Origin of the sequence: Apilactobacillus xinyiensis (assembly GCF_019656235.1) — a bacterium.
GTDB classification, from domain to species: domain Bacteria; phylum Bacillota; class Bacilli; order Lactobacillales; family Lactobacillaceae; genus Apilactobacillus; species Apilactobacillus xinyiensis.
The window spans coordinates 57,672-105,865 of sequence record NZ_BPLL01000002.1 but is presented as its reverse complement, the minus strand read 5'-3'; the positions used below and the strand labels follow the sequence as shown (position 1 = coordinate 105,865).

Sequence of the window (48,194 nt, the reverse complement as noted above, 5' to 3'; positions counted from 1 at the left end):
GCGGAATTGGCAGACGCACAGGACTTAAAATCCTGCGGTCAGTGATGACCGTACCGGTTCGATCCCGGTCCTCGGCACTTTTGCACCCATAGCGCAACTGGATAGAGTGTCTGACTACGAATCAGAAGGTTGTAGGTTCGACTCCTACTGGGTGCATTTTAACGGGAAGTAGCTCAGCTTGGTAGAGCACCTGGTTTGGGACCAGGGGGTCGCAGGTTCGAATCCTGTCTTCCCGATAAAAAGATAAAATCTTTTTAATTATTTTTTCGCGGTGTAGCTCAGCTGGCTAGAGCGTCCGGTTCATACCCGGGAGGTCGAGGGTTCGATCCCCCCTGCCGCGATTATGGCCTTGGACCTTTAGCTCAGTTGGTTAGAGCAGACGGCTCATAACCGTCCGGTCGTAGGTTCGAGTCCTACAAGGTCCATATTAGATGGACTTAATTGAACATCTTATTTTGGAGGATTACCCAAGTGGCTGAAGGGGGCGGTCTTGAAAACCGCTAGGTGGGTCAAACCACGCGAGAGTTCGAATCTCTCATCCTCCTTATTATCGCGGGATAGAGCAGTCTGGTAGCTCGTCGGGCTCATAACCCGGAGGTCGTTGGTTCAAATCCAGCTCCCGCAATTGTAACATGTTTGGTCCGTTGGTCTAGCTGGTTAGGACGCCTGCCTGTCACGCAGGAGATCACGAGTTCGAGTCTCGTACGGACCGCTTTGATATGGCTCGGTAGCTCAGTTGGTAGAGCAACGGATTGAAGCTCCGTGTGTCGGCAGTTCGATTCTGTCCCGCGCCACTTACAATTTAATATTTTATGCGGGTATAGTTTAGTGGTAAAACCATAGCCTTCCAAGCTATTGTCGCGAGTTCGATTCTCGTTACCCGCTTTGTCATAATTTATGGGCCTATAGCTCAGCTGGTTTAGAGCGCACGCCTGATAAGCGTGAGGTCGATGGTTCGAGTCCATTTAGGCCCATTGGGGAAGTACTCAAGTGGCTGAAGAGGCGCCCCTGCTAAGGGTGTAGGTCGCGTAAGCGGCGCGAGAGTTCGAATCTCTCCTTCTCCGTATTTTATGACCCGTTGGTCAAGTGGTTTAAGACACTGCCCTTTCACGGCAGTAACATGGGTTCGAATCCCGTACGGGTCATTTTTTATTAATATTATCGCGGGATAGAGCAGTCCGGTAGCTCGTCGGGCTCATAACCCGGAGGTCGTTGGTTCAAATCCAGCTCCCGCAATTGTAACATGTTTGGTCCGTTGGTCTAGCTGGTTAGGACGCCTGCCTGTCACGCAGGAGATCACGAGTTCGAGTCTCGTACGGACCGTAATTTTTAAGAGAAATATCTTTTGATATTTCTCTTTTTTGTTTTATAATGATTTTTGTAAATCATTTATTTAATAAAGGGGAATTTTATGCATTTAAAAGTGTTAGGGTATTATGGTGGATATCCTTATAATAATATTGGAACTAGTGCTTATTTATTATCTAGTGGTGAGTACAATTTAATGATTGATTGTGGAAGTGGCGATTTATTAAGTTTGGAAAATAACTTGAATCCATTAATGTTAGATGATGTTATAATTTCTCATTATCACAATGATCATATGGCTGATGTTGGTGTTCTTCAATACTACTGGCAATTACATAAGGAAAGACCTAACAAAGATATTTTACCTATATATGGAAATAATAGTAATTTAGATATAGTAAGTTCATTTAATTGGCCTAATTCTACTGTTGGCAAGTCCTTTGATGCTAGTACAAAGTTGGAATTAGGTCCTTTTATAATTACTTTTAAAAAAGTTCATCATCCTGTGCCTTCATTCGCTATGCGCATTGTTGAAAAAAGTACTAATAAGATTTTGGTTTATACTTCAGATACTTATTATTTTAAAGAACTGGATAAATTTTCTGAAAACGCAGATTTGCTAATTACCGATACGAATTTTTACAGTGATAAAGATGGTAAAAAATGGCATATGACTTCTACAGAATCTGGTAAATTAGCTAAGAATGCGAATGTAAAAAAATTATTGCTTAGTCATTTACCTCAAAATGGAGACTTAAATCAATTACTTGAAGAAGCCAGAATAGCCTCTTCAAATCAAATAGATATTTCATTAGCCCAACAAAATTTAGATATTAAAATATAATCTTTATAGTTTACCAAATAGCGGTAATGTTATATCATGGTTTTAAAATGATTAATGTTAAGTGAGGTGTTTTTTATGGAAATGGAAAGAATCAATGAAGACACCATTCGAGTTTTAATTAATAACGATGATTTAGACGAACGTGGAATAACTGTTTTAGACTTACTAGGAAATCGTAAGCAAATAGAAGGTTTCTTCTACAGTATATTAGAAGAAGTTGATTCTGAGCATCAGTTTCAAAAAGATGGTGCGGTGACATTTCAGGTATTGCCGAATAAAAATGGTTTAGAGTTGTTTATAAGTAAAGGTGAAATAGATCAAGACGATTCTATGAGTTCTACCACAATTGAGCATAATTCTTTAAATAATTATGATATTGATAACGATGATGCTTATACTAAAAATTTTGTTATAGAATTTTCATCCTTTGAGAACTTTATAAGTTTATCTAAGGTTTTGAGAATAGAAAATGGAGCATCTAATTTATACACCTACAATGGTAAATACTTTTTAGAGCTGACATTTTTTGTTAATGTTGGTGGAACAGATATTGAAAGTATAAAAGATAAAGTTGCAATTGCTAATGAATATGGTAGCGAGAGTAGTAGAAATTCTCAATTTTTGGAAAAAAATGGCAAACGTGTTATGGATACAGGAGCCCTAGAATTAGCTAGGTACTATTTTAAATAAAAAGATAGCATATTTATTATGCTATCTTTTTTCGTATATATTTATATAAAAAAATTGAAGGAATATATATGATAACTGCTATAGATAATAATGGTAAATTTGTTGTTGCATCTAAAAATTTAATGTCTAAAAACTATCACTGTATATCTTGTAAAGCATGTGTTTTTTTAAAGTCAGGTAATATTAATAGTGCTCATTTTGCTCATTATTCAAAATCTAAGTGTAATATTATAGAAATGGAAAATGAAAGCAGTGAACACATAATGGGAAAGCTTGGTATATTAAAATTTATAAGTGAAAAAAATGGTATCTTAGAATATTATTTACCTACTATTAAGCAACGACCTGATATTATGTTTGATTGTAATGTAATTGAATTTCAATGTAGTCCAATTAGTAATCAGCGACTGATTGAAAGAAATAATGGCTATAAAAAACTAAAATTAAATCCCTGTTGGATATTAGGAAGTAATTATTACAAAAACAGATTTCAAAACTCGACTAAAAAATTTTACTCATATTGTAGAAACTTAGGGTTTTATGTACTTTTTTGGAATGTAGGAAATAGTCAATTGATACTTAATTATCAAATTAATGCTGTTGATGGGAAAATTATCTCTAAGGAAAAACGTTTTATTAAATTTAATCATTATATTATGTTTAAAAACAAAAATAAGCTAAATAGTATAAACTTAAATAATAGTCTAGTTGGTAGTCTTAAAAGAATGGAAAAACAATTATTATATAAAAACTTATCTTATCAATATATGCAAGATGTGTGTTATAAAAATGGATTCAATCTTTTAACTTGCTCTTTAGATTTTTATATTCCTCGAGTAACCATTCCCGTATATAAAGTTAATCCCGTTTTTGTTAGAATACATATTCTCAATGTTTTAGACAATAATAGTAAGCTTTTTATTATAGAATATGTAATAAGTCAATTTGTTTGGCAATCTTTAGTTCCGTCAAATATTATCAAGCAGTTTATATCTAAGTTAGTTGATAACTATCTAGAATTTCTTATTAATCGAGGATATATTAGTAAGTTAAACGAACATTATATATTAAATACAATCCCTAAAGAATTTCCAAATTTTTATGAAAAAATAAATAAAGCCTACAAACTGTAGGCTTTATTTGATTACGTGTAATTTACAAAAATTATTATACTTTTTCGTATCAAATATTTTTTCTCTGCAACAAGTTTTGAATAGAATAGAGTAATTAATGTCTTTTAATAAAATGCCGTCACTATTTATTTTTTTACAATCAAATAAAACGGCAGAATCTGGGCTTTTTATATTCATTTGATTTACTAGTATTTGATCTTTTCTTATTTCTTTTTTTGCCAATTCGGATATACGATCTTCTTTAAACATTTCTAAATCTATTTTTGCCTTTTCAGCAATTGAAAAAACTAAATTATTGGAATAAGTTCTGTTATTAAATAAAAGTTCTTCTTGTAAATACATTAAAAAAGTACGACCACGTTTCATACCTTGAAACAGAGCTGCTTTATAATCCAATAATATCTGATAATAAAGATTGTGGACATCGTTTATAGTAATATTGTTATCATATTTTTCCATTTTTTTAAGAGTTTTGCTTATGATTTTTAAGTTAAGTATAGGTATAAATTGAAATTTAAATTTGTATTCTAAGTCGTTTGAAATATTTGTAACAACATTTTCAGCTTTCATACATTTTTTGCATAATGGATCAATAAACAGAAACAATTCAAACATTTAAAACCCTCCTAACTAAATCTTTATTAATAACTGCGAAACTCATATAAAAGCATACCAAATTTTAGAACAAATACAATAAATTTGCTTAAAGAAATATTATAAATATTGACATTTAAGGATATATGTATTTTATTAACGTTGTACAAAGTATGGTAAAATTAGATAGTAAATACGGTCTACGGTGGTGAAGAATATGAAAAATTGGGATACTTTTTTATTCCCATATCAACAGGCTGTTAGTGAATTAAAGATTAAATTACGTGGAATAAAAAAAGAATTTGAAAGAAATAATCAAGTTGCTCCAATTGAATTTGTGACAGGTAGAGTGAAACCAGTTCCTAGCATTAAGGAAAAAATGGTTAGACGTTACATATCTGAAGATAGACTAGCTCAAGATATGGAAGATATAGCTGGTTTGAGAATCATTTGTCCCTTTGTTGACGATATATACAAAGTTGTAGATATCCTAAGAAAGAGGGGAGACTTAAATATTTTGGAAGAACGAGATTATGTTCATAATGCTAAAAATAGTGGATATCGTTCTTATCACATTGTCTTTGAATATGGTATTGATTTATACAATGGTGAAAAAAGTATTTTGGCGGAAATTCAAATCAGAACCCTTGCAATGAATTTTTGGGCAACAGTTGAACATTCTTTAGGTTATAAACATAAAGGTGAATTTCCTGATGATTTAAAGAAAAGATTACAAATAGCAGCTACTGCAACTTTTAAGCTAGATGAAGATATGTTAAAAATAAAAGATGAGTTAGAATACATTAACAAAAATGATTCAGACATTGAGGATGATGAATAATGAAAGTGGCAATTTATAGTAATGACGGTAAAACATCTAATAAAGTTGCTAATCAATTGAAGCATAAAATCTTAGCCTCTAATTTGCTTGAATATGATGGGTTAAATCCTGAAATAGTTATATCTGTTGGTGGAGATGGAACTTTACTTTCAGCATTTCATCACTATAACGATTCGGTAAATAACATTCGATTCGTAGGAATCCATACGGGACATTTAGGGTTTTATACTGATTGGCGTGATTATGAAGTTTCAAAATTAATTGATAGTTTAGAACATGATAATGGACAAAGTGTTAGTTATCCGCTTTTATCTATTAAAATAAAATATACTGATGATGGTCCTGACGATAATTTAGTAGCTTTGAATGAATCAACTTTAAAGCAAATTAATGGAACAATGGTTACTGATGTCTATATTAAAGGTGAATTTTTTGAGAAGTTTAGAGGTGATGGATTATGTATTTCCACACCAACAGGCTCTACTGCTTACAATAAATCCGTTGGCGGAGCCATTATTAATCCACAACTAAATGCTATTCAAGTTTCCGAAATGGCATCAATTAATAATAGAGTGTTTAGAACTTTGGGTTCACCAATTATTATTCCACCTGATGAATGGATTACAATAGTTCCAGATAATCCAATGTATAATATACTAACTTGTGATCAATTATTTATTAAAAACCGTTTGATAAAATCAATATCCTATAGTATATCTGATAGTAGAATTTATTTTGCTCAATACCGTCACACTCATTTTTGGAAGCGAGTAAGCAACTCATTTATTGGAGTTTACGATAATGACTGAGTTTAATTGGACTATGCAAGATCATGAACCAATGAAATTACGAACTTTATTAATGCGACATGGAGTAACAAGAACTTTACTAAAAGCTATTAAATTTCATGGTGGAAAAATAATTGTTAATAATAAAGAAAGGTACGCTAATTTTATTTTAAAAAAAGATGATAAAGTAAAATTGGTTTTACCTCCTGAACCTTCTAATGACTATGTTAGGGCTTCCTATAATAAAATTGAAATAGTCTATGAAGATGAGCATTTTTTAGTTATAAATAAACCGGCTGGGTTAGCGTCAGTCCCATCTAGAATATATAGTGAAGATAGTTTGGTTAACCGTGTAAAGGGTTACTACTTACAACAAAACTATAGTAATCAAAAAGTTCATATAGTTACTAGATTAGATAAAGATACCAGTGGTTTGGTATTGTTTGCTAAACATCATCTAGCACATTCAGTATTGGATAAACAACTAAAAGACCATCGATTAAGTAAAATGTACATGGCTTTGGCTAGTGGTAGGATAGGTTATAATCATTGCCAAATTAATTTACCGATTGGTAGATTAAAGGATTCCTTTGTCAAAAGGACGGTTAGAGATGATGGTAAAATGTCTAAGACTGAATTTTGGACTATTAAAAGACATAAAGATGTTACTCTAGTTAGAGTTAAGCTATTAACTGGTCGAACTCATCAAATAAGGGTTCATTTTGATTATATTGGTCATCCGTTATTAGGGGATTGGCTGTATAATCCTAAAGATAAAAGGTTAAATCGACAAGCTTTACATTGTTATGAACTAAAATTTCATAATCCTTTTGATAACAAAATAGTTGTTTGTCATGCTGATTTACCTTCAGATATAAGTAATTTGATTTAAGGAGATATCATGAAAAAGAATGATATAGCGAAATCTTTTCTAGAGAATAACTTAACCCATTTTAGATGTCCCACTTGTCATGATAAATTTGTTAATTTAACAGATAATGGGATAGTTTGTCCTAATAATCATAATTTGGATTTGTCTAAAAAGGGTAGTTTACATTTTATTAACCATAAAGTAAGTTCTGAATATGATAAAGATATGTTAATAGCAAGGAGAAATATAATAAACTTTGGTTTGTTTGACGGTATTCTAAATGAAATAGCTAACAAATTAGATGCTAATCCTAAAAATATTTTAGATGTGGGATGTGGTGAAGGAACACCTTTAAAAATCTTACTTGAAAAGCGAGAAAATATTGATATAGGAATAGGTTTTGATATATCTAAACCAGGAATTAATTTAGCTACTGATTATAATGCTGCTAACAAATTTTACTGTGTAGCTGACTTGACTCAATTACCATTTACCGACCAATCTTTTGATGTAGTAGTGGATCTATTTTCACCTTCTTCATATTTAGAATTTAATCGAGTTATTAAAAAGGGTGGTCATTTAATTAAAATAATTCCTAATTCTAATTATTTAATTGAATTAAGACATTTACTTTATGGAGAAAATAGTAATCATAGTAGTTATGATAATCATAAAGTTCTAGATTTATATCTTAAAAACTATCCAAATTCTCGAGTTAGTAACGTCACCTATACTTTAAATCTTCCAGAAAATTTAAGTGATGATTTAATCTTAATGACCCCAATGCATTGGGGAAAAGAAGCTAATACTAAGTTAAGCGCTGATCAATTGAGTAAGATTACGGTTGACGTTATGGTGTTAGATACAAAATTTGTTTAATTATAAATCAAAGGAGTTTTATTAATATGACTAATCATATTGTTTTATTTGAACCTTTAATGCCTGCTAATACAGGAAATATAGCTAGAACTTGTGCCGGAACTGACACGGTTTTAGATTTAATTAAGCCATTGGGATTTTCAGTAGATGATAAGCATTTAAAACGTGCGGGTCTTGATTATTGGGATAAAGTTGACATTAATTATCATGAAAGTTTACCCGATTTTATGAATACTTTAACGAGCAATTCTCGATTACTATTAGTTTCAAAATTTGCTGAAAAAGATTATACCAGTGTTGACTACACTGACTCTAACGCTGAATATTATTTTATGTTTGGTAAAGAGACGACTGGTTTACCAGAACAATTTATGCGTGATAATGCTGAAAAAGCTATTAGAATTCCACAAGATGACACACATATACGTGCTTTAAATTTATCAAATACTTGTGCAATTGTTATATATGAAGCATTAAGACAACAAAACTTCCCTAATTTAGAAACATCACATAAGTACGAATATGACAAACTAAAATAAAGAGGGATTATTTTTTGGCAAGAAGACAGTCTCATAAAAGTAAAAAAAATAAGCAAAAAATATTTAATAGTGATTATAAATTGAATATAGTAGGTGCTTTTATATTTCTTGCATCTATTTTTGGTGTTTTTCATTTAGGATTAATTGGAAATTTGTCAGTTCTGGTTTTTAGGATTGTTTTTGGAAATCTGTTTATTTTTGGATTACTTGTATCTACTTTCATAGGATGTAAATTATTGTTACAAGGTAATAATTTTAAAATTAATTATAAGAAATCGTTAGGATATTTGTTAATATCATGCGGATTGTTGTTGTTATGTTCGGTATTGACGTTTATAAAGATGCCCAATATTAATTTTGTTTTTTATGTATTTAATGCATTGAAAAATGATTTTTTGAATTCTACGATTAGTGCTAGTGTTGGCGGTGGTATTACTGGAGCTATTCTACTTAGTATTTTCAACATTCTGGGTTCAATGATTGGTTCAGTTATTTTTGCTTTGATTATTATTGCATGTGGATCCGTGATGGTTTTTAATTTAAAAACTTCTGATTTAATCGACTTTTTAGAAAAGCATTATAAGAAAATTCGAAGTAAGCATTTAAACATTAAAGCATTTAAAGACAAACCTGTACCTCGTCACCAAAAGAGCAATAAAGAGAAAAAGCAAGTAGAGCTTAATGATAAGGAGGTTTCCACTCCTTCAATCCATCGTTCAAGTGAACAAGTTTCTGATCCTGTTAATAAATTTAAAGACTCAAATTATAAATTTGATGACAACGTGGATGATGAAAATTCAAAAAATGAAAATGAATCTAATGAAGTTGACTCTTATAATATTGAGAATGATGGAAATGATTATATTTTACCTGATGCTAGCTTACTAACACAGATTCCAACTGGTAATCAAGACAATGAGTATAAGGCTATAGGTAAGAATACTAAAATACTTCAAAAAACTTTAGAAAGTTTCGGTGTTAAAGCTGATATAAAAAATGTTAATCTAGGTCCTTCAGTTACAGAGTATGAATTGCATCCAGCAATCGGAGTAAAAGTTAGCAAAATTGTTAACTTAGCTGATGACTTGGCTTTAGCTTTAGCAGCAAAAGATATTAGAATTGAAGCGCCAATCCCTGGTAAATCACTTATTGGAATTGAAGTACCGAATAAAGAAGTTTCTACCGTATCATTTAGGGATGTTATAGAATCACAAAGTAATCCAAAACATAACTTGTTGCAAGTGCCATTAGGACGTGATGTTAATGGAAATGTTATATCTAGTAATTTAACTAAGCTACCGCACCTTTTAATAGCTGGTTCAACGGGTAGTGGTAAGTCTGTTGCAATAAATAGTATAATCACTAGTATATTAATGAATGCATCACCACAACAAGTTAAATTTATGTTAATTGATCCTAAAAAAGTTGAGCTAGGTGTTTATAATGGAATACCACATCTATTATCTCCGGTAGTTTCAGAACCTAAAAAAGCGGCTCGTTCACTACATAAGGTAGTAACTGAAATGGAAAATAGATATGAAATATTTGCAAAACATAATCAAAGGAAAATTAGCAACTACAATGATTATATAGATACATTAAATAGTAAAGATAATGGCAATCGACCTAAATTACCATATATTGTGGTAGTAATTGATGAATTAGCTGATTTAATGATGACAGTTTCAAATGATGTAGAAAGTGCAATCATTAGATTAGCTCAAATGGGTAGAGCTGCCGGTATTCATATGATTATAGCAACACAACGTCCATCGGTTGACGTTATTACAGGACTTATTAAATCTAATGTGCCATCTAGAATAGCTTTTGCTGTCTCCAGTGGAATCGATTCTAGAACTATTTTAGATACTAATGGGGCTGAAAAATTACTCGGTCGTGGTGATATGTTATATTTACCGATTGATAAAAATAAACCCGTGCGAGTTCAAGGAGCATTTATCCCAGATTCGGATGTTGAAAATGTTGTTGATTTTGTTAAGCAACAACAATCTCCTGAATATGATGATTCAATGGTTGTTTCTGATGAAGAAATAAAAAAAGAACAACAAGATGAAGATCAAGATGAAATATTTAATGATGCCTTAAAATTTGTTGTTGAACAGCAAAAAGCTAGTACTTCATTATTACAGCGCCAGTTTAGAATTGGATACAATCGCGCTGCAAGAATTATAGATGACATGGAGCAAAGAGGATATATAGGACCACAAGAAGGAAGCAAACCTCGGGAAGTTTATAAACAAATAGATAACTAAAAAAGCTGGGGATTAATCCCCAGCTTTTTTAGTTATTCATTAGTGAAATTAGTGATCCTAATATAAGTCCACCGACCATCAAAATTATCATAATCCATACAAAAATCATGGTAACTTTTTGAAAACCAGTTTTTTTCTTTTTAGCCATTCATTTACACCACTTTCTTAAAAGTATATTATTATTAAGTTTACATTTGATGTAATTAGTTTGCAAATTAATTAAGGAGATTATCTAATGTTATTAGAAATATTAAAACTATTATTGTTTCAAATTTTATTTTTATTTATATTTTCAGTTGTGTTTAATATTGTAAGAAAAATTTTTAAGAAATCTTTGCTCAACAGTATCAAAGTTAATCAATTATTTATGCCTATTATGTTTATATACATTCGCCAAATAAGTTTTAATAATCATGGATATTCTTTGTTACCATACATTACCTTTTTTTTGTCAATTTGTCTAATTTTGTTTTCTATATTTGTTTTAACTAAGAAGGGGAACATCGGTTATGGTGAATTATGCTTATTTTTACTTAAATTTAGTTCATTTTATAGCTTTATAGCATGGATTGCTGTTGTTTTATTTGTGATCTTAAAATCAATTTAGTTTTTTTATTATACGAACATTATTTTTAATTTTATTTATATATTTTTTTTACTTAAAAAAAAATATTATACTGTAGTATAAACATTTATATAGTGGTAAAATCATACCTATGAGCCTAATTAATGTACTAAAGTTTACATGAATTATCAATTATAATTAGAAGGGTGAAATTAAGTGGTAAATTTTGATCATACGACAGTTTTACTGAAAGAAGCAATCAATGAATTGGATTTAAATAAAAATGGAAAATATGTTGACTGTACTTTAGGTGGAGGCGGACATAGTCAAGAAATATTAAAACAATTGACTAATGGACATCTATACTCATTTGATCAAGATGATACTGCTATAAATTACAATAAAAAACATCTAAGTTCATTCATACAAGAAAACAAAGTTACTTTTGTACACAATAACTTTAGAAACCTTACTAGTTCACTTAATTCTTTAGGTGTAGATAAAGTTGATGGAATCGTTTATGACTTAGGAGTGTCATCACCTCAATTTGATGATGGTGAAAGAGGCTTTAGTTACCGTTATGACGCGCGATTAGATATGCGTATGGATAGAAGACAAACTTTAGATGCTTGGACAATTGTTAATCAATGGCCATATGAGAAATTAATAAAAATATTTTTTAGATATGGTGAAGAAAAATTTGCTAAACCCATCGCTAGAAGAATTGAAAAATTAAGAACTAATCAAACTATTGACACTACTGAAGAATTAGTTGATGTTATAAAAGCAAGTATCCCCGCAGCTGCTAGAAGACATGGTGGACATCCTGCTAAGAAAGTTTTCCAAGCTTTGCGAATTGCAGTTAATGATGAATTAGGTGCCTTAGAAGATTCTTTAGAACAAGCTTTAGATTTATTAGATTTAAATGGTCGAATTAGTGTTATAACTTTTCAATCTTTAGAAGATCGTTTAGTTAAAAATATGTTTAAAGAAAAAACAATTATTAAAGATTTACCTAGAAATTTACCTATTATTCCACCTGAAATGCAACCTAATTTTAAATTAGTAAATAAAAAACCTATTTTACCTAGTCAAGATGAATTAAAAAATAATCACAGAGCTCATAGCGCTAAACTACGTGTGATTGAAAAAATTAAATAGAAAGAAGTATTTATATGGCTCAAAATAATTTAGCAAGTAGACAGCAAGAAGTTTACTTTCCTGAAAATCAAAAACGTAATAAACAGCCAAAAAAATATAATGAAAACGTTAAATTATTTAGCCTTAAGTTGTCCAAATTTGAAAAACTTACTTTGATAATAGGATTTTTTGTGGTTTTTATTTTAACAATTACTTTGCTATCTGCTAAAGTTAATTTAGGCAATGTATCTAATGGATTAAATGAAACTATTATTGAACTAGATAAATATCATAATGATAATAGTAATCTGAAGCAGCAAGTTGGAGAATTACAAAATAGTAATCGATTACAAAAAATTGCTAATAAGAATGGATTATCATTATCTAACGACAACGTAAGGAATGTAGTTAAATGAATAACAATGAAAAAATGAATAGTTTTAATAAACGCCAAACAAATCGTAGCATCGTTGGTAGATGCTTATTTTTACTTTGTACAGGCGTTTTTTTAGTGATAGCGCTAAGATTTACTTATATAGCTGTTTTTAAAAAAGTAAATAATGTTAATTTGAGTGAACAAGCTAAAGAACTTTACACTAAAACAAATGTTATTAGAGCTAAAAGAGGTACCATTTATGATTCAAGTGGGCAACCATTGGCTGAAGACTCAAATACTTATAACATTTACGTTATGTTATATAAAAGTGATGCTCAAAAAGATGCTAATGGTAGACCTTTGTATGTAACTAACAAAGATAAAGTTGCAAAAGCTTTATCTAAAAATTTACCAATTTCCTATAAAAAAGTTATGAAAATTATTTCCAACAAAAAAGCTTTTCAAGTTGAAATTGGTGCAGCAGGTAAGAATATTTCTATAACCACTAAAAATAAAATTGATAAATATAATGTCACAGGGATACATTTTGAACAACAGCAATCAAGACTTTATCCTAATGGTATTTTTGCTTCTCATATAATTGGATATGCTAGTGGCAATAGCGATGATAACTTAGTTGGTCAAATGGGAATTGAAAAAAGATTTAACAACTTATTAACAGGTAAGAATGGGTTAATCCATATTCAAAAGGATTATAATGGAGTGCAACTTCCAAATACTAAAGCTAAGGGTGTTAAAGCCAAAAATGGTAATAATGTTTATACAACTTTAGATTACCGTCTTCAATCTTTATTAGAAACTGAAATGTCAAATGTTAATGCAGAGGTTCATCCATCAACAATGAATGCCATACTAATGAATGCTAAAACTGGTAACATATTGGCTGCATCTCAAAGACCAACCTTTAACGCTACTAATATGGAAGGTATTGGTAATATTTGGCGAAATACATTGTGGCAAGATTCTTATGAACCTGGTTCTACAATGAAAATATTCACAATGGCGTCTTCAATTAATAGTGGCCATTACAATGGTGATGATACGTACTTATCTGGTAGATATGCTATCGATGGCAAGATAGTTCCCGATTGGAATACTAATGGTTGGGGAAGAATTACTTATGATAAAGGATTTGCTTTATCTAGTAACGTTGCAATGGCTCATTTAGAGCAACAAATGGGTTCTAAAACTTGGTCTGATTACATTAATAGATTTAAATTTTTAAAAAGCACTAACTCTGGTTTCGATGGTGAACAAACTGGTAGTATGCAGTTTCAATATCCAATTGAGCAGGCTAACACAGCTTTTGGTCAAGGAATTCAAGTTACTGCTTTACAAATGATTCAAGCCCTGTCATCCATTGCTAACAATGGATACATGCTAAAGCCGCAGTTTATATCTAAAATTGATAATCCTAACAATGATAAAGTTATTAAAAAATATAATAAACAAGTTGTTGGTCGTCCAATTTCATCCAGTACGGCTAAAAAAGTTATTAAGCATATGGAAGATGTTGTATACAAGCCATATGGAATTGGATCTGATTATAAAATTCCAGGATATAAAATTGCAGCCAAAACTGGTACCGCTCAAGTTAGTGATGGGCGTAGTGGTTATGCATCTGGTGATGATAGTTATCTATACTCAGTTGCAGGGATTGCACCCGCTAATAATCCTAAATATATTCTGTATATTACAATGAAACAACCAAGATTAACTGGAACTAAAACACCGACCCAGTTAATGGCACAAATATTTAATCCAGTTATGAAATTAGCATTAGAAGAAGATGTTAATGCTAACAATTCATCTAATGGTAAGATTCCTGATGTTTCAAGCATGAACTTAGATAAAGCTAAGTCTATCTTGACTTCTAACAACTATAAATATGCAGTATTAGGTAATGGAAATCAGGTTATTGATCAATCTATTTCAGCTGGACAAATTATTTCTAAGGCTAGAAAAGTTATATTAATGACTGATGGTGTTAAGACTATGAATAATCTAAAAAATTGGTCTAAATATGATGTGTATACTTATTGTCATATGGCTGGAATTAAATTAAATGCCGTTGGGGATGGTTATGCTTATAAACAAAGTTTGAGCCCTGGAGAATTAATAACTAATGGTAAAAAAGTTACAGTTAAATTTAAATAACTTGGAATAGGATGGTTTTTTTATGTATAGTGCGTTAGGTTCATTAATATTAAGTTTTATAATTACTTTTTGTTTTATGCCTTCTTTAATACAATACTTTATAAGTAAACACGAAGGTCAAATGATTAGAGAAGAAGGCCCCAAGTGGCATGAAAAAAAATCCGGAACACCTACTATGGGGGGTCTATTGTTTATAATTGCTATAACCTTTTCTGGTTTAGCTTTTTCCTTTATTGGTGGTTCACTAAATGCCACTATAATGGTTTTAGTATTTATACTGATTCTCTACGGATTGCTAGGTATGTGGGATGATAGTATTAAGTTATTTAGAAGACAAAATGAAGGTTTAAAGGCTTGGCAAAAGTTTTCTGGTCAAGTTTTAGGTGCTTTAATTTTTACAGCGGTATATGCTCAGCATTTTCCTATGTCTATAGGAATTCCGTTTGTAGGTGATCTGCATTTAGGCGTTTTTTATGTAATCTTTATTGTATTTTGGTTAACTGGCTTTTCTAATGCTGTGAACTTGGCAGATGGCTTAGACGGACTTGTTAGCGGATTAAGTATAATTGCTTTTCTAGCATATGCCATTATTGCACATGCTCAAGGTCAAACAGACGTAATGATTTTTTGCTTGTCCGTAGTTGGAGCTTTGATTGCTTTCTTATTTTACAACCATAAACCAGCTAAAATATTCATGGGAGATATGGGTTCTTTAGCGTTAGGGGGAGCATTAGCTGCAGTTTCAATTTTGTTACACCATGAACTTTCATTGATTTGGATTGGTTTAGTATTTGTTTTAGAAACTTTAAGTGTAATTATTCAGGTTGCTAGTTTTAAATTAACTGGTAAAAGAGTATTTTTAATGTCTCCAATTCATCATCATTTTGAGATGTTAGGTTGGAGTGAATGGAAAATAGATTTAGTATTTTGGGGAGTCGGTTTAATTACGGCAGTAACTGGTGTAATTTCAATTATTTAATTATATGAAGGTGTATAGAAATGGTTAATGCAAAATCTCTTTATGAAAATAAAAACATATTAGTTTTAGGTGCTGGTAAAAGTGGTACTAATGCTGCAAAACTACTAAAAAGAATGGGAGCCAAAGTGACTTTAAACGATAAAAAAAGTCAAAATGATGCTCCTGAATATCAAGAACTTGCAGCAGCTAGTATAAAAACTATTTTTGGAAAACAAGATGTTTCATTATTAAATGACAATTTTGATTTAATGGTAAAAAACCCTGGAATTCCTTATGATAACCCAGTTGTAAAAAAAGCTATGGAAATAAATATACCTATAATTGTGGAACCACAATTAGCTAGTGAAATTACTGATGCTGAGCTAGTTGGAGTAACTGGTAGTAATGGTAAAACTACTACTACTACTATGATTAATAAAATGTTAAATGCTAATCGAAAATCTGGGAAATCGTATGTTGCTGGTAACATAGGTGTTCCTGCTACTCAAGTTGCTGCTCAAGCAGGTAATGAAGATTCAATTGTAATGGAGTTATCCAGTTTTATGCTTTTGGGAATCACATCGCTACATCCACATATTGCAGTATTGACTAATATTTTTTCTAATCATTTAGATTATCATAAAACTAGAGAAAATTATGTTAATGCTAAAATGCGCATTACTAAAAATCAAAATGAAAATGATTATTTTGTAGTAAATTTTGATAATGCTGAATGGCGTGAACTAAGTAAACGTAGTAAAGCTAAGATTGTACCTTTTTCTAGAAAAGGATTTTCTAAGTTAGGTGCTTATGTAGATAATAATAAAATATATTTTAATTCTGAATATGTCATGGATGTTAAAGATATAAAACTTCCTGGTGAACAAAATGTTGAAAATGCCTTGGCTGCAATTGCGGTTGCTAAGATTAAAAACGTGGATAATGCTTCCATAAAATCAGTTTTAAGTAAATTTAACGGGGTTAGACATCGAGTTCAATATGTTTTAGAAGCTGATGGTCGTAAAGTGTACAATGATTCTAAAGCAACTGATATTGAAGCTACTCAAATGGCATTAGATGGTTTTGATGAACCGATAGTTTTACTTGCGGGTGGTTTGGATAGGGGATATAAATTTGATAAACTTGTACCTAATCTATCTAACAACGTAAGAGCAATCGTTTTATTTGGTGAAACTAAATATCTATTAAAAGACGCTGCGGAAAAAGCCGGAGTTAATAATATTGAACTTGTTGATAATTTAGATCAAGCAGTTAAAACTGCATATGAATTTAGTAAACCTGGAGATGTCATTTTATTATCACCAGCTAATGCTAGTTGGGATCAATTTAAAACATTTGAAGAGCGTGGTGATCGCTTTATTAAATATATCGAAAAAATCACAGGTGAAAAGGAGGTTAAGCAATGAGAATGATAATATCTGGTGGAGGAACTGGTGGACATATATACCCAGCCTTGGCTTTAATTGAAGACTTATTAAAACAAGAACCTGATTCTGAAGTTTTGTATATTGGTTCAACTAGAGGATTAGAAAAGAATATCGTGCCTAAAAAAGGGATTCCTTTTAAGGCACTTAAAATTCAAGGATTTAAGCGTTCAATTTCTTTGTACAATTTTGAAACAGTTGCGTTATTTTTAAATAGTGTACACAAGTCTAAAAAAATTATTAAAGATTTTAAGCCGGATGTAGTTATTGGTACAGGTGGATATGTTTCTGGGGCAGTAGTTTACGCTGCTTCTAGAATGCATGTTCCTACAATGATACATGAGCAAAACAGTGTGGTTGGTTTAACTAATCGTTTTTTAAGTAAACATGTTGATAAAATAGCGGTTGGCTTTGAAGATGCAATTAAACAGTTTCCTGCTGAAAAAACATCATTTGCTGGTAATCCACGTGCTCAACAAGTTGCTAATATAAAAAGCAATTTTAGTTGGAATGAATATGGCTTAGATGATAATAAGCCGACGTTATTGATTTTTGGTGGTAGTCAAGGTGCTTTAAAAATAAACCAAGTAACGGCAGAATCCATTAATCATTTTAATGCTTGTAATTATCAAGTGGTTTTTGTAACTGGACAAAAAAGATATCAAGCCATCATGAACTACATAGATAATAATCAAATTGAAGTAGGAGCAAATGTAGTTATAAAGGATTATATTGCTAATATGCCTGAAATCTTACCAAAAGTAGATGCAATTATTGGTCGTGCAGGAGCCACTAGTTTAGCGGAAATTACAGCTCTCGGAATCCCATCTATTTTAATACCTAGTCCATACGTTACTGCTGATCATCAAACTAAAAATGCACTTAGCTTAGTTAAAAATGGAGCAGCATTAATAATTACTGAAAATGATTTAAATGCAAAAAGATTAACTGAAAATGCTGATAAAATCATGAATAATGAATCTGAAAGATTGTCGATGAAAAAGAATTCTTATGATATGGGATGTAGAAATTCAGCTGACCTAGTCTTAGATATGGCCCGTTCAATTATTAAATGAGGGATTTATAAATGAATTTAAAGAATTTTTCTTTTGATAAAGTATTTAAATTTCGTCATAAAAATAATAGTAAAAAAGTAGTTACTTTGAATCATTCAAAAATTAAAATAATGCTTAAGAAATTTTTTATTGTTTTTATACCTCTATTTATTATTTTATTAATATCACTGTATTTTATTTCACCATTAAGTAAAATTAGTTCAATAAAAATCATTGGTAATGAAAATATTTCCAATCAATATATTAAAAATAAATCCGGTATACATTTAGGTGATAGTATTTTTAAAATTATTGGAAAAAATAAGACGTTAAACAGTAAGTTAACTGATGATAATTTACAAATTAAAGACGCTAATTTTAAACTTTTTGATATTAATAAATTAAAGATATATATTAAACAGTATCAAATAATTGGTTATAATTCTGATAAAAATAATCGAGCTTATCCTATTTTAGCTAGTGGTAAAGAATTGAATACACCTATAGACAATCCTAATACAGATAAACTACCTTATTTAGTTAACTTTAAAAATGATAACCAAAGAAAATATATTGTTAAAGAAATGAATAAGTTGCCATCATACATCAAAAATAACATTAGAGTAATATCTTTTTATCCAACAGATGTTTTTCCTGATGGTTTGCATATATATATGCGCGATGGTAATAAAGTTTATGTTCTAATTAGTAATTTTAAGAAAAAAATGCCTTATTATCATTCAATTGCTTCTAAATTAAAAGTTAAAAGTATTATAAATTTAGAAGTGGGTGCATATTCTTATTCACAAAATGGAAAATGATTTTTATTTTTGTTAAATTATAAAATCTTTTTACGCACATATTATTATGATAAAATTACAATGTATTTATGCATTGGGAAATGGAGGTCTCTTTTTTATATGAATCTAAGAACGTATGTTAGTTTAGATATTGGAACTACATCTATAAAAGTAATTGTTGCTGAAAAAATTAGAGATCAAATTAATGTTTTGGGAATAGGGAACCAAAAATCTGAAGGTGTAAGTAAAGGCATCATAGTTGATATAGATAGAGCCGCTTCCGCTATCAGAAAAGCAATAATTCAAGCCGAAGAAAAATCGGGAACTAAGATTAGTGATGTTATTGTTGGTCTTCCATCTAACAAATTAAAGATAGAAAATTGTAATGGAATTGTTGCGATTTCAGAACAATCTCGAGAAATTAATGATTTAGATGTTAGAAAAGTTGCAGGTTCTGCTATAACAAAAAATATACCTCCAGAAAGGGAGATAGTAGACATTTTACCGGATGAATTTATTGTTGATGGATTCAATGGTATAAAGGATCCCAGAGGAATGGTTGGAGTTAGATTAGAAATGCGTGCGCGCATGATAACGGGCCCAAAAACGTTGATATATAATACTAAAAAAGCCGTAATTAAAGCAGGATTAAAGGTAAAAGCAGCTGTTATTAGTTCTTTAGCTCAAGGTAAAACTATTTTAGATGATGGAGAACAAGATTTTGGCTCTATTTTAATAGAACTAGGAGGAGGACAATCTACAGCTTCTGTAATTCATGATCATAAATTAAAATTTAGCACCATAGATAATGAGGGTGGTGAATTTATAACTAAAGATATTTCTGTGGTTTTAAACACTTCTTTGGAAAGTGCAGAGCGTATCAAAAGAGACTACGGTAAAGCTGATGCTTCAAAAGCTTCGGAAGAAGCTGAATTTCCAGTTAACATAGTTGGTCATAGCAAACCTATTAGAGTTTCTGAAAAATATTTATCTGAAATTATTCAGGCTAGGTTAGAACAAATTTTGGATAATATTTATAGTAGTTTGAATAACGTTTCTGCATTGGATTTACCAGGCGGAATTATTCTAACAGGTGGAGTTGCAGCATTGCCAGATATTGCATCGTTAATTGCTAATAAATTTAACACCAATGTTAGATTATATTTTCCAAATCAAATGGGGTTGAGAAATCCATCTTTTTCCACTCCACTATCTTTAATTATTTATTGTGCTAATATGAGTGAGACTCAAATTATAGTAAGATCTGCTTTAAATAGTGAATTTTTTGAAAAAAATAAAGAAAAAAGAGAGTCAATTGACTATGATGACTCTATTGATTCTGAAACTAAAGATTCACTATCAGAAAAAGAGGAAAATAAATTTTTAAAAAGTAAAGAGAAAATAAAGAATTTCTTTAACGGCTTTTTTGATTAAAAACACGGAGGAATTTAAAATGGAATTTTCACTAGATTCAAACGAAAATCATGGCGCAAAAATTAAAGTAATTGGAGTTGGTGGCGGTGGCAGTAACGCTGTTAATCGAATGATTAAAGAAAATGTTAAAGGGGTAGAATTTATTGTAGCTAATACTGATGTGCAAGCTTTAAGTACATCTAATGCTGAAACTAAAATTCAATTAGGACCTAAATTAACTAAGGGTCTTGGTGCTGGTTCTAATCCTGAAGTAGGTAGTAAAGCTGCTGAAGAAAGTGAAGAAGCTATTGCTCAAGCTCTAGAAGGTGCTGACATGGTCTTTGTTACTGCCGGAATGGGTGGTGGTACTGGTAATGGTGCCGCACCTATAGTTGCTAAAATAGCCAAAGATCAAGGAGCATTGACAGTCGGGGTAGTTACACGACCATTTACTTTTGAAGGTCCTAAGCGTTCTAGATATGCTGCTGAGGGAACTGCCGCTTTAAAAGAAAATGTTGATACACTAATTATTATTGCTAATAATAGATTGTTAGAAATTGTTGATAAAAAAACACCAATGATGGAAGCATTTCAAGAAGCAGATAATGTTTTAAGACAAGGTGTACAAGGTATATCTGACTTAATTACTAGTCCCGGATACGTAAACTTAGATTTTGCCGATGTAAAAACTGTTATGCAAAATCAAGGTTCTGCATTAATGGGAATTGGATCATCTAATGGCGAAAATAGGACTGCCGATGCTACTAAAAAAGCAATTTCATCACCATTGCTTGAAGTTTCTATAGATGGTGCTGAACAAGTGTTACTAAACATTACTGGTGGACCTGATTTATCTTTATTTGAGGCTCAAGACGCCTCTGATATTGTGTCTCAAGCAGCTACTAACGATGTTAACATTATTTTTGGTACTTCTATTGATGAAGATTTAGGTGATGAAGTCAGAGTTACAGTAATTGCTACGGGAATTGATCAAAAAAATAAGACTGCTATTAGTGGTAGTAATGATAATCAATATGATAATATTGTTTCACCTAGTAACAATAATACTAATGAGCATTCCAATGAATTAAAAGATAATAATCAATTAACTGATCCCTTAAACAATTGGGATATAAAAGAAAAACCTAGCGATGACAATAGATTTAGAAACGTTAAAAAACAAGAATTTGATCCTTTTGATGCTGATGACTCTGTTCAAAATTCAAGTAATGTGGATAATAATAGCAAAGATGAAGATTTACCTCCATTCTTTAAATTTCGAGGTAAAAAATAACCATTGATTTATTCAACTGGAGTGATTATATATGTCTAGTAAATTTAGTTTTAGTAACTTTTTTGGAATGGATGATAATGAAGAAAAAGACAATGTTGAAGAAACTCCTAATTATAATTCTGGGAAAGTAGTTTCTATTGACAAGAAAGTTAATAAAAAGAGTAAAATTGCGGTTTTTGAACCTAAAATTTATTCTGACGTTAAAATAATTGCTTCTAAATTAGTTGATAACAATGCAGTAGTTATAAATTTTGACAGTGCTGATAATGAATCTATTAAAAGAATTATTGACTTTTTAAACGGAGTAGTATTTACCATAAATGGAAGTATAGAAAGAATATCTAACAGGGTCTTTCTATTTACACCACATGATTTTACTGTTTCCGGAGATGTAAAAAAAGGACTTGATGAACAATTTCGTTAGGAGGGTATTTTAATGTTTATTTTAAACAATCTTATGTATCTCTTAGATAAATTGTTATTTTTATACATGGTTGCAATTGTGTTAAACGCCTTAATGACTTTCTTACCCGGTGCTACTTACTCTAAATTTGGTCAATTTATAAGTAAAATAATTTATCCATTTGAATCATTATTTAAATTTGCTGTTGTTGGAATGGTGGATTTTTCTCCAGTGATTGCAATCATTATCATACAAATAACAAGAATGCTATTAAATTATTTTCAGATGATAATACAATGAATAATGATAAAATTATCCAACATTTTAGAAAAAACGAGATTCCATTTATTGATTATATTAATGATATTGTGCAAAAAGCATCAATTCAATATCGCCCTATCTTAACTAATTTTATTAATCCTAGACAAAATTATATTTTAAAAACTATTGTTAATTCTTATGAAGATTTATCTTTTAAATCATATGGTGGGTTTGAAGATGCTGAAATGTTAAGAACATTAGTATATCCAAAATACTATGAACCTAAAAAAAGTGATTTTGAAATCGAACTTTGTGAAATTAAGTATCCAGAAAAATTTGCAAATATTAAACACAATCAAATTTTAGGAAGTTTAATGAGTTTGGGAATCAATCGAGATGTTGTTGGAGACATTATTTCAGATGGTACTAGATGGCAATTTTTATGCTCAAAAAGTATTTCTAGTTATATTTGCTTAAATTTAAATAAAATTGATAAAATTAATGTTCAAGTAAATAAAATTGATTTTAATTTGGAATTAAAGCATAAAATTAATACTAACAGAAATATTTTTTGTACAACTACTTCTTTAAGAATAGATAATTTAATCTCAAATGTTTTTAATATGCCTAGGAAAAACTCGAAGGATTTAATTATACATGGTTTAGTTCATTTTAATTGGGAACTAGTGAATAAACCTAATTTAGATGCTAGCCTTTATGATATGGTTTCAGTTCGTGGTTATGGTAGGTTTAAAATTATTAGTTTTGATGGTTATACTAAAAAGAGTAGAATGAAGTTAAACATTTTAATTATAAGAAATAAATGAATGGAGTGTGAACTTTTATGGTTTTGAGTCCTCAGGATATACATGATAAGGAATTTTCTACTAAAATGCGTGGATATAATATAGATGAAGTTAATGATTTTCTAGATCAAATTATTAAAGATTATCAATTAATTTTAAAAGAAAATAATGACTTAAAGTCTGAAAACAGCATTATCAACAAAAAGTTAAAGTATTTTGATTCTGTTAAAGATTCTTTAAATCAATCTATAATAGTTGCTCAGGAAGCAGCGGATAAGTTGAAAAAGAATTCAGAAAAAAATGCTAAAGAAATTACAGAAGAAGCAATGTTAAAATCTAGAAATATTATCAATCAAGCTAATGAAAAGGCCAATAAAGTTATTGATAATTCTTCAAAACAAACTAAAAAATTAATTATGCTTAATAATGATATAGTTTCAAAAAATGATATTTTTGTTAAAAAAATAAAACAATTTTCTAATGATTATTTTAATTTTGTTAACAATTTTAGAATTGAGGATGTAGCATCAAACTTAAAATCTAGTTTAGATGATGCAAATAATTTCGTTAATAATATTGACATTTCAAATGTTAACAGTATAGAATATGATAGTGAGGATTCATCTAATGATAATGAAATAGTGTTTACTAATAATAGTAATGAAGTAATGTCTACTACATTTTATCCTGATGGAACTTTTAAAAATAATTAAATAATTATTTTGATATAGAGAACAGAAAGTTAGTAATAAATACATAGTTAAGCGAACTAGTGATTGGTGTGAGGCTAGTTGTCACTTATTACTTTCAGATCATCTCTGCAGTTAATTCTGCAAAACTATCAATTTTTAAAGAGAGAATTATTGAATTCTAAACTTGGGTGGTACCACGAAAGACTTCGTCCCTATGACGAGGTCTTTTTTGTTTAGAATCATGTTATCCATTAGAAGGAGGAAATTTTATGAGAATTAAAGATACTTTAAATTTAGGTAAAACTAAGTTTAAAATGCGTGGAAATCTTCCTGTAAAAGAAGCTGAAAGACAAAAAGCTTGGGAAGAAAATAAAGTATATCAATTAAGACAAAAATTAAATGAAGGCAAACCAAGTTTTGTACTTCATGATGGACCTCCATATGCTAATGGTGATATTCATATGGGACACGCCATGAACAAAATTTCTAAAGATTTTATTGTTAGATATAAATCTATGAATGGTTTTAGAGCCCCTTATGTTCCTGGTTGGGATACTCATGGTTTACCAATTGAACAAAAACTAACTCAAGCTGGTTATGACCGTAAAAAAATGTCTCCTAATGAATTCAGAAAATTATGTCATGAATATGCTTTAAAACAAGTTAACAAACAAAGAGAAGAATTCAAACGTCTAGGTGTTTCTGGTGACTGGGATAATCCATATTTAACTTTAAAACCTGAATTTGAAGCTGCTGAAATTAGAGTTTTTGGTAAAATGGCTGAAAAAGGTTTAATTTACAGAGGTAAAAAACCAGTAATTTGGTCATGGTCTTCTGAATCAGCCATGGCTGAAGCTGAAGTTGAATATCATGATATTACATCGCCTTCTGCTTTTTATGCTGAAAAAGTTATTGATGGTAAAGGTGTTTTAGATGAAGACAACACTTATATGGTAGTTTGGACTACTACTCCATGGACAATTCCAGCTTCTGAAGGCATTACAATTGATGCTTCTTTTGATTACTCAGTTGTTCAAACTGAAGGCGATGATCGTAAATTTGTTATTGCTAGTGAACTATTAGAAAAAGATGCCGAATTATTTGGTTGGGAAAATTATAAGACACTTAAGGTAGTTAAAGGACAAGAATTGGAAGGTGTATTAGCTGAACATCCATTTGATTCAAGTCGTAAGATTCTAACTATGCTAGGTGACTTTGTTACGATTGATACTGGTACTGGGTTAGTTCATACTGCTCCAGGATTTGGTGAAGATGACTACAATGTTGGTAAAAAGTATGGATTAGACATTTTTGTAGATGTTGATAATAAAGGATATTTAACTAAAGAAGCCGGCGAAGACTTCGAAGGTGTTTTCTATGATGATGCTAATGAAATTTCATTAAACAAATTAAAAGAAAAGAATCTTTTATTAAAATACATGCCAATTGAACATAGTTATCCATTTGATTGGAGAACTAAAAAACCTGTTATTTATCGTGCTACACCACAGTGGTTTGCTTCAGTTGACAAAATTCGTGATCAAATTTTAAATGCCATTAATGACGTTGATTTTAAACCAGGTTGGGGTAAAAAACGTTTGTATAATATGATTCGTGATCGTGGTGACTGGGTAATTTCTAGACAAAGAGTTTGGGGAGTTCCGCTACCTATTTTCTATGCTGAAGATGGTACACCAATCATCACTAAAGAAACTACTGATCATGTAGCTGATTTATTTGCTAAACATGGTTCAGATATTTGGTTTGAAAAAGAAGCTAAAGACTTACTCCCAGAAGGCTTTAGTAGTGAACACTCTCCTAATGGTAAATTCACTAAAGAAAATGACATTATGGATGTTTGGTTTGATTCAGGTTCATCACACCAAGGTGTTTGTGCAGAACGTGATAATTTAACTTATCCAGCTGATGTTTATCTTGAAGGTTCAGACCAATATCGTGGTTGGTTTAATTCTAGTTTAATTACCAGTGTCGCATTTGCTGGTGTTGCTCCATATAAACAATTAGTTTCTCAAGGATTTACTTTAGATGGTAAAGGTCATAAAATGAGTAAATCACTAGGTAATACCATTGCTCCTAATGATGTTATTAAGAAGATGGGTGCTGAGATTGTTAGACTATGGGTTACATCAGTAGATACATCTGCTGATGTCCGTGTTTCTATGGAAAACTTTGTTAAAATTTCCGATAGTTATAAGAAAATTAGAAATACTATGCGTTATATTTTAGCTAATACTAGTGATTTTAATCCTGAAAATGATTCAGTGGAATTTGAAGATTTATCATCAGTTGATAAATACATGTTGGTAAAACTTAATAAGTTTGTTAAAGACGTTAAAGCTGATTATGATAACTATGACTTCTTGAACTTAAATAAAAAATTATTGGCATTTATCAATGCTGACTTGTCAGCATTCTATTTAGACTTTGCAAAGGATGTACTTTACATTGATTCTGAAAATAGCTTAACTAGAAGATCCATGCAAACAGTTCTTTACAAGGTAGCTGTAGCTTTAACTAAATTAATGACACCTATTTTGCCACACACAACTGAAGAAATTTGGAAGTTCTTAAAAGAACCAGAAGAATTTGTTCAACTTGCTGAAATGCCAGAAGTAGTTCATTATGATAATGAAGATGAAACTTTAGATAATTGGAATCAATTTATGTCATTAAGAGATGACGTGCTTAAAGCACTAGAAGAGGCTCGTAATGCTAAATTAATTGGTAAAGCTTCTGAAGCTAAATTATCACTTTATCTAAGTAAGGGAACTCAATCATTATTTGATAAATTAGATGCTAACGTTCGTCAAGTATTAATGGTTTCACAACTTCACCTAGATAGTATTGAAAATGCACCAGCAGATGCTGAAAACTTTAGAGATGAAGTAGCTATTAAAGTAGAAAACGCTGATGGAAAAGTTTGTTCACGCTGTCGTTTAATTAAAACTGACGTAGGTTCAGATAAAGATTATCCAGAATTTTGTGAACGTTGTGCTAACATTGTTAGAACAGATTTTCCTGAAACTGCAACAGAAGGATTTGAAGATTAAAAAAAGACTGGGACTTGTCCCAGCTTTTTTATTTAGGAGATTACATTATGATAAACGGAAAAGTAGATAATTTTAATGCTGAACATGATTTTGGATTTTTAAAAGATGAAAACAAAAACAAGGTATTTTTTCACGCTTCAGCTGTAATTAACAAAAAAGCTAAAGATATTCAAATTGGTCAAAAAGCTACTTATCAAGTAGCTGAAGGTAAAAAAGGATTACAAGCAGTTAAAATAACGATTGAAGAATAATAGTATTTGCTTTATTTGAAAAATTTATTAAACATCGCTAGAATTAACTTATTAAAGTGAAGGGTGATATTAATGGATTTTGAAGAAAAAGTTTTAGGAATTGAACCAAAATATAATGGATCAATTATCAATGTTGAAAAACAAACTGTTGAATTACCTAATGGAGAAACAGCCACTCGAGATGTTGTACACCATGCAAAAGCAGTTGGAATTTTAGCAATTAATAAAGATAATAAAATTTTAATTGAAAAGCAATGGCGAGCTCCAATTGGCAAAACTACTCTAGAAATTCCTGCTGGAAAAGTTGATGCTAGAGATCATACTTCTTCAGAAGATGCAGCTATTCGTGAACTTAACGAAGAAACTAGATATCATGCAAATAATTTAAGCAGAATATCTGGTTTTTACTCTACAGTTGGTTTTTCAGATGAGTATATGGATTTATATTTAGCAACAGATTTAGTTCCTGTTGATGATGAGTTACCACGTGATAAAGGTGAATATTTAAATATTAAAGCCTATTCGTTATCAGAAGTGGAAGAACTTGTTGCATCAGGTGAGATTGAAGATGCTAAAACAATTATGGCTATTTTGTATTGGAAATTATTGCAAAAATAGAGGTTTGATTATGAATAATAACGAAAATCATGAAAGATTAACTCGTAAACAATATCGTGAGCAACAGCAAAATAGCAAAAACAACTTTTCTGAATCAACTGAAAATGATTTAGATGACAACAATATAAATTTAGAAATGGATCAAGAAAGAAAAAGCAGCCGTCATGATAGAATTTCCAAAAAATTAAATTGGATAATATTATATTTGTGTATGGGGATTGTTATTGTATTTTTAATACTTTTCTTTTTTAATCCATAAAGGAGTATTTTTATGAAATTCGGTATATTGTGTGCAATGGATGAAGAAATTAAAACTTTGATTGATAACTTAGATAACAAAAAAGAAGTTAATATTAAAGGGATTATTTTTTATGAGGGAACTATTTTTAATCAATCAGTAGTTCTAGTTAAATCCGGAATTGGAAAGGTTGAAGCCGGTTTATCAACCGCTTTACTTATAACTAAGTTCAATGCAGATGTTGTTATTAATTCGGGTTCTGCAGGTGGAATTGGTGATGGTTTATCAGTGGGTGATGTGGTTGTGTCAACTGAAACAGCATATCATGATGCTGATGCCAGAGCAGCTGGTTATGAATATGGACAACTTCCTGGTCAACCTTTCAGATTCCAAGCATCTGAAAAATGGTCTAAACAAATAATTGATGCATCTAAAGATGTAGGCTTGCATACTAAGACTGGCCTAATTGTTTCTGGTGACCAGTTCGTTGCTGATAAAGACACTATTAAGCATATCTTAAAATATTTCCCTGATGCTTTATCTTGTGAAATGGAAGGTGCAGCTGTAGGACAAGTTGCTAACCAATTTGAAACTCCCTATGTAGTTGTGCGTGCAATGTCTGATGTAGGAGACGAAAATGCTGATACTAGTTTTAATGAATTTATAATTGAAGCTGGTAAAAGATCAGCCCAAATGTTGTTAGATTTATTTAAAAATCAATAGTAGAAAGCGGGTTACAATTGAAGAAAGTATACTTGGATAACGCAGCAACAACTCCAATTGCAGATAATGTCTTGCAGGATATGTATGATAAGTTTAAAAATAATTTTGGTAATGCATCAACTTTGTATAGTTTTGGACGTGATGCACATACGATTTTAGAAAATAGTCGTCAAGTTATTGCTAATAGTATTAATGCAAATGAAGATGAAATTGTTTTTACTAGTGGCGGAACCGAAAGCGATAATACTGCTATTATACAAGTGGCTAAAGCTAGAAAACATTTAGGTAATCACATTATAACAACTGCAATAGAACATGAAGCAGTGTTAAAACCACTTGAATATTTAAAAAATAATGGCTTTGAAGTTACTTACTTACCAGTTGATAAAAACGGGAACATTTCTTTAGAAGATTTAAAAAACAGTTTGAATGACAAAACGATTTTAGTTAGTGTAATGTACGGAAATAATGAAGTGGGCAGTTTAATGCCAATTCATGAAATTGGTGAGTTATTAAAAGACCATCAAGCAGTATTTCATACAGATGCAGTTCAAGCATATGGACTTCGTGATATTGACGTAAAACGTGATCATATTGATTTGTTATCTACTTCAGCTCATAAAATAAATGGCCCTAAAATGCTAGGTTTTTTATATCGCAAAAATGGAATTGATTTTCCTAGTTTTATTAAGGGTGGAGACCAAGAAGAAAAGCGTCGTGCTGGGACTGAAAACATTCCTGCTATTTCTGGTTTTGCCACTGCCGTTAGCAATTTAACTAATGAACATAAATTAGTTTTAAATAAAAAATTTTATGAATTCAAAAAAAGAATTGAGCAAGCTTTTATTGATAATAAAATTGATTTTGAAATCAATGGGCAAATAAGTCATGATAATTTACAACATGTCTTAAATTTGTGGATTAAGGGTATTTCAACTTACTTGATGCAAACTAATTTAGATTTAGATGGAATTGCTGTTTCTGGTGGATCAGCTTGTACAGCTGGAAGTATTGAACCATCGCATGTATTAAAAGCAATGTATGGTAGTGATAGTGACAGAATCAATGAATCGATTAGAATTAGTTTTGGTCAATACACAACCGTTGAAGACGTGGATGTTTTTATAGGTAGTGCTGTTAAAATAATTAAAAGATTAAAAAAATAGGAGGGTTATATAATGGCGTTTTCGAACGAAAATAAACTTTTAGGTGATAATACCACTTATAGAATTAATCCTAATATTAAAAAATTTACATTAAGAGATTTAGGTTTTAATACAACTAATGCTGGAAATTTTTTATATGAAAGATCTTTAGACGTAAATAATCCTTATGGTAATGGTATTAAAATTAAAATAACATTTAAAGCAGATTTAAGTGGATTTAAAATGTCTATAGTTACTGGCAATGGTATGCAAAAAGTTAATATATTCAAAGATGATCAACACCAAAGTGATGTGGATCAAGTGAGGTTTATATTAAATAATCTTATTGAAAGAGAAGTAATTACCCAAGCTTAATATTAGACACTTGCAATTAGTAAGTTAAATAAGATATTATATTTCATGCTGGAATTTATACGACCTTCAAATCGTAGATTCTCCAGAATCTATATTAAGAAATGATGGTGATTTTATGCAAGACAATAGTAATACGCGTGTTGTTGTTGGAATGTCTGGTGGAGTGGATTCATCTGTATCAGCATATTTGTTAAAGCAACAAGGTTACGATGTTGTTGGTGTGTTTATGAAGAATTGGGATGACACTGACGAAAATGGAGTTTGTACAGCAACTGAAGACTATAAAGATGTGGCTAAGGTAGCTTCAGAAATTGGAATTCCTTACTATTCAGTTAACTTTGAAAAAGAATATTGGGATAGAGTGTTTACGTACTTCTTGGACGAATATAAAAAGGGTAGAACTCCTGATCCTGACGTAATTTGTAATAAAGAGATTAAATTTAGGGCTTTCTTGGATTATGCACTTGAACTAGGTGCTGATTATATTGCTACTGGCCATTACGCACGTCTAACTAGAGATGAAGATGGTCATAATCATCTACTTAGAGGTAGTGATGATAATAAAGATCAAACTTATTTCTTAAGTCAACTTTCTGCTGATCAATTGGATCGAGTTATGTTTCCGATTGGAAACATGGATAAACCAGATGTTAGAAAAATTGCTAAAGAAGCTGGCTTAGCTACAGCTGATAAAAAAGACTCAATGGGAATTTGTTTTATTGGTGAAAAAAACTTCAAGTCTTTCTTGAGCAATTATTTGCCTTCAGTTTCTGGTAAAATGATGACTTTTGATGGTGAAGTAAAGGGAACTCACGATGGTCTTATGTATTATACGATTGGTCAACGCAGAGGACTTGGTATCGGTGGTGACGGAATTGATAATCAACCATGGTTCGTTGTGGGTAAAGATTTATCTAAAAATATTTTATACGTTGGTAAAGGCTATGAAAATAAGCATTTATATGCTGATTATTTAGTTGCCTCCGATATTTTTTGGATTAATGATATATCAAATCGTGGAAATGATTTTCGTTGTACTGCTAAATTCCGTTATCGCCAAAAAGATTGTGGAGTTACAGTACATTTAAATGATGATGGAAAATCATTAAAAGTTACTTTTGATGATCCTGCTAGAGCTGTTACTCCAGGACAAGCGGTAGTATTCTATGATGGTGAAGAATGTTTAGGTTCAGCCATTATCGATGCAGCATATCAAAATGATAAAGAACTACAATATATTTAAAATGAAAAAAAGGGATTGTTTTTAAACAATGCCTTTTTAATTTTGAATTTAAACCTTTAAACTGGGATAATGTATATATAAATAATTTTCAACGAGGGATTAATTTGAAACTATATTTTATTAGACATGGTAAAACTGAATGGAACTTGGAAAGTCGCTATCAAGGAGCTGGTGGGGATTCTGAATTGCTTCCAGAAAGTTTTGATGAAATTAAAGACTTAGCAAAATTTTTAAATAAAACTACATTTGCACATGCTTATGCAAGCCCTATAAAAAGAGCTAGAATAACTGCAAAAACAATACTTGATAAAATGGATGACGCCCCTAGGCTTACACTTTTAAGTCGCTTAAAAGAATTTAATCTAGGAAAAATGGAAGGTATGAAATTTTCAGATGTAGCTAAAATGTATCCTAATGAGTTTGAAAACTTTAGAAACCACCCAGATAAATATAATGCTGATGAGATTAATGGTGAAAGTTTTGAAGATGTTATTAATCGTATGACTCCAGCTATAAAATCTATATCTAATTACTATAGTGATAATGATAATATTATGATTGTTAGTCATGGAGCAGCTTTGAATGCTTTGATTAATTCTTTATTAGGTACACCGATTGCTGAGCTTAGACATCGTGGGGGACTTGCTAATACCAGTACTACAATTTTAGAAACCCATGATAATGGTAAAACATTTAAATTATTGAAGTGGAATTATACGGATTATTTAGCTAGAAGTCTAAACAAAACTGACTTAATATAAAAACTCGAGGTGACATTAAAATGGATGAAAATACTAAAAACATGAAATCTCAACATGATAAAATTGAACAAGAACGCGAATTAAAACAAAAACAAGCTGATGAAACCCTACATAAATTAGTTAAGGGAATTGATGAGCATCCTCATGATTATAGAACTTACTATGAACTAGGTGCATTTTTAGTTGAATTACACAACTATACACAAGCTGAAGAATTAATGATGAAAGCATTGGGATTATTTGCTGATCGTAGTAAAAAAGCTAAAAACACTTTGCTTTATGGTTTGGGAAATGTTTATTATAGCGCTGGAGATTTTGATAAAGCTATTGAACAATTTAGTAAAGTTAATGATGATAAATTGAAGTTTGATGCATATATGATGCTAGCACAAAGCTACATGTCTAAGGACGATTATAAACGTGCTGTTGTATTTGCTTTAACTGCTCAAGGTATGCGTAGACAAAATCCTGATATTAACTATATACTGGGTGAAAGTCTAATAGCATTAGGTAATTTTAAAGAAGCTGCTGGTTTTTTAGATGCAGTTATAAAAGCAGATTCAAAAAATGGTAAAGCGTATTTTGAAAGAGGATTAACTGCAATGATGAATGATGAAGACTTTAATGATTATTTTGTTAAAGCTAAAGAATATGATCCAAAATATTTTGAAAAAAGTAAAAATAGACTAGCAGATATTGAGAAATTTATTAAGGCTAAACAAAAATAATAGAAGGAGACTGGTTTACCATGGCTGAAGCAATGGATTTATTTTCATTAAACGATTCAAGCAATGATAACGGTGTTCTTTATGTTGAAGGTAAAGTTTCTACTATTTTTTTTGAGAGTAACGATAGCTTTTATAAAGTTATTTTAGTGCATATAATTGATACTAACCTTGAATGGCATGAAGATGAAATAGTAGTTACTGGTAGCTTTGGTGAGATTATAGAAGGCAATGAATATAAGTTCTTTGGTAAAGTAATTAATCATCCTAAATATGGTCATCAGTTTCAAGCTCAAAACTATGAGAATAATACACCTACATCTGAAAGTGGATTGATTGCTTATTTATCAGGTGATAATTTTCCCGGAATAGGTAAAAAAACTGCACAAACTGTTGTACGTGCATTAGGTACTAGTACAATTAATCAAATATTAAATGATAGTAATGTTTTAAATCAACTTGGACTTAGTAAAAAGCAAGTTAACACTATTATTGAAGGTATTAAAGAAAACAATGGAACTGAGCAAATTATTATTGGATTAAATAGTTATGGTTTTGGGAACCAAACGGCAGCTAAAATTTTTAATGCTTATAAAAGCGATACTTTGGAGATTTTAAAACAAAATCCATATAAAATGGTAGAAGATATCAAGGGAATTAGTTTTAAAAAAGCTGACGTTATTGCGCAAAAAAATGGTATTTCATTTAATGATCCAGGTAGAATACGAGCTGGGCTAGTCACAGCTCTAAATCAATTATCTATAAAAAATGGTGACACGTATACTACTACAGAACCATTGTTAAGTACGACCTTAGACATCTTAAATAGTAGTGGATATGATCAAGTTGATGGAGAATTGTTAGCTGAAGAACTAATTAACTTAGCTAAAGATGGTAAAATTGTGGGTGAAGATGATCGCATCTATTTATCTAGGCTTTATAATTATGAATGGCAAATAGCTGAAAAAATTAAAAGTTTACTTGAATATGAAGATACAAATAAGTCTGATAATAAATCAATTGATGCTAAAATTGAAAGCATTGAGCAAAAATTACACATTAATTATAATCAATCACAAGCTAATGCTTTGAAAGCAGCAATTAATTCACAATTATTTTTACTAACAGGTGGACCAGGAACCGGAAAAACTACCATAATTAAGGGATTAGTGTATTTATTTGCGGAATTAAATAATGTATCACTTAATATTAATGATTATAAGGAAGAAAATTTTCCAATTTTATTAGCGGCACCAACTGGAAGAGCAGCTAAGAAAATGAGTGAATCAACAGGATTGCCTGCTAATACCATTCATAGATTATTAGGACTTAACAGTTACGAAAATGATGATGTTGAGCAGGAGCTAGAAGGTAGTTTATTAATAGTTGATGAAATGTCGATGGTAGATGTTGATTTATTTAAACTGCTAATAACATCAGTACCCAGCCATATGAAAGTAATTTTGGTAGGTGATGAAGACCAATTACCATCAGTAGGTCCGGGACAAGTTTTTCATGACTTGTTAAATTCTAATTTATTACCTGGTATACATTTAAATAATATATATCGTCAAGATGCCAATTCAACAATCATTGATTTAGCTCATAGTGTTAAAAATGGTGAAATTCCTAAAGATTTAACTGAAAAGAAACCGGATCGTGGCTTTATTCAATGTAGTTCTTTACAAATGCAATCTGTTATAAATCAAATTGTTCTTAGAGCTAAACAACGTAATTTTAATTCTAATGATATGCAGGTTCTTGCACCCATGTATCGAGGTGAAGCTGGTATAAATCGTTTGAATGAAATTATTCAAAATATTATGAATCCTAAATCTGATGATTTAGATAATGTTGAATTTAGAGGAACAATGTATAGAGTTAACGACAAAGTAATTCAGTTAGTTAATAGTCCGGAAAATAATATTTATAATGGTGATATCGGCAAAATAATTGAAATAGAGCGTGGTTCTAATTCTAATAATGATAAAATTACTATTGCTTTTGATCAAAACGATGTTACTTATGATCGAAAAGATTGGGAACAATTTACTTTGGCATATTGTACTTCCATTCATAAGTCACAGGGGAGTGAATTTAAAATGGTTATATTGCCAATAGTTCCACAATTTGATCGAATGTTGCAGAGAAATTTATTATACACAGCTATTACTAGAGCATCAGATATGCTGATAATGTTAGGGAATTACAATTCATTCGTGAAATGTATACAAAACAATGCGGTTAATCGAAATACAACTTTAGGATTAAGAATAAAAAAAATTGTTGATAAAAAAAATAAAGCAACGTATCATAATATAGACAATGTTTATGAAGGTCATAAGGATAAGGTTCTTACTAATGAGTTGATAAATAGTAATTCAATAGATCCAATGATTGGAATGGATGGGATTGCACCTAGTCAGTTTATGAAAAAATAATTTGATTTTGTCTTATGGAGGAGATTATGGATAAACAAGATTCTAATAATTTAAAATTATTTACTTTAAATTCAAACAAAGAGCTTGCTAACAAAATTTCAAGTCACTTAAACATTCTGTTAGGGAAGGCAACTATAAATCATTTTAGTGATGGTGAAATTAAAATAACTATTGATGAAAGTATTCGTGGGGATGAAGTTTATATAATTCAATCATTAAGTGATCCAATTAACACTAATATCATGGAATTAATGATTATGGTTGATGCAGTAAGAAGAACAAGTGCTAAGTCAATAAATGTAGTTATTCCTTATTACAGCTATTCAAGATCAGTAAATAAAAATAGATCTAGACAACCAATTGTAGTTAAAATGTTAGCTTCACTTTTTGAAAATGCAGGTGTTACTAGAGTAATTACTCTAGACTTACACTCTCCTCAAATTCAAGGATTTTTTGACATTCCAGTGGATCATTTAAAGGCTGAAAAGTTATTAGCTAAGCATCTGGAACACCACTATGATTTATCCAATTCAGTAGTTGTGTCTTTAGACTATGATGGAGTTGCACGTGCAAGAAGCTTTGCAGGTTTGATCAATCAAACAATTGCCATCATTGATAATCGTGACCCTAATAATTTAGAAAACATTCCTACATCTATCATTGGTGATGTAAATGGTAAAGATGTAATAGTTGTTGATGATATTGTTGACAGTGGTGTTAAATCAGTTATGTCAGCTGATGTCTTAAAGGAACATGGCGCAAAATCAGTTTCCATCGTTTCAACGCATCCAGTACTATCTGGAAATGCTTCTGACAGAATTAACGATTCACAAATTGACCATGTAGTTTTGACCGATTCTATTTTTATTCCTGAAGAAAAAATGAATAATAAATTAGATGTAGTTAGTGTTAGTGGTTTATTTGCTGACGCTATTAAACTTATCAATGAAAATAAGTCAGTTGGACATTTATTTAGATAAAAAGAGCGCTTGAATTAGTGCTCTTTTTTGCTTGACTATCTTTCATATTAAAATATACAATTTAAGTGTAAGATGATTGGAGGAGAATTTTATGTATAAAGCAAGTGATTCTCGTTATGATAATATAAAGGTACGTAGAGCAGGCAATTCTGGATTACAATTACCTGCAATTTCTTTTGGAATGTGGCATAGTTATGGCGATGATGCCAATTTTAAAGATAGTGAAAAAGTTATGTTAGAAGCTTTTGATAAAGGAATTTTTAGTTATGATTTAGCTAATAACTACGGTCCTAGTTCTGGAGCTGCTGAAAGAATGTTCGGTCAGGTTTACAGAAAAGACTTAAAACCTTATCGTGATGAATTGATTATTACAACTAAAGCTGGATATCATATGTGGCCTGGACCATATGGATCTTTTTCTTCTAAGAAAACCTTAGTAGCTGCTCTGGATATTTCTTTAAAACGTATGGGATTAGATTATGTAGATATTTATTACAGTCATAGATTTGATCCAAATACTAATCTTGAAGAAACGGCAGCTGCTTTAGATGGAATAGTTAGATCTGGTAAAGCATTATATGTTGGAATATCCAATTATAATGGTGAGCAAACTAGAGAAATAACTAAATACTTTAAAGAAATGCATACTCCATTTGTTGTTAATCAAGTTTCTTATAATATGTTGAATCGAGAGACAGAAACTGATGGAACTATTGATGCTCTTAAAAAAAGTAATAATGGGTTAATTGCTTATGGTCCATTAGCTGAAGGATTGTTAACTGATAAATATTTAAAAGGCATTCCTGATGACATTAAATTACACTGGAGTAATAGTTTTGTTTTAAATAGTAAGCAAGAAATAGTTAATAAGCTAAATCAATTAAATGATATAGCTAAACAACGTAATCAATCTTTAGCTCAAATGGGGCTAGCTTGGTTACTCAACAAAGATATAGTTACTAGTGTTGTAACTGGAGCTTCTACTGTAGACCATCTAAACAATAATTTAAAGGCACTTGATAATATAGAATTTAGTGCTGATGAATTAGATGCAATTAATAATATACTTAAGTAAAAAAGTTTACAAATTAAGTTTGTAAACTTTTTTTGTTTAAAATACTATGTAACAAAAATAAGAAAATACGTTATAATACTTTAGTTGTGTTAATTTTATAAAAAAGGGGATTTATAATGAGTCGCTCTAAGAAAAAACTAAGTTTACTTGAATTAGCAGGCTTGGTTATGGGATTGATTATTGGTGGCGGAGTATTCAACTTAATGCATGATATGGCGATGAATGCAGGCATTGGTGCCATAATAATTGGTTGGATTATAACGTGTATAGGTATGTTATCATTAGCATTTTCTTTTCAAAACTTAACAATGAAAAGGCCAGACTTACAAGCTGGTATATATAGTTACGCTGAAGCTGGTTTTGGAAAATATATGGGATTCAATGCTGCATGGGGATATTGGCTATCAGTATTATTAGGTAATGTAAGTTATGCTACTTTGTTAATGAGTGCTATGGGATACTTTTTCCCAATATTTGGTAATGGACAGAATATTTATTCGATTATAGTAGCTTCTTGCTTTTTATGGGGTTGCCATTTTATGATTTTAAAGGGTGTCGAATCGGCATCTTTTGTTAACACTATTATAACTATCACTAAATTAGTGCCATTATTTTTATTTATTTTAATATTGATAGTATCATTTAAAATGAACGTTTTTACTTCTGATTTTTGGTTAACCAGTAGTGGTCATTTTGAATTTAGTAGTGTTTTGCAACAAGTTAAAAGTACTATGTTAGTTACTATATGGGTGTTTGCCGGAATTGAAGGAGCAGTAGTTTTCTCTAGTAGTGCTAGAAATAGAAAAGATATTGGTCGAGCTACAGTATTAGGTATTGTAATTATTGCTTTACTATATATGCTAGTCACAATTTTATCTTTTGGTGTAATGAAACAAGCCCAATTAGCGAACTTACCGCAACCAGCAATGGGGTATCTATTGCAATCCATAGTTGGTAAGTGGGGAGCAATCTTAGTTAACTTTGGATTAATTGTTTCAGTTATAGGAGCATGGTTATCATGGACGATGTTTGCTGGAGAGTTACCTTATGAAGCTTCTAAAGTGGGCACTTTTCCTAAAATATTCTCTAAGGAAAATAAAAATGGAGCACCAATTAATTCTTTAATTTTTACTAATGTAGTAATTGAATTATTCATGTTATCATTCTTGTTTGCTGATAAAGCTTACAACTTCTTCTTTTCTGTAGCTAGTTCAGCCTCTTTAATACCACATGCATTCTCTTCTTTTTATCAAGTAAAATATTCTTTACAGAATAGATTTGATCATCGCAAAAAAAATATTTTTATTGGTATTTTATCTAGTATATATTCTATTTGGTTAATATATGCTGCTGGAATTAATTACTTATTGCTTACAATGTTATTGTTTGCTTGTGGAATTCCAGTTTATTATTATTTGCAAAAAAATGATAATAATTCAATGAAAGTTTTTACTTCTTCAGAAAAAATATCTGCTCTTATTTTACTATGTTTAGGATTATGTGGTTTGATTGGATTAGTTTTTGGTTTTGTTAGATTAGGATAATTAAAAAGCACTTCAAATAATTTGAAGTGCTTTTTAATATATAAATGGATACTGAATGCTGCCAATTGAAACATCATAAAACTTTGTTCCAATTTTTTCGTTATCTACATATCCATATTCCAATGATGGAATTTGAATGTGTGCAAAAACTATTTTATATTTGTGATAGTTTTTACCTATTATTTTGTAATTAAATAGCCAAAGTATTATTAATAGTATATTTTGAATAAAGTATTTTCTTTCAAATATTTCTACTTCTAAATCTTTAATTAAATTAGAATTGTTAATTATTTTAATTGAAAATACTTTAGGAAATTTATGAATACGATTGTTTGAATTTAATATTAGGGGAAAATTGGTTAAATTATACATAATTGGAACTAAACTAAAAACTTTTTTTAAGCTATTTTTTAACTTAGATTTTTTCTCGTCATTTTTATAGTCTTGCATTCCAATTTGAGCTTTATTGATAAAAAAGTTGTTTTCGTTATTTTTCTGCTCATGTAAATAGCCAATTTTTTTCAAGTGTTTTTCTTTACAGTTTATTATTTTTTTTAACGCGTTTTTTTTATTTATTTCCATCTTAGCAGATTTAATAAATTCATTTCGACAACCAGTTGGGATAACTCCAATTGGAATGTCTGTTATTTTAGAATTTTTTCTTTGAGCAATTTTAATACCGTTTATGGTTTCGTTAATTGTTCCATCTCCGCCAATTACAATAATGCAATTAGGAATTTTATTTTGTTCAAACATGTCTAGTAAGTTTTGAGAAAGCACAGTTTTGATGTGACCGTGATATTTAGAACTTAATAACGTATATTTTAAATGAAGTTTCTCTAATTCCAGTTTTATTTCTTCCCAGTCCTTGCTAGATTGTCCTCTGTTTGCTTTTTCGTTTAGTACAACTAAATATTTTTTGGGTTGCAACGAGAAAACACTCCTTTAGTTACTAAAATAAAAGGCGAATTCTAATCAGAATTCGCCAAAGAAATATATTAACTAGTGATTGTGCATAATTAACATTGGTAATATAAGAGGGTGTCTTTCTGTTTTATCAAATAAGAATTCTTGTAAGTCATCTATAATTGCATTTCTAATAGTCGATTCATTAGCATGCTTATTACGCATAGCTTTTCTTATAGTTCTAAATACTAAGCGACGACCTTCATCCAACAATTTACCAGATTCACGCATGTAAACAAAACCTCTAGATAACAAGTCAGGACCAGATTGTATTTCTTGATCACTTAAATTAATGGTAGCCACTACAACAACTAGGCCCTCTTCAGAAAGGAGCTGACGGTCATGTAAAACAACACTACCAATATCTCCAACGCCATCACCATCTATATAGACATCACCGGCTTCAAAGTGACCGGCTATTCTTGCAGTATCTTTAGTTAATGCTAAAACGTCACCATTTTGCATTATAAAACTATGATCAAATGGGACACCACATTGATTAGCTAATTCAGTATGAATTTTTAACATTCTATATTCACCATGAATTGGCATAAAGAATTTTGGTTTCATTAATCGCAACATTAATTTTTGTTCTTCTTGTCCACCATGTCCTGAAGTATGAATGTTATTGATTTTACCATGTATTACGTTTGCACCGGCTTCTTCCAATTCATTGATAACTCGGTTAACACTAACTGTGTTACCAGGAATTGGGTTACTAGAAAAGACTACCGTGTCGTTTGGTTGAATAGAAATTTGACGATGAGTTCCGTTAGCAATTCTAGATAACGCAGCCATGGGTTCACCTTGAGATCCTGTACATAAAATAAGTGTTTTATCAGCAGGCAATGATTGAAGTTCAGAGGCATCCACAAATGTATCATCTGGAGCATCTAAATATCCTAGTTCTTTACCATTAACAATAGCAGCTTCCATACTTCTACCAAATACGGCAATTTTTCTTCCATGTGCTAGTGCGGCATCACACGCAGTCTTAATTCTAGAGATATTTGATGCAAAAGTAGCGAATATAATTCTACCAGTAACTTCATCAAAAATATGTTTAACTGATTTACCAACCCATCTTTCAGATTTTGTCCAGACGGGTCTTTCAGCATTTGTACTATCTGACATTAAACATAGAACACCTTCAGCACCTAATCTTGCCATTTCTTGTAAATCAGGTGGTTGATGTGTAACCGGTGTTAAGTCGAATTTATAATCACCAGTTTGGACGATAACTCCAGAAGGTGTATGCACTGCTATTCCTAAAGTATCTGGAATAGAGTGAGTAGTTCTAAAAAATGAAACACTAGTTTTCTTAAATCTTAACACTGAGCTAGGATTAATTTCATGAAGTTCAGCTGTCTTTAATAATCCATGTTCATCTAATTTGTTTTTTATTAATGCTAGCGCTAGTGGTCCTGCGTAGACTGGAACATTTAAATCTTTCAATAGGTAGGGTACACCACCTATATGATCTTCATGTCCGTGGGTAATAACTAATGCTTTAATCTTATTTCTATTTTCTAGAAGGTATTGATAATCGGGAATAACATAGTCTACTCCCAATAGTTCATCTTCAGGGAACTTGATTCCAGCATCAATTAAAATGATTTCATCTTGAAATTGTACACCATAGGTATTTTTACCAATTTCGCCAAGTCCACCAACGCCATAAATAGCGGTTTCGTTATTTTTGACGTTTAGTTTTTTCATAATTATTTAAACTCCGTAATTTTAAAATCTGGATTTTTCTTTTCGTAATCTAAATGGTTACCTTCTAAGGGTTCAATGAATTCGATATTGTGATCAGTATTTTGTTCAACTAAGTATCTAGCTTCTACTTCAGTGTCACAGTCTAAATACATTGATTTAGTAAACTCTCTTTTAGGGTTAGATTTTTTATTTTCTTGATATAGTACTTTAAAAATCATATTAATTAATTCTCCTTTTGTAAGCTTTTTAAAACCGTACAATTGCTGTTTTATACACAACATTCTGTTTAAATTTTATCATATAATATATTATAAGTATAGCACTGATAACTCTGGTAAATGTATGATAATTTATACTTAATTAAGGGGGAATTTATTATTATTAAATTATACGTAGCAATTTTTTTAATTACATTTTTATTTTTAATTTATAGATATTTAATTTTCAGAAAATATGTACGCATACAAAATTTAAATCGTAAGTTATCTGATGAATTTTTGATGAAAGTTATACAACATGTTAATCACGATATAAAAAATAATGAATTCAAATTTATTCCAACTAACAACTCTTCTAAAGTATGGGGTAGAAGTGTGTATGTTTATTCATATTGCATTGAGTATAGTCAATGTTTAAATCAGAAAGAGTTATTAAAAAATATTAAAAATAGCTTTAACTTTGTTAACCATAACTCTGACTATTCTTATAACTTTGTTTTAAGCGATTTTTACGTTAAAGATAAAATGGTTTTTCTAGATATTGCTTATACCTCTAATGAAGCCACTTTAGAGTATTTGCAAGATTTAGCTAAAATAAAAAAAGCTCCTAAAGAGTAGGGAGCTTTTTTAGTCGATAAAAATATCGTCATCTCTTTTAGAGAATGGGTCATCTGAATCGATATGATCATAGAATAAAGTACCGTGTAAATGATCGATTTCATGTTGACATACGATTGCAGGATAATTTTTAAGTCTTACTTTGTGGTCTTCACCATTAACATCAGTATATTTTAAAGTTATTCTAGCTGAACGATGTACAAATCCAGGTATATCCTTATCGACCGAAAGACAACCTTCACCTTCAGTTAAAGCAGCTCTTTGAACTGAATTAGATAGGATTACAGGATTAATAATAACGTCTTTGAAAATAGGATTGCTTTCATCTTCATCGTTAGGAACTAGAACTGATGCCATCATTTTTGATTCGCCAACTTGAGGAGCAGCTAAGCCAACTCCAGCTCTTAAATTGTATTTTTTACATAGCTTTGGATCTTGGCTAACTTTTAAATATTCCATTAAGTCTTTTGCTAACTGTTTGTCTTCTTCACTAAGCGGAAAAGATACTTTTTTGGCTTGTTGTCTCAATACTTTATTGCCATCTCTGACAATGTCTTTCATTAAAAACATTTATAAATTCCCCCATATAAAATATTGTCTTTAAAGTTGCACTTAATAAACTATCATAACAATTATATAATAAAACTTATATTTATGATGTCTAGTTGTAAAGAATCTTTTAAGGAGTGATAATGTGAAAAATTATGCTTATCCAATTATTGATGATTGGTCTCAAGATGAATTGGTAAAAATGATTAAACTATTTAATTTAACTGAAGATGCTTACGAGAAACACAATGGTGTAGATGTATCTGAATTTGTAAATCAATATAATTTATTTAGACAAATAAATCCCTCTAAAATGGAACAAAAACAAATATGTCGAGAATTTTATGATACATCTGGATACGATATATATAAAGTTTATAAATTAATTGGGGACACTTCAAAAAAACGTTTAAAAATTAACTAATGAGACTTGTTATAATTTCGCTTAGTATTGACGTTTTAGATATTTCTATGCTATGATTTAACGCGTATTGGTAGCGATTAATTAGCACGGAAAATTATATTATTTAATTTTAATTAATGATATATGTCATGATTAAAAAGAAAATTGGATTATGTAACTTGTGCCTAGTTACTAAAATTTGCTGAATTATGTAAATAATGCGATTAAGCATTTTGAAGGGAAGGAAATATTTTGAAGACAAGGGACGATATTAAAAATATTGCCATTATTGCTCACGTTGACCACGGTAAGACTACTTTGGTTAATGAATTAATGAAACAATCTGATACTTTAGATGAACATACTGAAATTGAAGATCGTGCAATGGATACAAATGACATTGAACGTGAACGTGGTATTACTATTTTATCCAAAAATACAGCCGTTAGATATGGTGATAAACAAATTAACATTCTTGACACACCTGGACATGCTGACTTTGGTGGAGAAGTAGAACGTATCATGCGAATGGTTGATGGTGTTTTACTAGTAGTTGATGCTTTTGAAGGAACAATGCCTCAAACTCGTTTTGTTTTGAAAAAAGCTTTAGAACAACACTTAACTCCAGCTGTTGTTATTAACAAAGTGGACCGTCCTGGTGCACGTCCTAGTGAAGTTGTTGATGAAGTTCTTGATTTATTTATCGAATTAGGTGCCGATGAAGAACAACTAGATTTCCCAGTTGTTTACACTTCAGCTATGAATGGTACTTCAAGTTATGATCCTGATGTTGCATCTCAAGAACATACTATGAAACCAGTTTTTGATACTATTGTTAACAACATTCCATCACCAATTGACAATTCTGAAGATCCATTACAATTCCAAGTTGCAATGTTAGATTATGATGACTTCGTTGGTCGTATTGGTATTGGTCGTATTTTTAGAGGAACTATAAAGGTTGGAGATAACGTTACTGTTATGAAACTTGATGGTTCTACACAAAACTTCCGTGTTACTAAACTTATGGGATTCTTTGGTCTTAAAAAATTAGACATTCAAGAAGCTAAAGCAGGTGACTTAATAGCCGTATCCGGTATGGAAGATATTAATGTTGGTGAAACTGTTGTTGATCCTTCAGTTCAAGAAGCATTACCAGTTCTAAGAATTGATGCTCCTACTTTACAAATGACATTTGGAACTAACACTTCCCCATTTGCTGGACAAGAAGGTAAATTCGTTACTGCTCGTCAATTGGAAGATCGTCTAAAACGTGAACTTCATACTGATGTTTCTCTACGAGTTGAAGATACTGATGATCCAGGTGCTTGGATGGTTTCAGGTCGTGGTGAACTACATCTATCTATCTTAATTGAAAACTTACGTCGTGAAGGATACGAATTACAAGTATCACGTCCACAAGTTATTATTAGAGAAATTGATGGACAAAAATGTGAACCATTTGAATCTGTACAAATTGATACTCCAGATGAATATTCTGGTTCAATCATTCAAACATTATCTGAACGAAAAGGTAACATGCAAAACATGGAAAGTGTTGGAAATGGTCAAACTCGTTTGACTTTCTTGGCACCTTCTCGTGGATTAATTGGTTACTCAGCAGAATTCTTATCACTTACTCGTGGATATGGTATTATGAACCATACTTTCGAAAAATACATGCCAGTTGTTAAAAACTGGAACCCAGGTCGTAGAAATGGTGCATTAGTTTCAATTAACCAAGGTAAGAGTACAACTTACGCAACAATGGGAATTGAAAGTCGTGGTACTATCTTTATTGATCCTGGTACTGAAGTTTATGAAGGTATGATTGTTGGTAAAAACAGTCGTGACAACGATATTTCAGTAAATATCACTAAAGGTAAGAAACAAACTAACGTTCGTGCTGCAGGTTCTGATGACACTGCTAAGATTAACGAACCACAACATCTAACACTTGAAGAATCATTAGAATTCTTAAATGAAGATGAACTTTGTGAAGTAACACCTGAAAATGTTCGTCTAAGAAAAGATATTCTTAACACAAACCAACGTGAAAAAGAATCTAAGAAGAGACGCCATAATAACTAAAATAAAAAAGAGTGAATTTTTTTGTTCACTCTTTTTTATTTGAATTGATTAAAATTAAATATGCTATAATTACCCTATATATATTATAGGTTAGGAAGAATTAATATGAAAAAGTTAAATACTTTAAAAGTCCATTTAAAAAATTTGGATTACTATATATTCATACCATATATAATTCTTTCACTTATTGGAGTTATTATGGTTTACTCAGCCAGTTATAGTACTGCTAGTAATGTTAATTCATCAGCAATATTATTTAAGCAGTTTTTATATTTCTTTATTGGAATAATAATAATATTTGTAGAAATGAGTGGTAATAATAAAATTGTTAAGAGCAAGAGATTTGTATCTGCTTTAGGTTTTATTCTTACTATTTTTCTATTATACTTAATGTTTTTTGGAACTAAAATTAATGGTGCTGCAGGTTGGATTAATCTAGGGCCTATTAATATTCAACCAGCTGAAATTGCTAAAGTATATTTTATAATTAGATTTTCTCACGTCACTGAAAAAAATGATATGAATATTATTAATGGTAATTGGTGGAATGTTTTTTTAAAAAAAATAATTTCATCAGTTTTTATGTTATTTTTAATTCTTATGCAACCTGATTTAGGTGGATGTATCATTAATTCAATGATTATATTTGTAATGCTTCTATGTACAGGTATTAATTGGAAAAAAGCTGTAACCTATTTTGTTTCTTTTATCTTATTTATTCTATTTTTTATTAATGTTGTTTTAATTCCTTTAATAAAAAATAAATGGTTTTCAGGATATCAAGCTGACCGTGTATTATCTTTTGTAGATCCATTTAAATACCAACAAGGTGGAGGATATCAGTTAATTAACTCATACTATGCATTAAGTAATGGTGGAATTTTTGGTAAAGGGTTAGGCAATAGTGTTCAAAAAAATGGATATTTGCCAATACCATATACTGATTTTATTATGTCGGTTATTTCTGAGGAGTTAGGAGTAATTATGATTACATTTATATTGATATTACTGACTTTCATGGTATGTCGAGTGATAATAATCGGTGTTCGTTCTGAATATATATATGATAGATTAATTTGCTATGGAATTGCTTTTTATATAACGATGCAAGCTTTTGTTAATTCTGGTGCAGTAACTGGTATGATGCCTATTACAGGGGTTACATTTCCATTTATTAGTTATGGTGGTTCCAGTATGTTAACTTTAAGTTTTTGTATTGGATTAACGCTTGTTATAAGTGCAAATCAAGGTAAAAGAAGTTAGGAGAATTTCTTTTTGAATATTGAATCTAGAAGTTGTTTAATTGTTTTTATTAAATCAATTAATAAGTTTAAAAATTTATACAAATATGGAATGGTTTACTATGTTTCTAAAAATAGTAACTATGTAATTATGTACGTTAACACTGATAACTTAGATAATGTTAAGAATACAATTAATAAATTTAATTTTGTAAACAAAGTAACTGTTTCTTCGTATAAAAAAATTTATAATCAACTTTCTATGAAAGAAAAAGCTGATATTTCTTCCAAGAAGGCTGATGAATATTAAGGAGCAATAATATTGAGAGTTATATCTGGTGAATTCAGAAGTCGTTTTTTAAAGCCAGTTCCAGGTGATAAAACTAGGCCTACTACTGATAAAGTTAAAGAATCTATTTTTAATATGATAGGTCCTTACTTTGAATCAGGCAGCTTTTTAGATTTATTTGCTGGTTCTGGTAACGTGGGGATAGAAGCCGTTTCCAGAGGGATGCATCATGCTACTTTAGTTGATAAGCAGTATGCTGCTATTAAAACAATTAAAGAAAACGTCGCAGTTACTAAAAAACAGGACAATTTTTCAATTATAAAATCAGATGCTAACTTAGCTTTAAATAAGTTAAGCCAAGAAGGTAGAACATTTGACATCATATTTTTGGATCCACCATATAAAAATCAAAAAATGATAGATCACGCAAATATTATTAAGAATTTATCATTACTGAATTCCAATGGAATACTTATTTGTGAAACGGATAATAGCGTTCATTTAGAAGATAATATATCCGGCTATAAATTAATTAATCAGAAAAATTATGGGTTAACTGTTGTAACTATTTATAAGTTTTTGGGGTGATAAATTGACTACAGCTATTTTTCCAGGAAGCTTTGATCCATTGACTAATGGACATTTAGATATTATAAAACGTGCTAGTAGAGTATTTGACAAATTAATTGTTGTAATTGGAATTAACGCTTCAAAGAAATCACTTTTTAGTATTTCTGAAAGAATGAAATTAATAAAGGATTGTG

At 30.5% G+C, this 48,194-nt stretch carries 50 protein-coding genes and 14 tRNA genes (1 of these 64 only partly in view); 58 read left to right on the top strand and 6 right to left on the bottom strand.

Going from position 1 to position 48,194, the window contains the following annotated elements; translation table 11 throughout:
* Positions 1–82 precede the first annotated feature (82 nt).
* The 17 genes from K5Q11_RS01350 (at position 83) to K5Q11_RS01270 (ending at position 3,975) form a co-directional block, all read left to right on the top strand.
* Positions 83–156: transfer RNA gene (locus K5Q11_RS01350), tRNA-Arg, on the top strand.
* A gap of 6 nt (positions 157–162) precedes the next feature.
* Positions 163–236, top strand: a tRNA-Pro gene (locus K5Q11_RS01345).
* Between the two features lie 31 nt (positions 237–267).
* Positions 268–341, top strand: a tRNA-Met gene (locus tag K5Q11_RS01340).
* 10 nt (positions 342–351) lie between these two features.
* Positions 352–425 (top strand) — tRNA-Ile (locus K5Q11_RS01335).
* 32 nt (positions 426–457) lie between these two features.
* A tRNA-Ser gene (locus K5Q11_RS01330) sits at positions 458–545 on the top strand.
* Between the two features lie 6 nt (positions 546–551).
* Positions 552–625, top strand: a tRNA-Met gene (locus K5Q11_RS01325).
* 13 nt (positions 626–638) lie between these two features.
* A tRNA-Asp gene (locus K5Q11_RS01320) sits at positions 639–712 on the top strand.
* Positions 713–721: 9 nt separating this feature from the next.
* Positions 722–794 (top strand) — tRNA-Phe (locus tag K5Q11_RS01315).
* A 20-nt stretch (positions 795–814) separates the two neighbouring features.
* A tRNA-Gly gene (locus K5Q11_RS01310) sits at positions 815–885 on the top strand.
* 14 nt (positions 886–899) lie between these two features.
* Positions 900–974, top strand: a tRNA-Ile gene (locus K5Q11_RS01305).
* Between the two features lie 2 nt (positions 975–976).
* Positions 977–1,064: transfer RNA gene (locus tag K5Q11_RS01300), tRNA-Ser, on the top strand.
* An 8-nt stretch (positions 1,065–1,072) separates the two neighbouring features.
* Positions 1,073–1,145 (top strand) — tRNA-Glu (locus tag K5Q11_RS01295).
* A gap of 17 nt (positions 1,146–1,162) precedes the next feature.
* Positions 1,163–1,236: transfer RNA gene (locus K5Q11_RS01290), tRNA-Met, on the top strand.
* A gap of 13 nt (positions 1,237–1,249) precedes the next feature.
* Positions 1,250–1,323, top strand: a tRNA-Asp gene (locus tag K5Q11_RS01285).
* An 88-nt stretch (positions 1,324–1,411) separates the two neighbouring features.
* A complete protein-coding gene (locus K5Q11_RS01280) occupies positions 1,412–2,152 on the top strand; it encodes an MBL fold metallo-hydrolase (RefSeq protein WP_220728235.1) in 741 nt (246 codons plus the stop codon).
* Positions 2,153–2,227: 75 nt separating this feature from the next.
* Positions 2,228–2,842: an adaptor protein MecA gene (locus K5Q11_RS01275; protein WP_220750954.1), complete on the top strand. Its 615-nt coding sequence runs from the start codon at positions 2,228–2,230 to the stop codon at positions 2,840–2,842.
* Positions 2,843–2,910: 68 nt separating this feature from the next.
* The gene (locus tag K5Q11_RS01270; RefSeq protein ID WP_220750953.1) at positions 2,911–3,975 is read left to right on the top strand and encodes a competence protein CoiA; all 1,065 of its coding nucleotides are present in this window, start codon (positions 2,911–2,913) and stop codon (positions 3,973–3,975) included.
* 3 nt (positions 3,976–3,978) lie between these two features.
* Here K5Q11_RS01270 and K5Q11_RS01265 read toward each other — a convergent pair whose 3' ends face one another.
* The gene (locus K5Q11_RS01265; protein ID WP_220750952.1) at positions 3,979–4,590 is read right to left on the bottom strand and encodes a DsbA family protein; all 612 of its coding nucleotides are present in this window, start codon (positions 4,588–4,590) and stop codon (positions 3,979–3,981) included.
* A 196-nt stretch (positions 4,591–4,786) separates the two neighbouring features.
* Here K5Q11_RS01265 and K5Q11_RS01260 point away from each other — a divergent pair, with 196 nt between their 5' ends.
* The 6 genes from K5Q11_RS01260 to K5Q11_RS01235 are packed head-to-tail and all read left to right on the top strand — an operon-like array spanning position 4,787 to position 10,760.
* Positions 4,787–5,410, top strand: coding sequence for a GTP pyrophosphokinase (locus tag K5Q11_RS01260; RefSeq protein WP_220728231.1), 624 nt, complete (start codon positions 4,787–4,789; stop codon positions 5,408–5,410).
* Complete coding sequence (locus tag K5Q11_RS01255) at positions 5,410–6,219, top strand: NAD kinase (RefSeq protein WP_220728230.1); 810 nt, start codon at positions 5,410–5,412, stop codon at positions 6,217–6,219. The genes K5Q11_RS01260 and K5Q11_RS01255 overlap by 1 nt, the downstream gene beginning before the upstream one ends.
* Positions 6,212–7,090: an RluA family pseudouridine synthase gene (locus K5Q11_RS01250; RefSeq protein WP_220750951.1), complete on the top strand. Its 879-nt coding sequence runs from the start codon at positions 6,212–6,214 to the stop codon at positions 7,088–7,090. Before K5Q11_RS01255 ends, K5Q11_RS01250 begins: the two co-directional genes overlap by 8 nt.
* Before the next feature lie 9 nt (positions 7,091–7,099).
* Entirely contained in the window at positions 7,100–7,948 is an 849-nt protein-coding gene (locus K5Q11_RS01245; RefSeq protein WP_220750950.1) for a methyltransferase domain-containing protein, read from the top strand.
* Positions 7,949–7,974: 26 nt separating this feature from the next.
* Positions 7,975–8,487, top strand: coding sequence for a tRNA (cytidine(34)-2'-O)-methyltransferase (locus K5Q11_RS01240; RefSeq protein WP_220750949.1), 513 nt, complete (start codon positions 7,975–7,977; stop codon positions 8,485–8,487).
* Between the two features lie 14 nt (positions 8,488–8,501).
* A complete protein-coding gene (locus K5Q11_RS01235) occupies positions 8,502–10,760 on the top strand; it encodes a DNA translocase FtsK (protein ID WP_251067892.1) in 2,259 nt (752 codons plus the stop codon).
* Positions 10,761–10,788: 28 nt separating this feature from the next.
* Here K5Q11_RS01235 and K5Q11_RS01230 read toward each other — a convergent pair whose 3' ends face one another.
* Positions 10,789–10,908 carry a DUF4044 domain-containing protein gene (locus tag K5Q11_RS01230; protein WP_220728226.1) on the bottom strand — a complete coding sequence of 40 codons (120 nt, stop codon included), beginning with the start codon at positions 10,906–10,908 and terminating at the stop codon, positions 10,789–10,791.
* A gap of 87 nt (positions 10,909–10,995) precedes the next feature.
* On the opposite strand from K5Q11_RS01230, the gene K5Q11_RS07560 reads away from it, so the two are divergent.
* From K5Q11_RS07560 to arcD, 28 genes are all read left to right on the top strand, one after another.
* Positions 10,996–11,367: a DUF3397 family protein gene (locus K5Q11_RS07560; protein WP_220750948.1), complete on the top strand. Its 372-nt coding sequence runs from the start codon at positions 10,996–10,998 to the stop codon at positions 11,365–11,367.
* 174 nt (positions 11,368–11,541) lie between these two features.
* Positions 11,542–12,486, top strand: a complete 945-nt coding sequence (gene rsmH, locus K5Q11_RS01220; RefSeq protein WP_220750947.1) for a 16S rRNA (cytosine(1402)-N(4))-methyltransferase RsmH — start codon at positions 11,542–11,544, stop codon at positions 12,484–12,486.
* Between the two features lie 14 nt (positions 12,487–12,500).
* Positions 12,501–12,881: a cell division protein FtsL gene (gene ftsL, locus K5Q11_RS01215; RefSeq protein WP_220750946.1), complete on the top strand. Its 381-nt coding sequence runs from the start codon at positions 12,501–12,503 to the stop codon at positions 12,879–12,881.
* On the top strand, positions 12,878–15,019 hold the full coding sequence (locus K5Q11_RS01210) for a penicillin-binding transpeptidase domain-containing protein (protein ID WP_220750945.1): 2,142 nt from the start codon (positions 12,878–12,880) through the stop codon (positions 15,017–15,019). The genes ftsL and K5Q11_RS01210 overlap by 4 nt, the downstream gene beginning before the upstream one ends.
* Positions 15,020–15,041: 22 nt before the next feature.
* Positions 15,042–15,998 (top strand): phospho-N-acetylmuramoyl-pentapeptide-transferase, encoded by a 957-nt coding sequence (gene mraY / locus K5Q11_RS01205; RefSeq protein WP_220750944.1) that lies wholly within the window; start codon positions 15,042–15,044, stop codon positions 15,996–15,998.
* Between the two features lie 20 nt (positions 15,999–16,018).
* Complete coding sequence (murD, locus tag K5Q11_RS01200) at positions 16,019–17,404, top strand: UDP-N-acetylmuramoyl-L-alanine--D-glutamate ligase (protein ID WP_220750943.1); 1,386 nt, start codon at positions 16,019–16,021, stop codon at positions 17,402–17,404.
* Complete coding sequence (gene murG / locus K5Q11_RS01195) at positions 17,401–18,498, top strand: undecaprenyldiphospho-muramoylpentapeptide beta-N-acetylglucosaminyltransferase (RefSeq protein ID WP_220750942.1); 1,098 nt, start codon at positions 17,401–17,403, stop codon at positions 18,496–18,498. The genes murD and murG overlap by 4 nt, the downstream gene beginning before the upstream one ends.
* An 11-nt stretch (positions 18,499–18,509) precedes the next feature.
* Entirely contained in the window at positions 18,510–19,298 is a 789-nt protein-coding gene (locus K5Q11_RS01190) for a cell division protein FtsQ/DivIB (RefSeq protein WP_220750941.1), read from the top strand.
* A gap of 99 nt (positions 19,299–19,397) precedes the next feature.
* Positions 19,398–20,711, top strand: a complete 1,314-nt coding sequence (gene ftsA / locus K5Q11_RS01185) for a cell division protein FtsA (RefSeq protein WP_220750940.1) — start codon at positions 19,398–19,400, stop codon at positions 20,709–20,711.
* A 19-nt stretch (positions 20,712–20,730) separates the two neighbouring features.
* On the top strand, positions 20,731–21,984 hold the full coding sequence (ftsZ, locus tag K5Q11_RS01180) for a cell division protein FtsZ (protein ID WP_220750939.1): 1,254 nt from the start codon (positions 20,731–20,733) through the stop codon (positions 21,982–21,984).
* A 31-nt stretch (positions 21,985–22,015) separates the two neighbouring features.
* Positions 22,016–22,408 (top strand): cell division protein SepF, encoded by a 393-nt coding sequence (locus K5Q11_RS01175; RefSeq protein WP_220750938.1) that lies wholly within the window; start codon positions 22,016–22,018, stop codon positions 22,406–22,408.
* A 12-nt stretch (positions 22,409–22,420) separates the two neighbouring features.
* On the top strand, positions 22,421–22,687 hold the full coding sequence (locus K5Q11_RS01170) for a YggT family protein (protein WP_220750937.1): 267 nt from the start codon (positions 22,421–22,423) through the stop codon (positions 22,685–22,687).
* Positions 22,684–23,475, top strand: coding sequence for a YlmH family RNA-binding protein (locus K5Q11_RS01165; RefSeq protein ID WP_220750936.1), 792 nt, complete (start codon positions 22,684–22,686; stop codon positions 23,473–23,475). The genes K5Q11_RS01170 and K5Q11_RS01165 overlap by 4 nt, the downstream gene beginning before the upstream one ends.
* A gap of 17 nt (positions 23,476–23,492) precedes the next feature.
* Complete coding sequence (locus tag K5Q11_RS01160; RefSeq protein WP_220750935.1) at positions 23,493–24,167, top strand: DivIVA domain-containing protein; 675 nt, start codon at positions 23,493–23,495, stop codon at positions 24,165–24,167.
* Positions 24,168–24,415: 248 nt separating this feature from the next.
* On the top strand, positions 24,416–27,217 hold the full coding sequence (gene ileS / locus K5Q11_RS01155; protein ID WP_220750934.1) for an isoleucine--tRNA ligase: 2,802 nt from the start codon (positions 24,416–24,418) through the stop codon (positions 27,215–27,217).
* Positions 27,218–27,264: 47 nt separating this feature from the next.
* The gene (locus K5Q11_RS01150; RefSeq protein ID WP_220750933.1) at positions 27,265–27,468 is read left to right on the top strand and encodes a cold-shock protein; all 204 of its coding nucleotides are present in this window, start codon (positions 27,265–27,267) and stop codon (positions 27,466–27,468) included.
* Between the two features lie 72 nt (positions 27,469–27,540).
* Entirely contained in the window at positions 27,541–28,086 is a 546-nt protein-coding gene (locus K5Q11_RS01145) for an NUDIX hydrolase (protein ID WP_220728209.1), read from the top strand.
* Positions 28,087–28,096: 10 nt separating this feature from the next.
* Positions 28,097–28,345 (top strand): hypothetical protein, encoded by a 249-nt coding sequence (locus K5Q11_RS01140; RefSeq protein WP_220728208.1) that lies wholly within the window; start codon positions 28,097–28,099, stop codon positions 28,343–28,345.
* A 12-nt stretch (positions 28,346–28,357) separates the two neighbouring features.
* Positions 28,358–29,047: a 5'-methylthioadenosine/adenosylhomocysteine nucleosidase gene (locus K5Q11_RS01135; protein WP_220750932.1), complete on the top strand. Its 690-nt coding sequence runs from the start codon at positions 28,358–28,360 to the stop codon at positions 29,045–29,047.
* A 17-nt stretch (positions 29,048–29,064) separates the two neighbouring features.
* Positions 29,065–30,213, top strand: coding sequence for a cysteine desulfurase family protein (locus tag K5Q11_RS01130; RefSeq protein WP_220750931.1), 1,149 nt, complete (start codon positions 29,065–29,067; stop codon positions 30,211–30,213).
* 12 nt (positions 30,214–30,225) lie between these two features.
* Positions 30,226–30,567, top strand: coding sequence for a DUF1831 domain-containing protein (locus K5Q11_RS01125; protein WP_220728205.1), 342 nt, complete (start codon positions 30,226–30,228; stop codon positions 30,565–30,567).
* A gap of 115 nt (positions 30,568–30,682) precedes the next feature.
* Positions 30,683–31,810, top strand: coding sequence for a tRNA 2-thiouridine(34) synthase MnmA (gene mnmA, locus K5Q11_RS01120; protein ID WP_220750930.1), 1,128 nt, complete (start codon positions 30,683–30,685; stop codon positions 31,808–31,810).
* 104 nt (positions 31,811–31,914) lie between these two features.
* Entirely contained in the window at positions 31,915–32,571 is a 657-nt protein-coding gene (locus K5Q11_RS01115; RefSeq protein ID WP_220750929.1) for a histidine phosphatase family protein, read from the top strand.
* Positions 32,572–32,591: 20 nt separating this feature from the next.
* Positions 32,592–33,299, top strand: coding sequence for a tetratricopeptide repeat protein (locus K5Q11_RS01110; protein ID WP_220728202.1), 708 nt, complete (start codon positions 32,592–32,594; stop codon positions 33,297–33,299).
* 20 nt (positions 33,300–33,319) lie between these two features.
* On the top strand, positions 33,320–35,737 hold the full coding sequence (recD2, locus tag K5Q11_RS01105) for an SF1B family DNA helicase RecD2 (RefSeq protein WP_220750928.1): 2,418 nt from the start codon (positions 33,320–33,322) through the stop codon (positions 35,735–35,737).
* Between the two features lie 23 nt (positions 35,738–35,760).
* Positions 35,761–36,717, top strand: a complete 957-nt coding sequence (locus tag K5Q11_RS01100) for a ribose-phosphate diphosphokinase (protein WP_373311472.1) — start codon at positions 35,761–35,763, stop codon at positions 36,715–36,717.
* Between the two features lie 91 nt (positions 36,718–36,808).
* Entirely contained in the window at positions 36,809–37,792 is a 984-nt protein-coding gene (locus K5Q11_RS01095) for an aldo/keto reductase (protein WP_220750926.1), read from the top strand.
* Between the two features lie 116 nt (positions 37,793–37,908).
* A complete protein-coding gene (arcD, locus tag K5Q11_RS01090) occupies positions 37,909–39,336 on the top strand; it encodes an arginine-ornithine antiporter (protein WP_220750925.1) in 1,428 nt (475 codons plus the stop codon).
* A gap of 33 nt (positions 39,337–39,369) precedes the next feature.
* Here arcD and K5Q11_RS01085 read toward each other — a convergent pair whose 3' ends face one another.
* From K5Q11_RS01085 to K5Q11_RS01075, 3 genes are all read right to left on the bottom strand, one after another.
* On the bottom strand, positions 39,370–40,266 hold the full coding sequence (locus K5Q11_RS01085) for an acylglycerol kinase family protein (protein WP_220750924.1): 897 nt from the start codon (positions 40,264–40,266) through the stop codon (positions 39,370–39,372).
* Positions 40,267–40,338: 72 nt separating this feature from the next.
* Complete coding sequence (gene rnjA / locus K5Q11_RS01080; protein WP_220728196.1) at positions 40,339–42,021, bottom strand: ribonuclease J1; 1,683 nt, start codon at positions 42,019–42,021, stop codon at positions 40,339–40,341.
* Positions 42,022–42,023: 2 nt separating this feature from the next.
* Entirely contained in the window at positions 42,024–42,239 is a 216-nt protein-coding gene (locus tag K5Q11_RS01075; RefSeq protein ID WP_220750923.1) for a DNA-directed RNA polymerase subunit epsilon, read from the bottom strand.
* A 282-nt stretch (positions 42,240–42,521) separates the two neighbouring features.
* On the opposite strand from K5Q11_RS01075, the gene K5Q11_RS01070 reads away from it, so the two are divergent.
* Complete coding sequence (locus K5Q11_RS01070) at positions 42,522–42,857, top strand: hypothetical protein (protein ID WP_220750922.1); 336 nt, start codon at positions 42,522–42,524, stop codon at positions 42,855–42,857.
* Positions 42,858–42,866: 9 nt separating this feature from the next.
* Here the strand turns inward: K5Q11_RS01070 and def are convergent, their stop codons facing one another.
* Positions 42,867–43,427, bottom strand: coding sequence for a peptide deformylase (def, locus tag K5Q11_RS01065; protein WP_220750921.1), 561 nt, complete (start codon positions 43,425–43,427; stop codon positions 42,867–42,869).
* Positions 43,428–43,551: 124 nt separating this feature from the next.
* Here def and K5Q11_RS01060 point away from each other — a divergent pair, with 124 nt between their 5' ends.
* The 6 genes from K5Q11_RS01060 to coaD form a co-directional block, all read left to right on the top strand.
* Positions 43,552–43,830, top strand: a complete 279-nt coding sequence (locus K5Q11_RS01060; protein ID WP_220728192.1) for a UPF0223 family protein — start codon at positions 43,552–43,554, stop codon at positions 43,828–43,830.
* Positions 43,831–44,061: 231 nt separating this feature from the next.
* Complete coding sequence (gene typA, locus K5Q11_RS01055; RefSeq protein WP_220750920.1) at positions 44,062–45,900, top strand: translational GTPase TypA; 1,839 nt, start codon at positions 44,062–44,064, stop codon at positions 45,898–45,900.
* Positions 45,901–46,005: 105 nt separating this feature from the next.
* Entirely contained in the window at positions 46,006–47,163 is a 1,158-nt protein-coding gene (locus K5Q11_RS01050; protein WP_220750919.1) for an FtsW/RodA/SpoVE family cell cycle protein, read from the top strand.
* Positions 47,164–47,175: 12 nt separating this feature from the next.
* Positions 47,176–47,451: a DUF2129 domain-containing protein gene (locus K5Q11_RS01045; RefSeq protein WP_220750918.1), complete on the top strand. Its 276-nt coding sequence runs from the start codon at positions 47,176–47,178 to the stop codon at positions 47,449–47,451.
* Between the two features lie 12 nt (positions 47,452–47,463).
* Positions 47,464–48,018, top strand: a complete 555-nt coding sequence (gene rsmD, locus K5Q11_RS01040; protein WP_220750917.1) for a 16S rRNA (guanine(966)-N(2))-methyltransferase RsmD — start codon at positions 47,464–47,466, stop codon at positions 48,016–48,018.
* A gap of 4 nt (positions 48,019–48,022) precedes the next feature.
* Positions 48,023–48,194, top strand: partial view of a pantetheine-phosphate adenylyltransferase gene (gene coaD / locus K5Q11_RS01035; RefSeq protein ID WP_220750916.1) — the 5' portion only. 314 nt of this gene lie beyond the right edge of the window; the window shows 172 of its 486 coding nt (coding positions 1–172); its start codon is at positions 48,023–48,025; its stop codon lies beyond the right edge, outside the window.

Coding starts and splice junctions, on each gene's coding strand:
- K5Q11_RS01280 (WP_220728235.1), top strand. CDS start 1,412: ATGCATTTAAAAGTGTTAGGGTATTATGGTGGATATCCTTATAATAAT.
- K5Q11_RS01275 (WP_220750954.1), top strand. CDS start 2,228: ATGGAAATGGAAAGAATCAATGAAGACACCATTCGAGTTTTAATTAAT.
- K5Q11_RS01270 (WP_220750953.1), top strand. CDS start 2,911: ATGATAACTGCTATAGATAATAATGGTAAATTTGTTGTTGCATCTAAA.
- K5Q11_RS01265 (WP_220750952.1), bottom strand. CDS start 4,590: ATGTTTGAATTGTTTCTGTTTATTGATCCATTATGCAAAAAATGTATG.
- K5Q11_RS01260 (WP_220728231.1), top strand. CDS start 4,787: ATGAAAAATTGGGATACTTTTTTATTCCCATATCAACAGGCTGTTAGT.
- K5Q11_RS01255 (WP_220728230.1), top strand. CDS start 5,410: ATGAAAGTGGCAATTTATAGTAATGACGGTAAAACATCTAATAAAGTT.
- K5Q11_RS01250 (WP_220750951.1), top strand. CDS start 6,212: ATGACTGAGTTTAATTGGACTATGCAAGATCATGAACCAATGAAATTA.
- K5Q11_RS01245 (WP_220750950.1), top strand. CDS start 7,100: ATGAAAAAGAATGATATAGCGAAATCTTTTCTAGAGAATAACTTAACC.
- K5Q11_RS01240 (WP_220750949.1), top strand. CDS start 7,975: ATGACTAATCATATTGTTTTATTTGAACCTTTAATGCCTGCTAATACA.
- K5Q11_RS01230 (WP_220728226.1), bottom strand. CDS start 10,908: ATGGCTAAAAAGAAAAAAACTGGTTTTCAAAAAGTTACCATGATTTTT.
- K5Q11_RS07560 (WP_220750948.1), top strand. CDS start 10,996: ATGTTATTAGAAATATTAAAACTATTATTGTTTCAAATTTTATTTTTA.
- ftsL (WP_220750946.1), top strand. CDS start 12,501: ATGGCTCAAAATAATTTAGCAAGTAGACAGCAAGAAGTTTACTTTCCT.
- K5Q11_RS01210 (WP_220750945.1), top strand. CDS start 12,878: ATGAATAACAATGAAAAAATGAATAGTTTTAATAAACGCCAAACAAAT.
- mraY (WP_220750944.1), top strand. CDS start 15,042: ATGTATAGTGCGTTAGGTTCATTAATATTAAGTTTTATAATTACTTTT.
- murD (WP_220750943.1), top strand. CDS start 16,019: ATGGTTAATGCAAAATCTCTTTATGAAAATAAAAACATATTAGTTTTA.
- murG (WP_220750942.1), top strand. CDS start 17,401: ATGAGAATGATAATATCTGGTGGAGGAACTGGTGGACATATATACCCA.
- K5Q11_RS01190 (WP_220750941.1), top strand. CDS start 18,510: ATGAATTTAAAGAATTTTTCTTTTGATAAAGTATTTAAATTTCGTCAT.
- ftsA (WP_220750940.1), top strand. CDS start 19,398: ATGAATCTAAGAACGTATGTTAGTTTAGATATTGGAACTACATCTATA.
- ftsZ (WP_220750939.1), top strand. CDS start 20,731: ATGGAATTTTCACTAGATTCAAACGAAAATCATGGCGCAAAAATTAAA.
- K5Q11_RS01175 (WP_220750938.1), top strand. CDS start 22,016: ATGTCTAGTAAATTTAGTTTTAGTAACTTTTTTGGAATGGATGATAAT.
- K5Q11_RS01170 (WP_220750937.1), top strand. CDS start 22,421: ATGTTTATTTTAAACAATCTTATGTATCTCTTAGATAAATTGTTATTT.
- K5Q11_RS01165 (WP_220750936.1), top strand. CDS start 22,684: ATGAATAATGATAAAATTATCCAACATTTTAGAAAAAACGAGATTCCA.
- K5Q11_RS01160 (WP_220750935.1), top strand. CDS start 23,493: ATGGTTTTGAGTCCTCAGGATATACATGATAAGGAATTTTCTACTAAA.
- ileS (WP_220750934.1), top strand. CDS start 24,416: ATGAGAATTAAAGATACTTTAAATTTAGGTAAAACTAAGTTTAAAATG.
- K5Q11_RS01150 (WP_220750933.1), top strand. CDS start 27,265: ATGATAAACGGAAAAGTAGATAATTTTAATGCTGAACATGATTTTGGA.
- K5Q11_RS01145 (WP_220728209.1), top strand. CDS start 27,541: ATGGATTTTGAAGAAAAAGTTTTAGGAATTGAACCAAAATATAATGGA.
- K5Q11_RS01140 (WP_220728208.1), top strand. CDS start 28,097: ATGAATAATAACGAAAATCATGAAAGATTAACTCGTAAACAATATCGT.
- K5Q11_RS01135 (WP_220750932.1), top strand. CDS start 28,358: ATGAAATTCGGTATATTGTGTGCAATGGATGAAGAAATTAAAACTTTG.
- K5Q11_RS01125 (WP_220728205.1), top strand. CDS start 30,226: ATGGCGTTTTCGAACGAAAATAAACTTTTAGGTGATAATACCACTTAT.
- mnmA (WP_220750930.1), top strand. CDS start 30,683: ATGCAAGACAATAGTAATACGCGTGTTGTTGTTGGAATGTCTGGTGGA.
- K5Q11_RS01110 (WP_220728202.1), top strand. CDS start 32,592: ATGGATGAAAATACTAAAAACATGAAATCTCAACATGATAAAATTGAA.
- recD2 (WP_220750928.1), top strand. CDS start 33,320: ATGGCTGAAGCAATGGATTTATTTTCATTAAACGATTCAAGCAATGAT.
- K5Q11_RS01095 (WP_220750926.1), top strand. CDS start 36,809: ATGTATAAAGCAAGTGATTCTCGTTATGATAATATAAAGGTACGTAGA.
- arcD (WP_220750925.1), top strand. CDS start 37,909: ATGAGTCGCTCTAAGAAAAAACTAAGTTTACTTGAATTAGCAGGCTTG.
- rnjA (WP_220728196.1), bottom strand. CDS start 42,021: ATGAAAAAACTAAACGTCAAAAATAACGAAACCGCTATTTATGGCGTT.
- K5Q11_RS01075 (WP_220750923.1), bottom strand. CDS start 42,239: ATGATTTTTAAAGTACTATATCAAGAAAATAAAAAATCTAACCCTAAA.
- K5Q11_RS01070 (WP_220750922.1), top strand. CDS start 42,522: ATGAAAGTTATACAACATGTTAATCACGATATAAAAAATAATGAATTC.
- def (WP_220750921.1), bottom strand. CDS start 43,427: ATGTTTTTAATGAAAGACATTGTCAGAGATGGCAATAAAGTATTGAGA.
- K5Q11_RS01050 (WP_220750919.1), top strand. CDS start 46,006: ATGAAAAAGTTAAATACTTTAAAAGTCCATTTAAAAAATTTGGATTAC.